The organism is Stenotrophomonas maltophilia (assembly GCF_002799155.1).
In the GTDB taxonomy this organism is placed as follows: Bacteria; Pseudomonadota; Gammaproteobacteria; order Xanthomonadales; family Xanthomonadaceae; genus Stenotrophomonas; species Stenotrophomonas maltophilia_R.
In genome coordinates this window covers 4,169,251-4,226,195 of record NZ_NERD01000002.1, presented here as the reverse complement: position 1 = coordinate 4,226,195, position 56,945 = coordinate 4,169,251, and the positions used below count along the sequence as shown (strand labels likewise).

47 protein-coding genes (2 of these 47 only partly in view) are annotated in these 56,945 nt (G+C 68.4%); 28 read left to right on the top strand and 19 right to left on the bottom strand.

The genetic code is table 11. The features are described from left to right. Positions 1-253: the start of a cysteine dioxygenase family protein gene (locus tag B9Y82_RS20165; protein ID WP_100475087.1), read on the bottom strand. It extends 338 nt beyond the left edge of the window; 253 of the gene's 591 nt are visible here — the first part of the coding sequence; it begins with the start codon at positions 251-253; the stop codon falls past the left edge of the window. A 240-nt stretch (positions 254-493) separates the two neighbouring features. Between B9Y82_RS20165 and B9Y82_RS20160 the strand changes: the two genes are divergently transcribed. After that, complete coding sequence (locus tag B9Y82_RS20160) at positions 494-1,549, top strand: LacI family DNA-binding transcriptional regulator (RefSeq protein WP_100475086.1); 1,056 nt, start codon at positions 494-496, stop codon at positions 1,547-1,549. 106 nt (positions 1,550-1,655) lie between these two features. On the opposite strand, the gene phhA is transcribed toward B9Y82_RS20160, so the two are convergent. Next, positions 1,656-2,549, bottom strand: a complete 894-nt coding sequence (phhA, locus tag B9Y82_RS20155) for a phenylalanine 4-monooxygenase (RefSeq protein WP_100475085.1) — start codon at positions 2,547-2,549, stop codon at positions 1,656-1,658. 125 nt (positions 2,550-2,674) lie between these two features. On the opposite strand from phhA, the gene B9Y82_RS20150 reads away from it, so the two are divergent. Continuing rightward, entirely contained in the window at positions 2,675-3,160 is a 486-nt protein-coding gene (locus B9Y82_RS20150; protein ID WP_053448379.1) for an Lrp/AsnC family transcriptional regulator, read from the top strand. Positions 3,161-3,199: 39 nt separating this feature from the next. Here B9Y82_RS20150 and B9Y82_RS20145 read toward each other — a convergent pair whose 3' ends face one another. Further along, the gene (locus tag B9Y82_RS20145) at positions 3,200-4,192 is read right to left on the bottom strand and encodes a patatin-like phospholipase family protein (RefSeq protein WP_100475084.1); all 993 of its coding nucleotides are present in this window, start codon (positions 4,190-4,192) and stop codon (positions 3,200-3,202) included. 179 nt (positions 4,193-4,371) lie between these two features. Continuing rightward, the gene (locus B9Y82_RS20140) at positions 4,372-5,385 is read right to left on the bottom strand and encodes a TIGR00266 family protein (RefSeq protein ID WP_100475083.1); all 1,014 of its coding nucleotides are present in this window, start codon (positions 5,383-5,385) and stop codon (positions 4,372-4,374) included. Positions 5,386-5,544: 159 nt separating this feature from the next. Here B9Y82_RS20140 and B9Y82_RS20135 point away from each other — a divergent pair, with 159 nt between their 5' ends. After that, a complete protein-coding gene (locus B9Y82_RS20135) occupies positions 5,545-7,815 on the top strand; it encodes a TonB-dependent receptor (RefSeq protein ID WP_100475082.1) in 2,271 nt (756 codons plus the stop codon). A gap of 189 nt (positions 7,816-8,004) precedes the next feature. Here the strand turns inward: B9Y82_RS20135 and B9Y82_RS20130 are convergent, their stop codons facing one another. Next, positions 8,005-8,844, bottom strand: coding sequence for an acid phosphatase (locus tag B9Y82_RS20130; protein WP_100475081.1), 840 nt, complete (start codon positions 8,842-8,844; stop codon positions 8,005-8,007). Between the two features lie 259 nt (positions 8,845-9,103). Here B9Y82_RS20130 and B9Y82_RS20125 point away from each other — a divergent pair, with 259 nt between their 5' ends. Further along, entirely contained in the window at positions 9,104-9,982 is an 879-nt protein-coding gene (locus B9Y82_RS20125) for a hypothetical protein (RefSeq protein WP_100475080.1), read from the top strand. Positions 9,983-9,993: 11 nt separating this feature from the next. Then, positions 9,994-11,196 carry a DUF4785 domain-containing protein gene (locus B9Y82_RS20120; RefSeq protein ID WP_100475079.1) on the top strand — a complete coding sequence of 401 codons (1,203 nt, stop codon included), beginning with the start codon at positions 9,994-9,996 and terminating at the stop codon, positions 11,194-11,196. 51 nt (positions 11,197-11,247) lie between these two features. Here B9Y82_RS20120 and B9Y82_RS20115 read toward each other — a convergent pair whose 3' ends face one another. Continuing rightward, a complete protein-coding gene (locus tag B9Y82_RS20115; RefSeq protein WP_100475078.1) occupies positions 11,248-12,069 on the bottom strand; it encodes an ABC transporter ATP-binding protein in 822 nt (273 codons plus the stop codon). Positions 12,070-12,220: 151 nt separating this feature from the next. Here B9Y82_RS20115 and B9Y82_RS20110 point away from each other — a divergent pair, with 151 nt between their 5' ends. The 4 genes from B9Y82_RS20110 (at position 12,221) to B9Y82_RS20095 (ending at position 16,295) form a co-directional block, all read left to right on the top strand. Next, entirely contained in the window at positions 12,221-13,423 is a 1,203-nt protein-coding gene (locus B9Y82_RS20110) for a DesA family fatty acid desaturase (protein WP_100475077.1), read from the top strand. Further along, on the top strand, positions 13,420-13,752 hold the full coding sequence (locus B9Y82_RS20105; RefSeq protein ID WP_100475076.1) for an EF-hand domain-containing protein: 333 nt from the start codon (positions 13,420-13,422) through the stop codon (positions 13,750-13,752). The genes B9Y82_RS20110 and B9Y82_RS20105 overlap by 4 nt, the downstream gene beginning before the upstream one ends. A gap of 19 nt (positions 13,753-13,771) precedes the next feature. Continuing rightward, a complete protein-coding gene (mutM, locus tag B9Y82_RS20100) occupies positions 13,772-14,584 on the top strand; it encodes a bifunctional DNA-formamidopyrimidine glycosylase/DNA-(apurinic or apyrimidinic site) lyase (RefSeq protein ID WP_100475075.1) in 813 nt (270 codons plus the stop codon). A gap of 106 nt (positions 14,585-14,690) precedes the next feature. Beyond that, a complete protein-coding gene (locus B9Y82_RS20095) occupies positions 14,691-16,295 on the top strand; it encodes a glucan biosynthesis protein (protein ID WP_100475074.1) in 1,605 nt (534 codons plus the stop codon). A 588-nt stretch (positions 16,296-16,883) separates the two neighbouring features. Here the strand turns inward: B9Y82_RS20095 and B9Y82_RS20085 are convergent. Beyond that, positions 16,884-17,504, bottom strand: a complete 621-nt coding sequence (locus B9Y82_RS20085; protein WP_008264720.1) for a thymidine kinase — start codon at positions 17,502-17,504, stop codon at positions 16,884-16,886. Positions 17,505-17,765: 261 nt separating this feature from the next. Continuing rightward, positions 17,766-18,434: an SEL1-like repeat protein gene (locus B9Y82_RS20080; protein ID WP_100475073.1), complete on the bottom strand. Its 669-nt coding sequence runs from the start codon at positions 18,432-18,434 to the stop codon at positions 17,766-17,768. 99 nt (positions 18,435-18,533) lie between these two features. On the opposite strand from B9Y82_RS20080, the gene B9Y82_RS20075 reads away from it, so the two are divergent. Both B9Y82_RS20075 and B9Y82_RS20070 read left to right on the top strand, forming a co-directional pair. After that, positions 18,534-20,510, top strand: a complete 1,977-nt coding sequence (locus B9Y82_RS20075) for a UvrD-helicase domain-containing protein (RefSeq protein ID WP_100475072.1) — start codon at positions 18,534-18,536, stop codon at positions 20,508-20,510. A gap of 115 nt (positions 20,511-20,625) precedes the next feature. Then, complete coding sequence (locus tag B9Y82_RS20070; RefSeq protein WP_100475071.1) at positions 20,626-21,150, top strand: GNAT family N-acetyltransferase; 525 nt, start codon at positions 20,626-20,628, stop codon at positions 21,148-21,150. A gap of 38 nt (positions 21,151-21,188) precedes the next feature. Here the strand turns inward: B9Y82_RS20070 and B9Y82_RS20065 are convergent, their stop codons facing one another. Then, complete coding sequence (locus B9Y82_RS20065) at positions 21,189-21,839, bottom strand: YceH family protein (protein WP_100475070.1); 651 nt, start codon at positions 21,837-21,839, stop codon at positions 21,189-21,191. 101 nt (positions 21,840-21,940) lie between these two features. On the opposite strand from B9Y82_RS20065, the gene B9Y82_RS20060 reads away from it, so the two are divergent. From B9Y82_RS20060 to plsB, 5 genes are all read left to right on the top strand, one after another. Continuing rightward, positions 21,941-22,864 (top strand): 5'-nucleotidase, lipoprotein e(P4) family, encoded by a 924-nt coding sequence (locus B9Y82_RS20060; protein ID WP_100475069.1) that lies wholly within the window; start codon positions 21,941-21,943, stop codon positions 22,862-22,864. After that, a complete protein-coding gene (gene pyrF, locus B9Y82_RS20055; RefSeq protein ID WP_100475068.1) occupies positions 22,861-23,586 on the top strand; it encodes an orotidine-5'-phosphate decarboxylase in 726 nt (241 codons plus the stop codon). The genes B9Y82_RS20060 and pyrF overlap by 4 nt, the downstream gene beginning before the upstream one ends. A gap of 218 nt (positions 23,587-23,804) precedes the next feature. Continuing rightward, positions 23,805-24,626, top strand: a complete 822-nt coding sequence (locus B9Y82_RS20050; protein ID WP_100475067.1) for a S1 family peptidase — start codon at positions 23,805-23,807, stop codon at positions 24,624-24,626. Positions 24,627-24,942: 316 nt separating this feature from the next. Beyond that, positions 24,943-25,896 (top strand): hypothetical protein, encoded by a 954-nt coding sequence (locus B9Y82_RS20045; RefSeq protein WP_100475066.1) that lies wholly within the window; start codon positions 24,943-24,945, stop codon positions 25,894-25,896. After that, entirely contained in the window at positions 25,896-28,532 is a 2,637-nt protein-coding gene (gene plsB / locus B9Y82_RS20040) for a glycerol-3-phosphate 1-O-acyltransferase PlsB (RefSeq protein WP_100475065.1), read from the top strand. The genes B9Y82_RS20045 and plsB overlap by 1 nt, the downstream gene beginning before the upstream one ends. Positions 28,533-28,653: 121 nt before the next feature. Here plsB and B9Y82_RS20035 read toward each other — a convergent pair whose 3' ends face one another. Continuing rightward, complete coding sequence (locus B9Y82_RS20035; RefSeq protein ID WP_100475064.1) at positions 28,654-28,857, bottom strand: YdcH family protein; 204 nt, start codon at positions 28,855-28,857, stop codon at positions 28,654-28,656. A gap of 92 nt (positions 28,858-28,949) precedes the next feature. Here B9Y82_RS20035 and ttcA point away from each other — a divergent pair, with 92 nt between their 5' ends. From ttcA to B9Y82_RS20020, 3 genes are read left to right on the top strand one after another with little or no spacing between them, the layout of a single operon-like run. Then, positions 28,950-29,870: a tRNA 2-thiocytidine(32) synthetase TtcA gene (ttcA, locus tag B9Y82_RS20030; RefSeq protein WP_202908139.1), complete on the top strand. Its 921-nt coding sequence runs from the start codon at positions 28,950-28,952 to the stop codon at positions 29,868-29,870. A 36-nt stretch (positions 29,871-29,906) separates the two neighbouring features. Then, positions 29,907-30,812 carry a recombination-associated protein RdgC gene (locus B9Y82_RS20025; RefSeq protein ID WP_005411825.1) on the top strand — a complete coding sequence of 302 codons (906 nt, stop codon included), beginning with the start codon at positions 29,907-29,909 and terminating at the stop codon, positions 30,810-30,812. Between the two features lie 59 nt (positions 30,813-30,871). Beyond that, positions 30,872-31,651: a M48 family metallopeptidase gene (locus tag B9Y82_RS20020; protein WP_100475062.1), complete on the top strand. Its 780-nt coding sequence runs from the start codon at positions 30,872-30,874 to the stop codon at positions 31,649-31,651. Positions 31,652-32,059: 408 nt separating this feature from the next. On the opposite strand, the gene B9Y82_RS20015 is transcribed toward B9Y82_RS20020, so the two are convergent. Beyond that, positions 32,060-32,926, bottom strand: a complete 867-nt coding sequence (locus tag B9Y82_RS20015) for a methylglyoxal synthase (protein ID WP_100475061.1) — start codon at positions 32,924-32,926, stop codon at positions 32,060-32,062. Between the two features lie 167 nt (positions 32,927-33,093). On the opposite strand from B9Y82_RS20015, the gene B9Y82_RS20010 reads away from it, so the two are divergent. After that, positions 33,094-35,502: an ATP-binding protein gene (locus B9Y82_RS20010; RefSeq protein ID WP_100475060.1), complete on the top strand. Its 2,409-nt coding sequence runs from the start codon at positions 33,094-33,096 to the stop codon at positions 35,500-35,502. On the opposite strand, the gene B9Y82_RS20005 is transcribed toward B9Y82_RS20010, so the two are convergent. The 3 genes from B9Y82_RS20005 to B9Y82_RS19995 form a co-directional block, all read right to left on the bottom strand. Further along, on the bottom strand, positions 35,488-36,933 hold the full coding sequence (locus B9Y82_RS20005) for an FAD-dependent oxidoreductase (protein ID WP_100475059.1): 1,446 nt from the start codon (positions 36,931-36,933) through the stop codon (positions 35,488-35,490). The genes B9Y82_RS20010 and B9Y82_RS20005 overlap by 15 nt on opposite strands. Before the next feature lie 61 nt (positions 36,934-36,994). Then, on the bottom strand, positions 36,995-41,449 hold the full coding sequence (gene gltB, locus B9Y82_RS20000) for a glutamate synthase large subunit (protein ID WP_100475058.1): 4,455 nt from the start codon (positions 41,447-41,449) through the stop codon (positions 36,995-36,997). A gap of 174 nt (positions 41,450-41,623) precedes the next feature. Continuing rightward, positions 41,624-42,013, bottom strand: a complete 390-nt coding sequence (locus B9Y82_RS19995) for an I78 family peptidase inhibitor (RefSeq protein ID WP_100475292.1) — start codon at positions 42,011-42,013, stop codon at positions 41,624-41,626. Between the two features lie 111 nt (positions 42,014-42,124). Here B9Y82_RS19995 and B9Y82_RS19990 point away from each other — a divergent pair, with 111 nt between their 5' ends. Further along, positions 42,125-43,180 carry a DNA topoisomerase IB gene (locus B9Y82_RS19990; RefSeq protein ID WP_100475057.1) on the top strand — a complete coding sequence of 352 codons (1,056 nt, stop codon included), beginning with the start codon at positions 42,125-42,127 and terminating at the stop codon, positions 43,178-43,180. Here the strand turns inward: B9Y82_RS19990 and B9Y82_RS19985 are convergent. Beyond that, positions 43,158-43,466 (bottom strand): hypothetical protein, encoded by a 309-nt coding sequence (locus B9Y82_RS19985; RefSeq protein ID WP_100475056.1) that lies wholly within the window; start codon positions 43,464-43,466, stop codon positions 43,158-43,160. The two genes, B9Y82_RS19990 and B9Y82_RS19985, sit on opposite strands and share 23 nt — an antisense overlap. 195 nt (positions 43,467-43,661) lie before the next feature. On the opposite strand from B9Y82_RS19985, the gene B9Y82_RS19980 reads away from it, so the two are divergent. The 5 genes from B9Y82_RS19980 (at position 43,662) to B9Y82_RS19960 (ending at position 49,858) form a co-directional block, all read left to right on the top strand. After that, entirely contained in the window at positions 43,662-44,768 is a 1,107-nt protein-coding gene (locus B9Y82_RS19980; RefSeq protein WP_100475055.1) for an SDR family oxidoreductase, read from the top strand. A gap of 116 nt (positions 44,769-44,884) precedes the next feature. Next, the gene (locus B9Y82_RS19975) at positions 44,885-46,294 is read left to right on the top strand and encodes an XVIPCD domain-containing protein (protein WP_100475054.1); all 1,410 of its coding nucleotides are present in this window, start codon (positions 44,885-44,887) and stop codon (positions 46,292-46,294) included. Then, on the top strand, positions 46,295-47,110 hold the full coding sequence (locus B9Y82_RS19970; protein WP_100475053.1) for a hypothetical protein: 816 nt from the start codon (positions 46,295-46,297) through the stop codon (positions 47,108-47,110). Between the two features lie 366 nt (positions 47,111-47,476). Next, the gene (locus B9Y82_RS19965; protein ID WP_014035478.1) at positions 47,477-47,863 is read left to right on the top strand and encodes a BlaI/MecI/CopY family transcriptional regulator; all 387 of its coding nucleotides are present in this window, start codon (positions 47,477-47,479) and stop codon (positions 47,861-47,863) included. A gap of 3 nt (positions 47,864-47,866) precedes the next feature. Next, a complete protein-coding gene (locus B9Y82_RS19960; RefSeq protein ID WP_100475052.1) occupies positions 47,867-49,858 on the top strand; it encodes a M56 family metallopeptidase in 1,992 nt (663 codons plus the stop codon). A 67-nt stretch (positions 49,859-49,925) separates the two neighbouring features. Here the strand turns inward: B9Y82_RS19960 and B9Y82_RS19955 are convergent, their stop codons facing one another. The 3 genes from B9Y82_RS19955 to B9Y82_RS19945 all read right to left on the bottom strand — a co-directional run bounded on the left by B9Y82_RS19955 (position 49,926) and on the right by B9Y82_RS19945 (position 53,815). After that, positions 49,926-50,240, bottom strand: a complete 315-nt coding sequence (locus tag B9Y82_RS19955) for an I78 family peptidase inhibitor (protein WP_100475051.1) — start codon at positions 50,238-50,240, stop codon at positions 49,926-49,928. Positions 50,241-50,306: 66 nt separating this feature from the next. Next, positions 50,307-51,329: a ribonuclease H-like domain-containing protein gene (locus B9Y82_RS19950; RefSeq protein ID WP_100475050.1), complete on the bottom strand. Its 1,023-nt coding sequence runs from the start codon at positions 51,327-51,329 to the stop codon at positions 50,307-50,309. Then, positions 51,326-53,815 carry a DEAD/DEAH box helicase gene (locus tag B9Y82_RS19945; protein WP_100475049.1) on the bottom strand — a complete coding sequence of 830 codons (2,490 nt, stop codon included), beginning with the start codon at positions 53,813-53,815 and terminating at the stop codon, positions 51,326-51,328. Before B9Y82_RS19945 ends, B9Y82_RS19950 begins: the two co-directional genes overlap by 4 nt. Before the next feature lie 210 nt (positions 53,816-54,025). Between B9Y82_RS19945 and B9Y82_RS19940 the strand changes: the two genes are divergently transcribed. Both B9Y82_RS19940 and B9Y82_RS19935 read left to right on the top strand, forming a co-directional pair. Next, positions 54,026-54,544 (top strand): hypothetical protein, encoded by a 519-nt coding sequence (locus tag B9Y82_RS19940; protein WP_100475048.1) that lies wholly within the window; start codon positions 54,026-54,028, stop codon positions 54,542-54,544. Between the two features lie 40 nt (positions 54,545-54,584). Beyond that, complete coding sequence (locus tag B9Y82_RS19935; RefSeq protein ID WP_100475047.1) at positions 54,585-55,259, top strand: hypothetical protein; 675 nt, start codon at positions 54,585-54,587, stop codon at positions 55,257-55,259. 113 nt (positions 55,260-55,372) lie between these two features. Here B9Y82_RS19935 and B9Y82_RS19930 read toward each other — a convergent pair whose 3' ends face one another. After that, a protein-coding gene (locus B9Y82_RS19930; RefSeq protein WP_100475046.1) for a hypothetical protein crosses the window boundary here: on the bottom strand, positions 55,373-56,945 show its 3' portion. The gene runs 236 nt beyond the window's last position; 1,573 of the gene's 1,809 nt are visible here — the last part of the coding sequence; its start codon lies beyond the right edge, outside the window; it ends in the stop codon at positions 55,373-55,375.

Here is a 56,945-nt window from a genome sequence, read left to right as displayed (position 1 = left end):
CCCAGCTCATGGCAATCACGCTGTAGCCGTGTTCGCGGCTGTGGTACAGCGGACGTCGCGCGTAATGATCACTGACCGGCCGATGCACGCATTCGGGCAACTCGATGCGGCTGTCGGTTATGGCTTCCTGCAGCGCCAGCTGCAGGTCGGCGGTGATCCGACCGGCATCACCGGAGGTTACCGCCGCGTCGACTGCGGCGATCAACCGGTCGCGGCCACGGAACGGCGGATACGGAGAAGTCTGCAGGTCCATGCACCTGACTGTAGCGGAGCATGGTTAAGGGAATGTTGGCGTTCGCGCGCGTCGCGTCTGCATTCAGGGTGAACATGCGCGGAAGAATGGTTCAGATGCAGAGGCAGTAGAGCGATCACAATGGAACCTCGCGCAACAAAACGGGTCGAACACGACACGATTGAGATCCGCTGCGACATTCCGCAACTTCGCGCCCGACGGGCGCAAGGCTAGAATTCTCCGACTTACCTGGTTCTATACATGTCAGTGCGAAATATCAGCGATGCCGCGTTGCCGGCATCGAAGGGCAAGGCTGCCACGATCAACGACATCGCACGACTGTCGGGAGTTTCCAAGAAAACGGTTTCAAGAATCATCAACAACTCGCCGCTGGTGCGTAAAGACACCCGCGACAAGGTCGAGGCGTTGATGCGCGAGGTCGGTTACGTGCCCGACCCGCTGGCGCGCGGACTCGCGTTCCGCCGCTCCTTCCTGATCGGCCTGGTGTATGACGACCCGGGCGCCCAATGCATTGTCGACCTGCAGCACGGCGCGCTGGAAGCGCTTCGCGGCACTGGTTATGAACTGGTGGTGCACCCGTGCGACAGCGGGGATCCGGACTGCGCCGACGGCGTGCGCCGCTTCGTGCAGCAGCAGAAGCTGCATGGCGTGATCCTCGGCCCGCGCGCCTCCGAGTCGGTGGCGCTGTCGCAGATGCTGGACGCGATCGACTGCCGCTACATCCGCATCAGCGCGCATGCCTCGGACGACGAAGCACAGGCAGTGGTCACCCATGATCGCGATGGTGCCGCCGCGGCTGCGGGCTACCTGCTCTCGCTGGGCCATCGCGATATCGCAGTGATTGCCGGCCCCGGTGACCGGCGTACTGCCCGCGAGCGGGCCCATGGCTTCCTTGATCGGCTGGCCCAGGTCGGCCTGACCCTGCCGGGAGAACGCGTGCTGGAGGCGGGCGACACGTTCGAGTCCGGCGTGCATGCCGCCGAACGCCTGCTGATGGGCGACCAACGCCCCAGTGCGATCTTCGCCGGCAACGATGAAATGGCCGCAGGCGTGTACCAGGTGGCATTGCGTGCAGGCATCGCAGTGCCGCAGCAGTTGTCGATCGTCAGTTACGACGACAGCCCGCTGGCATCGCGGCTGTGGCCGCCGCTGACGTCGGTACGCCGCCACGTCTCCGACATTGGCCGGATGGCTGCCGCGATGCTGGTGCAGACCGATGTGCCGGATGCACCGACCGCGGCCAGCGTGCATCCGCAACTGATGGTGCGCGGTTCCTGCAGGGCCATTGACGGTTGACTGCCCTGCCCTTGCCTGCACCGTTGCGACAGGATGGTGCAGGCAGCACTGAAAACGGCGCACCAAGGCGCGCCGTTTTCAGTACGAAACCGTGTGCGCTGAGCGCTTACACGTCGCCGCCGTCAGCCCAGCCTTCGCCGGTGCCGGCCTGGAACACGCGGTCATCGCCCTGCACATCGCCCGCCGGCAGATGCGCCTGATCAGCCAGTGCTGCGTAGATCGGGGTGAAGTCCGGTGACGTCGCCTGCATCAGCTGTTCGAAGCTGTCGATGACGAAGTAGGTCTTCTGGAAGGTGTCGATGCGGTACTTGGTGCGCATGATCCGCTGCAGGTCGAAACCGATGCGGTTGGGCGCGGCCGATTCCAGCGAGTACAGCGACTCGCCCTTCGACGACACGATGCCGGCGCCGTAGATGCGCAGGCCGTCGGGCGTATCGATCAGGCCGAACTCCACCGTGTACCAGTACAGGCGGGTCAGGTTCTGCAGCGCGTCCGGGCCGATCGCGTGGGCTTTGACGCCGCCACGGCCGTACGCCTCCATGTAGTCGGCGAACACCGGGTTCATCAGCAGCGGCACATGGCCGAACAGATCGTGGAACAGGTCCGGTTCGGCGATGTAGTCGATCTGGTCCGGGCGACGGATCCACCAGGTCACCGGGAATCGGCGGTTGGCCAGGTGGTCGAAGAAATCCAGTTCCGGCAGCAGGCCTTCGACGCCGACCAGGGTCCAGCCGGTGGCCGCGCCCAGTACTTCGTTGAGCTGGTCGAAGCGCGGAATCATGTGAGCGCTCATGCCCATCTCGTCCTGTGCATCCAGGAACTCCTGGCAGGCGCGGCCGACCAGCAGTTCGCGCTGGCGCTGGTACAGCGTGCTCCAGGTGGCGTGGTCGTCGGCGCTGTAGGTGTCCCACGGCTGCTCGACGAGCGCGGTGGTGTACACCGGCACGTAGCCCTTGTCGGTCTGCTGGTGTTCGACGCGGCGGGGCTGGGCGAGGTCCATGGGGCACTCCTGGATGGGATACCCACGATGCTAGGGCAGGGCGCGCGCAACAGGGTTGCAAAAGTTGCGTCGATTGACATTGTTGGCGCAATATCCTTGCGTACTCACCATGTTGCGGGGCAACAATGGCCGGAGAAGTCCAGTTCGATCGCACGGATATACGCCTGCTGGCTGAAATCCAGCGGGATGGGCGCGCCACCAACGCCGAGCTGGCGACGCGGGTGAATCTCTCACCCTCGGCCTGCCTGCGCCGCCTGCAGCGGCTGGAAAGCGAGGGCGTGATCGTCGGCTACGGCGCGCGGCTGGAGCCACGGCAGCTCCGGCTGGGCCTGCAGGCCTTCGTGCGCGTTCAGCTGGAAAAGCACGATCAGGCCGCCATCGGCCACTTCGTGGACAGCGTGCAGGGCTGGGATGAAGTGGTGGCCTGCCATGCACTGACCGGCGACATGGACTACCTGCTGCACGTCTACGTGCGCGACCTGGAGCACTTTTCGCACTTCCTGCTGGACCGGCTGCTCAACGCCGGTGGCGTGGCCGACGCCAATTCCAGCTTCGTGCTGCGCACGGTGAAGGGCTTCCAGGCGTTGCCACTGTCGCAGCTGGAGTCCTGAGCGACCACCGGGCGTGCCCGGTGGCCAGGCATCAATGGATCAGCACTTGTCCTTGCGGCCCATCAGCTTGCCCAGGCGCGAGGGTTCTTCGCACTTGGGTGCGGCCACCGGCGCCGGCGCTACTGCGGCGGCGCGTGCACGCTGCAGCTGCTGGATCTTCGCGCGGATCTGCGGCATGGCCGCCATCGCGGCCTTTTCGCCTTCCAGGATCGCGGTGCCGCGCTGGCTGAAATCGGCAGCGCCGATGTCCAGCACCTTCGGGCGGATGACGATGTCGGCGCGCGCCAGTTCCTGCTCGCCCAGGCGCTGGCCCATGATCGAGATGGACTGGTTGACAATGCCCAGCATGTCCGTCGGCGCCTTGCCGCTGGCCTTGCTGGAGATGTCGACGGCAATCACGAAGTCGGCGCCGAGCTGGCGCGCAGCGTCCACCGGCACCGGACTGACCACGCCACCGTCGATGTAGTTGCGGCCACCGATCTTCACCGGTTCGAACACGCCGGGGATGCTGCTTGACGCGCGCACCGCCTGGCCGACGTTGCCGCGCACGAAGATCGCGCGCTCGCCGGTTTCCAGCTGGGTGGCGACAGCTGCGAACGGCTTCTTCAGGCGCTCGGCGGGACGGTTGGCGACCTGCTCGTTGACGTAGTCCTGCAGTTTCTGGCCCTGCACCAGGCCACCGGAGAACAGGCGCACGTCGCGGATGCTGGCTTCGTCCAGCGCGACCGCCTTGCTCTGCATCTGGAAGGCGTCCATGCCGCTGGCATACAGCGCACCGACCACGCTGCCGGCGCTGGTGCCGGAAACCACGGCCGGCTCGAAGCCGTTGGCTTCCAGCATCTTGATCACGCCGATGTGGGCGAAGCCCTTGGCCGCGCCGCCGCCAAGGGCGATGCCGATCCTGATCGGCTTGGCCTGCGGCACCACGGTCGGCGCCGGCGGCGGGGAGGGGCGGACCGGGTCGCCACCGCAGCCGGCCAGCAGGCCGATCAGGGCGACGGACAGCAGCAGGCGGGGGCGGAACAGGCTCATCGGCAGTGCGCTCGCGGCGCCGGATTCAGGAAAGGGCGCCAGCATACCGAAGCCGTGGCGGGGCGGGCAGGGTGGGGAGCCTCGCCCATTCAGGAAGGGGGGCCCGGTAGGTGCCGACCTTGGTCGGCACGCGCAGATTCCAGTGCCGACCAAGGTCGGCACCCACCGGGATCCTGTGGTCAGAACCGGTTGTCGCCGTCCAGCATCCGGCCCAGGCCGCCCAGCACCGAGCCTTCGCCACGGTTCTGGGCACCGCCCTGCGGTGCGGCCATCCACATGCGGCCGGCCAGGCGCGAGAACGGCAGCGACTGCAGCCAGACCTTTCCCGGACCGGTCAGCGTAGCCAGGAAAACGCCTTCGCCGCCGAACAGCATGCTCTTGATGCCGGCGACCCGGCGCACGTCCATGTCCACGCTGGGGTGGTAGGCCACCACGCATCCGGTATCCACGTCCAGGCGCTCACCCGCAGCCAGCTCGCGCTCGACCACGCAGCCACCGGCGTGGATGAACACCCAGCCGTCGCCCTCCAGCTTCTGCATGATGAAGCCTTCGCCACCGAACAGCCCGGTCATGATCTTGCGCTGGAACTGGACGCCGATCTGCACGCCGCGCGCGCCGGCTAGGAAACTGTCCTTCTGGCAGATCAGTCGGCCGCCATGCTGGTCCAGCTTCATTGCCAGTACGGTGCCGGGGTAGGGCGCGGCGAAGGCGACCTTGCCCTTGCCGTGGCCGCTCTGGGTGTAGACGGTGGCGAACAGGCTCTCGCCGGTCAGCACCCGCTTGCCGGCGGCCATCACCTTGCCCATCAAGCCGCCGCCCTGGTCGCCGTTGGCGGCGCCGAACACCGTATCCATCTGCACGGTGGCGTCCTTGAACATCAGTGCGCCAGCCTCGGCAATGGCGCTCTCACCGGGGTCGAGCTCGATCTCGACGAACTGCATCTCATGGCCGACGATGCGGAATTCGATGTCGTCGGCGCGGCCGCTGGCGGCGGGGACCGGCGGCGGGGTGTTGGGCATGCCCGGGGCCGCGGACTGAAGTTCGGGCACCTCGGCAATCGAGGTCCACCCGCTCATGCCCTGGCACCAGGCCAGGGCGCGTGGATTGGCCTGCGCGTAGCGGCGCGCGGCCTCGTCATCAAGCGGGCCGATACGCTCGGCCTGGGGGGAGGCATGGAAGTACCACTGGGTCATTGCGGCGGCTCCACAGGGCTGGAAAATCCCGAGTCTAGCGAGCGCGTGGGGGCCGGGGCGACGGGGCCATGAACGGCCGGCATTTGCGGGGCAGGTGCTGTATTGCAACAATTATCTGGTAGCGCCGTTTTACCACCCCTCCAAACACAGCCTACCGCCATGTCCCCGACCCGCACTTCCCGTGGCCGCCTTCCGGTCGCGCGCCCCCTCGTTGCCGCCCTTTCCGCCCTGTTGCCGCTGGTAGCAGCCGCCCAGGAAACTCCCGCTGCCAAGGATCCGGTTGCCCTCGACACCCTGCAGGTGACCGCGCAGCGCCGCGTCGAGAACGCCAAGGACGTGCCGGTCGCGGTCAGCGCGATCCAGGGCGAGAAGCTGGACGTGCTCGGCTCCGCCGGCGATGACATCCGCTTCCTGGCCGCACGCGTGCCCAGCCTCAACATCGAGTCGTCCTACGGTCGTGCCTTCCCGCGCTTCTACATCCGCGGCCTGGGCAACACCGACTTCGATCTCAACGCGTCGCAACCGGTGTCGCTGGTGTACGACGACGTGGTGCAGGAAAGCCCGCTGCTGAAGGGCTTCCCGCTGTTCGACCTGGCCAACGTGGAAGTGCTGCGTGGCCCGCAGGGCACGCTGTTCGGCCGCAACACACCGGCCGGTGTGGTCAAGTTCGATTCGGCGCGTCCGTCGCAGGATGCCGACGGCTACGTGCGCGTGGGCTATGGCAGCTACAACAGCTGGAACGTGCAGGGTGCCTACGGCGGCCCGCTGACCGACCGTTGGTCGGCACGCGTCTCGGCGATCTACCAGCGCCGCGATGACTGGGTCGACAACACTCGTGTCGGCGCTCCCAACAGCGGCTTCGAAGGCTACGACGAGGCCGCTGGCCGCGTGCAGTTCCTGTACGAAGGCGATGATTTCGAAGCGCTGTTCAATCTGCACAAGCGCAAGCTCAACGGGACCGCCCGCCTGTTCCGCGCCAACATCATCCAGAAGGGTGGCAATTCGCTGGTCGAGAACTTCGACCGCGACAAGGTTGCCAACGATGGCGTCAACTTCTCCGATCTGGAGACCTGGGGTGGCAGCGCCCGCCTGCAGTGGAATCTCGGCTCGGTGACCCTGCACTCGATCACCGGCTATGAAACCGCTGAATCGCTCAACCGCGGCGACATCGACGGTGGCTACGGCGCGGCGTTCCTGGGTGCGGGCAATTCGGGCCCGGGCCTGATTCCGTTCTCGTCCGAGTCGGCCGATGGCCTGCCGCACCACCGCCAGTGGACGCAGGAAGTCCGCATCGAGTCCAACGAATGGGGCCGCTTCGACTGGCAGGCCGGCGTCTTCTATTTCGATGAGGACGTGACCATCAACAACTTCAACTACGACTCGCTGGCTCCGGGGAACCCGCAGACCGGCCACGTGGTGCAGAACCAGCGCAACAAGGCCTGGGCGGTGTTCGCCTCGGGTGACTTCGACGTCACCGACCGCTTCAAGCTGCGTGCCGGCGTGCGCTACACGCAGGACAAGAAGGACTTCAGTGCCAGCGTGCTGCAGGCTGTTCCGTTTGGTACCCCGGTCAGCGGCCCGTACCTGGCCAATACCGACGTCAACGACGTCAGCTGGGATCTCAGCGGCGTCTACAAGCTGACCGACGACATCAACGCCTACGCCCGCGTAGCCAAGGGTTTCCGCGCACCGTCGATCCAGGGACGGCTGGCCTTCGCGCCGGGCCTGTCGCAGGCCGATTCGGAGAAGGTGATCTCGTACGAAGCGGGCATCAAGGCTGACCTGTTCGAACGCCGCGCACGCCTGGGCCTGAGCGTGTTCCGCTACGACGTGGATGGCCAGCAGTTGATCGCGGTGGGTGGCACCAACAACACCGCCACCCTGCTCAACGCCGACAAGACCATCGGGCAGGGCGTGGAGCTGGACCTGGAAGCCTACCTGGCCGACAACGTGCTGCTGACCTTCGGCAGCAGCTACAACGACACCGAGATCAAGGACAAGGACCTGGCGGTGGCGATCTGCGGCGGTGGTTGCACCATCAACGACCCGACCACCGTCATCAACGGTGGCACCTATGCGCTGGTCAACGGCAACCCGCTGCCGCAGGCGCCGAAGTGGATCCACAACGCGACCCTGCGCGTCGGCTTCCCGCTCAGCGATGGCAGCGAGCTGTATGCCTACACCGACTGGGCCTACCGCAGTGCGGTGAACTTCTTCATCTACGAGTCGCCGGAATTCCGCGGCCGTAGTTCGCTGGAAGGCGGCCTGCGCCTGGGCTACAACTGGGATTACGGCCAGTACGATGTGGCGGTGTTCGGCCGCAACCTGACCAACCAGACCCGCGTGGTCGGCGCGATCGACTTCAACAACCTGACCGGCTTCCTCAACGAGCCGCGTACCTGGGGCGTGGAGTTCACCGCGAAGTTCTGATGCGGTGGCTGCGGCAATGCAAAGAAGAAGGGCCGGCGCAATGCCGGCCCTTCTGCTTTACATCCATCGGTTGCCGAATGGGGTCAGAGCCCTTTCCAGTGGAAAGGGATCCGATCCCGATGGCATCGGCATTCCGCGCTGGGGTCAGATCCCTTTCCGAAGGGAAGGGCTCTGACCCCGGATCGCCGCTTACAGCGCGCTCTGCGGGCGTACCTTCAGCACCGCATTCTCGGTGGCGCAGTCGCGGCTGGAGTGCAGGCCGGCCTTGCGTGCGGCGGCGATCTCCTTGCGTGCGGCCAGCAGGTCCTTGTTGAAGGCAGCGTTGTCGTGCAGGCGGGCCACGGCGGCGGCGCCCATGAAGCGGCCTTCGAGGATGTCGCTCTGCCAGTGCACGTTGCAGACCAGGCGGCTCTCGCCGTAGTTGCGGCCACGGGCCTGGATCGCATCGGCACGGTCCGGCGCGATCTCGGACAGGATCAGTGCCCAGGCCCAGCCGATCGAGGTGTGGCCGGACGGGTAGGAACCGTTCTTGCGCAGGCCTTCCTCGTCCTTCGGCGAGCAGGTCGGCTCACCGTTGACCATGAACGGGCGCGGGCGCTGGTAGTGGTTCTTGGCCGCCTTGGTGGCGGCGCTGGCGTCGATCCTGCTGCGCTCCAGCAGGCGGTACAGCGCCGGGGTTCTCACCGCATCGACGTCGATGTCGGCGGCACAGGAGAAGTGATTGGCGCCTTCGGGGAAGCCGAGTTCCGCATCGACACCGGCCTGGGCGAAGCGCGGGCTGCCACGCAGCGCGCGGGCTTCACGGCTGATCTGTTCGTCCAGGGCGAGGGCGGCCGAACCGGCGACAGGTGGCGCCGGCACCAGGTCGAGGCTGGCCGGAACCACGCTCTTGTCCAGATAGCCCACCGCTTTGGTGGTGATGTTGGCTTCGACGGCGGTCGGCTTGGCGGCGGTGGCGGCACAACCGGCCAGGACCGCAATGACGGCAAGGCCAAGCAGCGGGCGGGCAGGGCGGGAAATCAGCGACATGGACAGGCTCCGGGCAGAAAACATCGCGCCATGATCGCAGCCCCCATACGACACCGCAGTGGCCATCGGTCATACGGCCAGACCCGGCATGGTCACCACACGAGATGAAAAACGTCATCGATTGTTGCCAGTCTGCTGAATCCGGTCGCAGCGCACGGACTTTCACGCGGCTGCGCCATGAGCATCGGCACAACGGTGATCGAGAGGCCGTCCAGTTCCAGCCGGGTCGGGGGGATCCGCTGACAGAGGGAGAGAAGCGATGCGCAGCACCGCAACAGGAAGTACCGTCCTGGCCCTGCTCCTCGGGCTGGCATCCGCACCGGCGCAGGCCGCCGACGTGGTTGGCGTGGCCTTCGTGCATGGCACCGGCGCGCAGACCAATGCCACCCAGGACTACTGGCAGCCGGCGATCATCGACACCGTGCGCCAGGGCCTGCCGAACAGCAGCAACTACGTCGTCATCAACTGCGACTTCACCCAGTACATGTGGAAGCCGGAAGCCGCCGGCTGCCTGGCCAACCAGTTGACCAGCTTCATCGACAGCCGTGGCATCACCCAGCTGGTGGTGATCACCCACTCCAACGGTGGAAACGTGATGCGCTGGATCCTGTCCAACCCGACCTACGACAGCCGCTATCCGAAGATCATCCGCACGGTGCGCAAGGTCAACGCACTGGCACCGTCTTCGGCGGGCACGCCGCTGGCCGATGCGGTGCTGAACGGCAACACCTTCGAGACCTCGCTGGGATGGCTGCTGGGTTACAAGAACGACGCGGTGCGCCAGCAGCAGGTGGCGAGCATGGCCACCTACAACGCGCAGAACCTGTATGGCACGTCCGGTCGCCCGGCGCTGCCCAAGCCGTTCCGCGCGGTGGTCGGCAGCGACGTGGAGTCGGCGGTGTGGGACAGCAACAGCTACTGCGGTGGCTATGCCGCCAACGTCGGCCTGGAGTTCACCCAGAACTGGCTGTCGTCCTGCTCCGATGGCTTCCTGGAGTGCAGCAGCCAGAGGGCCGCCGGCACTACCTGGTTCACCGACAAGGCGCGTACCCAGGGTGCAGAACCGCTCAGCCACAACCAGAGCCGCCGCGAGTGCTTCGGCCTCGGCACGATCCTGCGCAACGACCTGACCCAGTGAGGGAGACGACCATGACGATCCATTCCACCCTGCTGGCCAGTGCGGTGCTTGCCGTGCTGTCCCTTTCCGCCGCGCAGGCCGCGCAGCCGCTGCAGGCCGCCCGCGCAGGCGATCAGGTGCCCGCCGCATTGGTGGCCGCGCCGCTGCCTGCGGATGAAAGCGAACACGCGCCACTGGCCTTTGCCTGGGCGCTGGACCCGATGCAACCGCTGCAGGCGACCACGCCGTATGCCTCGGTCAGCCGCAGCTACTGGCAGCAGGTCGATGGCACGCAGCTGCAGCGCGGCCTGGACCTGCCGCTGACAGCGCCGGATGCGGTGATCCAGCTGAGCCCGGCCGATGGTGCCCGCGCACTGCCGGCCAACACCCTGCAGGTGCGCGACCCGGCTGGCCGCAGCAGCGTTGCCCGCAGTGTCGATGCGCGCGCCTTGCAGGATGTCGGCATGCCGGTGGGTGATGGCAGCAGCATGCTGCGCACCGGCGCGACCAGTGTGGCAGGTGCATATACGCTGCAGAGCGCACAGGCGCAGGGCCGCTATGTGGTACAGGTGCTGGAGCCGAACAGCCCGCTGCGGCTGGAAGTGCAGGCCAACCAGGCGCAGGTGCTGGCCGGTGGCAATGTGCAGCTGCAGGCACGCCTGCTGGAAGACGGCGCCACCTCTGCGCAGCTTGCATCGCGTCGTGGTGGCCTGGGCGGTGAAGCCCTGCTGGTCGCACCGGATGGCCGCAGCTGGCCGCAGCGCCTGCTGCGCACCACCGATGGCAGCCTGCGCGCGCAGGTGCGGATCCCGGCCGATGTCGGCAGCGTGCAGGGGCTGTGGGAGCTTCAGGTGTTCGCACAGGCCGATGGCGTACTGCGCGATGGCAAGGTGGCCTTCGCAGTGGCACGGCCGACCGCGCGCTTCAGTGGCCAGGCGGCGCCGGACCCGTCCAGCCGCCAGGTGGCACTGCCGCTGCAGGTCGCCGCCGCCGGCCGCTATGAGGCGCGGGGCACGCTGTATGCCACTGCCCGCGATGGCCAGCTGAAGCCGGTCGCGCAGGCACACGCGGCCGCGTGGTTCGATGGCCCGGGCGCGGGCCAGCTGGTGCTGCCGTTCGACCAGGCCGCGTTGCCGGCGGGTTTCGGTGCGCCGTACGAATTGCGCGACCTGCAATTGCAGGACCAGAGCCGCATGGCACCGATCGAGTCGCGCGCGCTGGCGTTGAGGTTCTGAGGACAGCGGTGGCGGGCCGGAAGATCCGGCCCGCTGCATCGCGCATTTCGATTACCCCGCGTAGGCGGTCAGCCGGCCTTCCTGCTCGCATACGGTGATCGCGCCGCCGAACACCGCCGACAGCGGCTCGCTGCGCAGCAGCTCGGCACGGGTGCCGTCGGCCAGTACGTGCCCATCGCGCAGCAGTACCACCCGCTCGATCTCGGGAATGATTTCTTCGATGTGGTGGGTTACCAGCACCAGGGTGATGCCCTGCTGCGCCAGAACCCGCATGGTCGCTACCAGCTGCTCGCGGGCGACCAGGTCCAGCCCGGTGGAGGGTTCGTCCAGCAGCAGTGCCTGCGGCCGGTTGACCAGTGCGCGGGCGATCAGCACGCGGCGAGTCTCGCCGGCCGACAGCTCGGCATAGGCGCGTTCGCGCAGGGACAGGGCGCCGGTCATCGCCAGTGTCTCGCCGACGCGCACGCGCATGTCGGCGGTCACTTCGCGGAAGGCCGGCACCACGTAGCTGGCGAAGAAGCCGGACAGCACCGCCTGCTCCACGGTCAGCCCGGGCATGTCGGCCAGGTTGCTGCTGAGGTCGCCGGTGACGATGCCCAGCTGCGAGCGCAGCCGGTCCACCTGCCAGCGGTTCTGGCCCAGCACCTTCACCGCCACCGTGCCGTCGCCCTGGGCCAGCGGGTACAGCTCGCGGGTGATCAGCTTGATGAAGGTGGACTTGCCGCAGCCGTTCGGGCCGAGCAGGGCGGTGTGCTGGCCCTGCGCGATGCGCAGGCTGAGCCCGTGCAGCACCTTCACCTGGCCGCGCACCACGGTGGCGCGCTCCAGTTCGATCAACGGGGGCAGCTCCGCATCGGGCGGGGCGGCGATCATGGCGCTGGTGCGTGGATCAAGGCTCGACAACTCAGGTCCCCAACTGTGAACGGTGCCACGGATGGCGATGTGATACGCCGCCGCAGGGGTGCAGTTTGCAACGCAAGCGCCCATGATGTCTGCCATCCCCGCGGCGATCCGGAGAGCTGCCATGCCTGATGCCCTGATGTCCCTGTTGACCGGTGGTGTGCTCGGCCTGGGCTGGTGGGCCATGCTGGGGGTACTGCTGGTCTTCACCCAGATCACCATCTTCTCGGTGACCCTGTACCTGCATCGCAGCCAGGCCCATCGCGGGGTCGATTTCCACCCGGCGCTGGCCCACGTGTTCCGTTTCTGGCTGTGGCTGACCACCTCGATGATCACCCGCGAGTGGGTGGCCATCCACCGCAAGCACCACGCCAAGGTGGAGACCGAGGACGATCCGCACAGCCCGGTCACCCGCGGCATCGGCAAGGTGTTCTGGCATGGCGTGGAGCTGTACCGGGAAGCGCGCGGCATGCGCGCGGACATCGAGCAGTACGGCCGCGGTACCCCGGACGATGCGATCGAGCGCCACCTGTATACCCCCCACGCCACGCTCGGCCCGGTGTTGCTGCTGGCGATCAACAGCGTGCTGTTCGGCCTGCCCGGCGTGGCCCTGTGGGCGATCCAGATGGCGTGGATTCCGTTCTGGGCCGCGGGCGTGGTCAACGGCCTGGGCCACTGGTGGGGCTACCGCAACTACGAGTCGGCCGATACTTCCACCAACCTCACGCCGTGGGGCGTCTGGATCGGTGGCGAGGAGCTGCACAACAACCACCATGCCTTCCCCAGCTCGGCCCGCTTCGCGATGCGGCGCTGGGAATTCGACATCGGCTGGAGTGCGATCCGCCTGCTGCAGGCGCTGCGCCTGGCCAAGGTGCTGCGGGTGGCGCCGGCCATGGACGTGCGCCCGAACATCGCCGTGCCCGATGCTGAAACCCTGAAGGCGCTGCTGTCGCACCGCTTCCAGGCGATGACCGACTACCAGCGCAATGTGTTCATGCCGGCCCTGCGCGAGGAAGCCGTACAGGCCGGGGCCAAGCTGCGCCGCCTGCTGCCGCGCCGGCTGCGCCGTGGCCTGGTCAACGATGGCCGCTGGCTGAAGCCGGACAGCCGTGCCCTGCTCAGCGAATGGGTGGCGCAGCGCCCGCGCATCCGCACCCTGGTCGAGTACCGCGCGCGGCTGGCGGCGCTGCTCGAGGCCCGCGGCCACGATGCCGCCGAGCGCCTGCACCAGCTGCAGGCCTGGTGCCGCGAGGCCGAGGAAAGCGGCATTGCCGCGCTGCAGGCCTATGCCGCACGCTTGAAGGGCTACAGCCTGGTGGGCGCGTGAGGGCAGGGCATGGGCTTGTGTTGGCGATGTTGCTGCCATGCGCGGCGCTGGCCCAGGTCACCGACACTGCCAGCTATCTGCAGCGGATGGACAGCGATGGTGACGGCAAGGTCAGCGAGGCCGAGTACGTGCAGTGGATGCTGTATGCCTTCGACCGCATGGACCGCAATGGCGATGGCGTGCTGAGCGCCGATGAGCTGCCCGGTGGCAAGGGCAGGGCGATCAGCCGCGAGCAGCAGCGGCAGGTGATCGTGCAGCGTTTCCACAGGCAGGATGCCAACGGCGATGGCGTCCTGGATGCCCGTGAGCTGGCGGCGCCGCCACGCTGAGCGGGCGTAGAATCGGTCCATGCCTGAACTGCCCGAAGTAGAAACCACCCGCCGCGGCCTGGCGCCGCACCTGCAGGGCCGCCGCGTGCATGGGGTGATCCTGCGCCGTGCCGACCTGCGTTGGCCGATTCCGCCGGAAGTGGCCGCGCTGCTGCCCGGGCAACGTATCGAGGACATCCGCCGGCGCGCCAAGTACCTGCTGCTGGATACCGCCATCGGCAGCGCGGTGCTGCACCTGGGAATGTCCGGCAGCCTGCGCGTGCTGCCCGGTGACACGCCACTGCGCGCCCACGACCATGTGGATATCAGCCTGGACAACGGCCGCCTGCTGCGCTTCAACGACCCGCGCCGCTTCGGCAGCCTGCTGTGGCAGCCGGCCGGCGAGATCCACCCGCTACTGCAGGGGCTGGGACCGGAACCGCTGGACGAGGCATTCGATGGCGACTACCTGTTTGCCCGCAGCCGTGGCCGCAGCGCGCCGGTGAAGACCTTCCTGATGGACCAGGCGGTAGTGGTGGGCGTGGGCAACATCTACGCCGCCGAAAGCCTGTTCAAGGCCGGCATCAGTCCGCTGCGCGAAGCAGGAAAGATCTCGCGCGAACGCTACCAGCGGCTGGCCGACGCGGTGAAGGAGATCCTGGGCTACGCCATCACCCGCGGCGGCACCACCCTGCGCGATTTCATCAGTCCTGACGGCGCGCCGGGCTACTTCGAACAGGAACTGCTGGTATACGGCCGTGACGGGCTGCCCTGCCCGAACTGTGGCCGCCCGCTGAAGCACGCCACCATCGGCCAGCGCGCCAGCGTCTGGTGCGGCCACTGCCAGCGCTGAGCCGGGCCGCCAGCGGCAGCTGAACGGGCAGGGCGCGTCTCCGCTGCCCGTTAACGTTTGTCTGCCTATGATGGCCGACCTTCCTCCCTGTACCTGACGCGCCTGCATGCAACGACGCGACTTCATCCGCAATGCCTTCCTCGCCCTGGCTGCATTCGGCCTGCCGTCCCTACCCGCGTGCGCGGCCAGCAAGAGCGGCCAGATGGGCCTGCGCCGCCTCGGCCAGCCGCAGCCGTTCGACTTCGCCGCCCTGAAGGGCCAGGCACGCGCGCTGGCACAGGCGCCCTACAAGAGCCACAAGCGGGTGCTGCCGGGCCGGCTGGAAGGCCTGGACTGGGACCAGTACCAGTCGATCGGCTACCGCCAGGACCATGCCCTGTGGGCCGACCAGCCGGGCAAGTTCCAGGCCAAGTTCTTCCATCTGGGCCTGTACTTCCACTCGCCGGTACGCATGTTCGACGTGGTCGACGGCAAGGCGCAGGAGCTGGCCTATGACGGCGCGGCGTTCAACTACGGCAAGAGCGGCATCAAGGATGGCGAGTTGCCGGCGGACCTCGGTTTCGCTGGTTTCCGCCTGAACACCCGCAAGGACACCGACCGCGACTTCGCCGCCTTCCTCGGCGCCAGCTACTTCCGCGCAGTCGGCAAGGAAGGCCAGTACGGCCAGTCCGCACGTGGCCTGGCGATTGACACCGGCATGGGCAAGCCGGAGGAATTCCCGGACTTCATCGCCTATTACCTGGAACAGCCGTCGGCCGATTCGGAGACGATCGTGGTCTACGGCCTGCTGGATTCGCCGAGCGTGGCCGGTGCTTACCGCTTCGCGATCACCAATGGCGACGTGCTGCTGATGGACATCGACAGTGCGCTTTACCCGCGCAAGGCGATCGAGCGGTTGGGCATTGCGCCGTGCACCAGCATGTACCAGGTGGGCGAGAACGACCGCCGCATGGCATGGGACTGGCGCCCGGAGATCCACGATACCGATGGCCTGTCGCTGTGGACCGGTGCCGGCGAATGGATCTGGCGCCCGCTGCTGAACCCGCGCAACCTGCGCTTCAACATGTTCGTGGACCGCAACCCGCGCGGCTTCGGCCTGCTGCAGCGCGACCGCAATTTCGACCATTACCAGGACGATGGCGTGTTCTACGAGAAGCGCCCGTGCCTGTGGGTGGAGCCGAAGGGCGAATGGGGCGAGGGCTCGGTGCAGCTGGTGGAGATTCCCACCGTGGACGAGACCTTCGACAACATCGTGGCGTTCTGGAACCCGAAGGAAAAGCCGCAGCCCGGCCAGGAGCTGCTGGTCGGCTACCGCCTGTACTGGGGCGCCGAACCGCCGGCGCGCCCGCCGCTGGCGCACTGCGTGGCCAGCCGTACCGGCCTGGGCGGTGTGGTCGGCAAGAAGCGCGAGTACTTCAGCTGGCGCTTTGCGGTGGACTTCGAAGGGGGGGAACTGGCCAGCCTGATCGACAAGGGCGAGGTCGAAGCGGTGGTGGAAACCAGCCGTGGCCGGGTCGAGATCGTATCGGCGCGCCCGCTGCGCGAGATCAACGGCTACCGCGCGATGTTCGACCTGGTGCCGCCGGAAGGCAGCACCGAGCAGATCGACATCCGCCTGTTCCTGCGCAGTGGCGGCAAGACGCTTACGGAAACGTGGCTGTACCAGTACACCCCGCCGCCGGCGGGTGCGCCGGAGCGCACGCTGTACTAAGGGGGGATGGGTTTGCAGGGCTTGCAGCCCTGCACCTGCACAACGCAACGTCAACGTCAAAAGCCTGCATTCCGTGGGATGGCGGGGTGGGTCCGGTGGCGGGAGACGCCGTAAACCCATCCCTGGGGGCTTGGCCGCGGCATCCATGCCGCGGACACTCCCGCCACCGGACCCACCCCGCCTTCGACAGTTCTGCGCGATCTGTGGGAACAGCTCGTGGGGTCAGATCCGTTTTCCTACGGAAAACGGATCTGACCCCGGATTCATTTCGATATCTGACAGATGTGTCGACCAAGGTCGACACCCACCAACAGCCGCAGCGATCTGTCAGAGGCGGGGCGGTGTCGGAGTGCGGGGTGTCAGCCGCATGGGCCCGAGGCATGCCTCGGGCGGGTTGGGCAGGACGCCCAACCCCGGTCTTGCCGTGTGCGCAGGACTGCGCACACGAGCAAGCGGCTGCCAAGCCTACACGGACGTACTTGCGGCGTCCCCGCAATCCGACACCGCCCCGCCAACCCACGGAATGCCCGCTGTTGCTGTTGCTTTGGCCTCTGCAGGTGCAGGGCGCAGCCCTGCAAAAGAACCCCCTTACAGCGGCAGGGGTGCCTGCGCCGGATCGATCCGCCCTTCGCCGCGGGTGATCTTCTTGAACTCGGCACGGCTGACCGACACGTAGCGGTCGTTGCCACCGATCTCCACCTGTGGGCCGTCCTGTACCGCGTGGCCGTGCTCGTCCACGCGCACGGTCATCGTTGCCTTCTTGCCGCTGTGACAGATGGTCTTGATTTCCTGCATCTCGTCGGCCCAGGCCAGCAGGTACTGGCTGCCTTCGAACAGCTCGCCGCGGAAGTCGGTGCGCAGCCCGTAGCACAGCACCGGAATGCGCAGCTGGTCGACCACCTCGCTGAGCTGCCAGACCTGCGCGCGGGTCAGGAACTGCGCCTCATCCACCAGCACGCAGCCCATGGGGCCGTTGGCTGCCAGATCCTGTTCCACCCACCGCTGCAGGTCGGTGTCGCGGTCGAAGGCCATGCCATCGGCGCGCAGGCCGATGCGCGAGGCGACCACGCCGGCGCCGGCACGGTCGTCCAGGCGCGGGGTCAGGATCGCCACCCGCATGCCGCGCTCGCGGTAGTTGTGTGCGCTCTGCAGCAGGGTGGTGGTCTTGCCGGCGTTCATCGCCGAGTAGTAGAAGTAGAGCTTGGCCATCGCCCAATTCTAGTCGCCGCCCGGCCCGCCGTCGCGGATCTGCCGGGGAGCGCCGATCTCGATGCTGGGCGGTAGCCGGTGTTCTGCCAGGTCTGCTCCTGCAGGCTCAAGCAGGCGGCCGGTTTCCCGAAGGTGCCGTGGTAGTAGTCATCGCCGGTGACCGGCCGGCTGGCCTTCGGCCCGTACCCGATGCCGCTGCGCCGTAACCAGCCGCTGCCAGTAGCACCGACACGAAGGCATCGATGGCACGGCAGGTGCGGCTCATCGCCCGGCTCTGGCCAGTTCCTCGTCCTGCCATTGCCGGTAGGCCACCGGGTCCCAGTAACGGGCCTGCTGGTGCTTCTCCGGTTGCAGCACGCGGGGCCCGGCATCGCCGCGGCCCTGGCTGCGCATGGCGCCGCTCCAGCCGGCGCGGCTGCCGGTCTGCTGCATGCTGCCGGCCCGTAGTTCGCGCTCAAGCCGCGGCGTCGCGGCGGGGTCGCCGAATTCGGCGTACAGCGAGCGGCCCTCGCGCACCGCGCGCTCGCGCTCGTCCGGTGACAGCGCCTCCCAGAAGCGTTCGCGCTGTGCCACCAGCCATTCGGTGCCACGCTCGGCAGCCAGATCCATCCACGCATAGCCCAGGGCGCGGTCGGCGGGGCCGCCTTGCCCGTTCCACAGCATGTCGGCCAGCGCCGCCTGTGACAGCTTGTCGCCATAGCGCGCGGCATTGCGGAAGTTGTTGCGGGCTTCTTCGTCCCGGCCCCGTTCGCGGGCCTCCACGCCCAGCTGGCGGAAGCGCAGGTCCGGGTGGTGGACGAGGAACCCGTGCGACTGCAGCACGACCGTTTCATAGGCATCCGTGCGCGGCGGCCCCGACCCGGCCGCGGGCATGGCCAGCAGGCCCAGCAGGGCAGCCGCAAGCGGCCGGGCAATGACATTCGAGGACATGGACCACGCTCCTGTGTTCCGGTGCCGATTCAATACCTTACGGCCGGGCACCACGCAAGTCAGGTGCGCCTTCCGGCACCCCGCTACAATCCTGTCCCCATGCACGGTCTGAATCCTCCCCAAGCTGCCGCGGTCCTGCACGTCGAAGGCCCGTTGCTGGTGCTCGCCGGCGCCGGCAGCGGCAAGACGCGCGTGATCGTGGAGAAGATCGCCCACCTGATCAGCTGTGGCCGCTACCCGGCCCGCCGCATCGCCGCGATCACCTTCACCAACAAGTCGGCCAAGGAAATGCGCGAGCGCGTGGCCAAGCGCCTGCGCGAGCAGGACGCCGACGAGGTGACCATCTGCACCTTCCATGCGCTGGGCCTGAAGTTCCTGCAGATCGAACATGCCGCCGTCGGCCTGAAGCGCGGCTTCTCGATCTTCGATGCCGATGATGCCGCCGCGCAGATCAAGGACCTGATGTACGGCGCCAAGCCCGATGACATCGAGGACATGAAGAACCTGGTGTCGCGCGCGAAGAACGCCGGCCTGTCGCCCGAACAGGCGATGGCTGCCGCGCGCAGCAACCGCGAGAAGGAAGCGGCCAGCGTCTACGAGCGTTACCAGCTGCGCTTGACTGCGTTCAATGCGGTCGACTTCGACGACCTGATCCGTTTGCCGGTGCAGATCCTGGAAGAGAACCCCGAGATCGCCCTGGCCTGGCGCGAGCGCATCGGCTACCTGCTGGTGGACGAATGCCAGGACACCAACGACGCGCAGTACCGCCTGCTCAAGCAGCTGGCCGGTGAGAAGGGCAACTTCACCTGCGTGGGCGACGATGACCAGTCGATCTACGCCTGGCGTGGCGCCAACCCGGAAAACCTGCAGCAGATGGGGCGTGATTACCCCGCGCTGGAGATCATCAAGCTGGAGCAGAACTACCGCTGCTCCAACCGCGTGCTGCGCGCGGCCAATGCGTTGATCGCCAACAATCCGCACGAGCACCTGAAGAAGCTGTGGAGCGACCAGGCCGACGGCGAGCGCATCCGCGTATGGGAATGCCGCAACAGCGAACATGAAGCGGAGAAGGTCGCTGCGGAGATCGCCTTCGTGGCGCAATCGCGCAACGTGCCGTGGAGCGACTTCTGCATCCTGTTCCGTGGCAACTTCCAGTCGCGCCCGCTGGAAAAGGCGATGCAGCTGCTGCGCATCCCCTACCACCTGACCGGCGGCACCATGTTCCTGGAGCGCCAGGAAGTGAAGGACACGCTGGCCTGGCTGCGCCTGCTGGTGAACCCGGACGACGACACCGCGTTCATGCGTGCGGTGCAGTCACCCAAGCGCGACGTCGGTGCCGGCACGCTGGCCAAGCTGGCCGAACTGGCGCAGGAAAAGGACATGCCGATGGCGCAGGCCGCCGAGGCGATCGGCGCGCTGCAGCAGCTGCCACCGCGCGCGGCCAACAGCCTGGCGCGCTTCACCGACATCCTGCGCGACCTGCGTGCGCAGACCCGCCAGGTCAGCTCCGGCGACATGATCCGCAAGGTGGCCAAGGAATCAGGGTTGTTGAGTGAGCTGCGCCAGCAGGCCAAGGAAGAGGCCAGCTACCAGCGCCGTGCCAACAACATCGAGGAACTGGCGCAGTGGTTCGAAAGCGGCCCGCGCGGTGCCACCGCCGCCGATCTGGCCGGCCAGCTGGCGCTGCTGTCGCGCAGCGACAAGGACGAGGGCGGCAACCAGGTGCGCATGATGACCATGCACGCTTCCAAGGGCCTGGAGTTCCCGTACGTGTTCATCGTTGGCTGCGAGGACGGCGTGCTGCCGCACCAGGTCAGCCTGGACGAGGGCAATCTGCAGGAAGAGCGTCGCCTGCTTTACGTGGGCATCACCCGCGCCAAGATCCAGCTGTGGATGAGTTACAGCAAGCTGACCCGCAAGTTCGGCGAGCACGTGCGGTTGAAGCCGAGCCGGTTCTTCGAGGAGATTCCGGCCGAGGAGATCCAGCGCGATGGTGCTGACCCGGTGGCCGATGCGGCACGCAAGAAGGAGCGGGCGAGTGCCGGGTTGGCGGCGATCGAGGCGTTGTTCGATTGACCCGGGGTCGGATCCTGTCCCGCAGGGAAGGGCTCTGACCCCAGGGCCGCCCTCAGGGGTCACAGCCCTTCGCATTGCGAAGGGATCCGACCCTCCAGTTCACGGAGGTCTGTGCATGCATCCCATTGAAAGCGAACGCCTGCGCCTGCGCGCGATCGAGCCCGACCGCGATGCGGCGCCGATGCTGGCGCTGTTGAATGATCCAGGCTTCGTGCGCTTCATCGGTGACCGCAACGTGCGCAGCGAGGAGCAGGCGCGTGAGTACATCGCGCTGCGGGTGCTGCACAGCTACGCGTTGAACGGGTTCGGCATGTATGCCATCGAGCGATTGGCCGATGGCGCGTGGCTGGGCAATGCCGGGCTGGTGCGGCGTGATGGCCTGCCGGGGCCGGATATTGGTTATGCGGTGCTGTCCGAATTCGCCGGGCAGGGCTATGCCGGTGAGGCGGCGCGGGCGGTGTTCGCGCATGCGCGCGCTGAACTGGGCCTGCAGGATCTGTATGGCATTACTGATCTGGACAACGTGGTGTCCGGGAAGATCCTGCTGGGCCTGGGCATGCAGGAACGCGGGGTGATCCAGCTGCCGGGCGTGGACAGCCCGAGCCGGTTGTACGCCACGCCGGGCGCGGCCGAGGTTTGATGGTGGTGGGTGCCGACCGTTGGTCGGCACCCACTCCTTCAGCCGCGCAGTTCAGCCAGTTGCGCCTGCAGTTCGGCCACGGCCGCTTCCAGCTGGGCCACGCGCTCGGCCAGGCCCGGGTCGTTGGCCTCGCTGCCACCACCGCTGCTGGCGTACCTGGCGGCCAGTGCCGCGCCGTCCACTTCGCCGCACAGCAGGTGCATGTAGCGGTCTTCGCGCTGGCCGCTGGCGCGCGGCAGCACCACCAGCAGCGCGCGCTGCTGCAGGCGCTCGATGGCATGGCGGGCCTCGTCGATGTCGGCGAAGCGGTGCAGGCGCTCGCTGCGCGTCACCAGCTCGCCCAGGGTCTGCGGCCCGCGCAGCAGCAGCATCGCCAGCAGCACGGTCTGCTGCCGGGTCAGGTCCAGCGCGGCCTGCAGGCGGTGCTCGTAGCGGTCGGCGCGCGAAGAGAAGTGCTGGCGGGCCAGGCCCAGCGTCTCCAGCTGGCGCAGGGCGTGCTGCACGCTGCCGGCGTCGACGTTCATCACCGGCTCGCGGGCGGTCTTCTGGTTGGCGGCCGACTGCGCCGCGTTGACCGTCAGTGGGTAGGTATCCGGGGTGGTCGCCTCCTTCTCCACCAGGCAGCCCAGCAGGCGGGCCTGCACGGCGTCGAGCAGGGGGACGTCGGGGGTCTGGGCGGAATCGGTCATGGCGGCCTCCGGAAGGGCAACGGGTCAACCGCCAAGCATAGCCGTCCCCGGGCCGGCTTTGCCGGTAAAATGCGCCGGTATATCTGATTGCCGGTGAACCCATGCGTCGTCCCGTTTCCCTGTCCCTGACCCTGCTCGCCACCGCGGCGCTGGGCCTGTCCGCCTGCAAGCGCGTGGAGGCGCCTGCCGCTGAAGCAACTGCCGCGCAGGCCCCGGCCGCCGCCGCCAAGGTTGATGGCGCGCGTGATGCGACCGCCAACGACAACCTCAACGCGGTGCTGTGGATGCAGCGCGCGCAGGAGTACAAGGCGATCACCGAGCAGACCTACCGTGCCGCCGCCGACCACCTGGATGCGGCGCTGAAGGAAGCCCACTGGGACGCGCTGGTGCCGGAAGAGCGCGGCAACGAGGCCAAGGGCCTGAAGCCGGCCGTGGTGCTGGACGTGGACGAGACCGTGCTGGACAACTCGCCCTACCAGGCGCGCCTGGTGCGCGACGGCAAGGAATACGACGAGCTGACCTGGGACCAGTGGGTGGCCGAAAAGAAGGCCAAGGCGATCCCCGGCGTGGTTGATTTCGCCAAGGCCGCCAACGCCAAGGGCGTGACCCTGCTGTACATCTCCAACCGCGCCGTGCACCTGAAGGACGCAACCCTGGCCAACCTGCGCGAACAAGGCCTGCCGGTGGCCGACGACAGCGTGTTCCTCGGCCTGGGCACGGTGGTGCCGGGTTGCGAGCAGAGTGGCAGCGAGAAGAACTGCCGCCGCCGCCTGGCCGGGCAGAAGTACCGCGTGCTGATGCAGTTCGGCGACCAGCTGGGTGACTTCGTGGAAGTGACCGCCAACACCAATGAAGGCCGCGACGCCCTGCTGCAGCAGTACCACGACTGGTTCGGCGAGCGCTGGTGGATGCTGCCGAACCCGACCTACGGCGGCTTCGAGCCGGCGCAGTTCAACAACGACTACAGCCAGTCGCGCCAGGCTCGCCACGACGCCAAGCGCGCCGCCCTGGACTACGCACCGTGAGCCGCGCACCGCTGCCGCTGCGCGATGACGAGCGCCTGATCTTCGCGCTGGACGTGCCTGACCGCGCGCAGGCGCTGGAGTGGGTCGATCGCCTCGGCGACAGCGTGGCGTTCTACAAGATCGGCATGGAACTGCTCGCCTCCGGCGAGTACTTCCAGGTGCTCGATGAACTGGCCCGCCGCGACAAGCGCGTGTTCGTCGACCTGAAGTTCTTCGACATCCCGGCCACCGCTGCGGCGGTGATCAAGCGCCTGTCGCAGTGGCCGGTCAGCTACGCCACCATCCATGGCTGGCACCCGGCGATGATGGAAGCCTGCGCGGCCGCCAACGGCAGCGACATGCGCCTGCTGGCGGTGACCGTGCTGACTTCGATGGGTCGCACCGACCTGGCGCAGATGGGCATCGACCGTGAACCGGTGGACGTGGTGGTCGAGCGCGCGCTGGCCGCCCAGGCGGCCGGCATTGATGGCGTGATCGCCTCGGGCCAGGAAGCCGGCCCGATCCGCGCCGCGACCGGCGCCGGGTTCTCGATCGTCTGCCCAGGCATCCGTCCCGGTGGCCCGGTCGGCGATGACCAGAAACGTACTGTTGGCGTGGCGCAGGCCTTTGCCGATGGCGCCGATGCCATCGTGGTCGGCCGCCCGATCCGCCTGGCGGCCGATCCGCAGGCCGCAGCGCGGGCGATCCAGCAGGAGATCGCGTCGGCTCTGGCTGCACGCTGAGCCCGGCGCCGACGCCGGTCACGCCGGTACCACGAACGCCATCCCGATCCATGCGGGATGGCGTTCGCATTTGTGGGTCTGCGCCTGTCGCAGGCAGCGCAATGCACCGGAACTGTGCGGGCGTTCGCGCTGTGGGCCTCACCACTGCTCCTCAATCGATGCACCGGCACGGACCGCGGCCGTGCCGGTTCCAACCATCGCTAGAGGAGTACAGGGATATGTATCGCAGCACCTCTTTGTTCATCGGCCTGCTGTTGGCCGCATCTGCCGTACCCGCCATCGCTGCGCCGCAGGTTCGCGAAGCACCGCGCATCATTGGCGGTGAAGCGGCCCCGGCCGGCGAGTACCCGTTCATGGTCAGCATCCAGGGCATCTCCGGCGGCGATTCGGATCATGACCGCCACTTCTGCGGGGGCACCCTCATCTCACCGTCGTGGGTGTTGACGGCCGCGCATTGCATGCAGGGGGAATCGCCTGGCGGCATCGCCGTTGTCGGCAACACCACTGCCCTGTCTACTGAAGCCTCGCCCCGCGCCTCCAACGTCAAGGCGATCCACGTCCATCCTGCATTCAACAGCGGTAATTCGCTGGAGCACGACGTGGCCCTGATCCAGCTCAGCACACCCGTGGACGGTGTACAGCCGGTGGCACTGCGGTTGCGGCCCGACGCCAGCTACCTCAAGCCGGGCCGCGAATTCACGGTGATCGGCTGGGGAGACACCGACATCGGCGATGGCCGGGTCTACCCGACCCAGCTGCAGACCGTGCAGGTGCCGTTCGTGGCGTTCAATGAATGCCAGCAGGCCTATGGCGGGGAACTGTCGCGCGGCAAGGTGATCTGCGCCGGCCGCGAGGGCATGGATAGCTGCCAGGCGGATTCCGGAGGCCCCTTGCTGCTGCGCCTGCGTGAAGGCTGGACCCAGTTCGGTGTCGTCAGTTGGGGTGAGGGTTGCGCGCTGGCCGGCTACCCGGGGGTTTATGCCCGAATCGCCGAAAAACACGCCGTAGATTTCATTGAATCCGTCTGGCAGCACGATTGATTCAATAAAATCAATAACATACATACTATTACGTGAAGTGTTGCCTTAACTTGAAGGGCAGCGTAGGATCGCCGCCATCCGGTCCTCGGACCGGACATGTGCCACACCACTGTCCCCCGGCCTCGTGCCGGTTTGAAGAGCCTGCGATCCCCGTGATCCGGGCTCTTTTTTTATGCCGGCGGCGGCTCTGGGGTCAGATCCCTTCTGCCCGCGGCAGAAGGGATCTGACCCCCTTGGCCGAAAACCGTGACCGCGCGGCTTGCCGCTGTCACGTCGCAGGCCGCAAGATGCGGGCCGGTCCGGGGAGTCCGATTGCATGAGCGTGGCGGTGCGAGGAAGGTCTGCGCGTGGATGGGGGCTGGTGGCCATGCTGCTGCTGGCCGTGGCGGCGTGCCGCGAGTCTGCCAACGATCCGGCCAGCCCGGCGGCCGAGCCGGTGGCTGCGGTGCAGGCGATGGCGTTGCGCCTGGCCGAAGATGATCTGGTCGGCTACGCAAAGCTGTCGGTACCGCCGGGCCAGTACCAGCGCCTGCAACAGGCCTGGGCCGAGGGCCACAGCCAGTGGCCGCTGACCGAGCTGCCGCTGGGGGACCAGCTGCTGCCGATGCTGGCCGCGCTGCGCAAGCCCGATGCCAGCGCCGAACTGCAGCGCAGCTTCGACCGCCAGCTGGCCGGCCAGGCCAGCGCTGTGCGCCAGGCTGCGCAGTCGATGGGCAACTTCGGCGTGCAGTACCTGCGCCATCAGAAGGGCTACACCCCCGGCCAGCAGGCCCATTACATCGCCCTGGTCGAAACCCTCGCCGGGTGGGCGCAGGGCGCGCCGATCAGTGACCGCGCCCGCGCGCGCAGCACCATCGCCGCGCTGGTCGGCGCGGCCGGCAAGGTCGGCTTCGATGACGAGGCAGGCCTGCAGGCCGCGGGCATGGAAGGCAGCCTGCAGCAGCTGGCGCCGTTCATCCACACTCTCAAGGCGGTGCTGGGCAGCTACGGGCTGGCCGTGGACGACGCGCTGCGCAGCGTGCGGGGCGAGCTGCTCTCGGTGGAGGGCGACAATGCGCTGGTACGCCTGCACTACGACCTGGCCGGGCGCGAGATGACCCTGCAGCTGCCACTGAGCCGGCGCGAGGGCCACTGGTACCTGACCCGTACCCTGGCCGACACCGACGCGTTGCTGCGCAAGGCTGACGCGGCCCGCGCTGCTGCGTCGCCGGCACCGGCGCAAGCCCCCGCCGAGGGTGGGGAAGCGGCAACGCCGCCGCCTAAGCCATAATGGCGCCGATGTCGAAACAGAACCCGCTGCCGTTCCCCGGCGAAGAATCCCAGTCGACGCCCGCCGATACGGTGCCGGCGTCCCCCTCGACCGGTACCGGCCCGAACCCGGTACCGCCACCCGCGCACGCGCGTCCGGCCGGTCGCCGCCCGCTGTGGGCGCGCCTGCTCGGCCGCCTGGTCGAGCCGTGGCTGTCGCTGAAGATCGAACCGGAAGACCCGGGCCAGTACAACGATGGCCGCCCGGTCATGTACGTGCTGGAAGACTACGGCCTGTCCAACGCGCTGATCCTGGACAAGGCCTGCCGCCAGGCCGGCCTGCCGTCGCCGCTGGTGCCGCTGGCCGGTGACCCGACCGGCCGCAAGCGCGCCTACCTGGCCCTGTCGCGGCGCAGCTCCAGCAATTCGCTGATTCCCGAACAGCGCGGCGCGAAGACCCACTCCGATTCGCTGGCCAAGGTCCTGCAGGCACACCGCGTGCGCGATGACCTGGACGTGCACCTGGTGCCGGTGTCGATCTTCGTCGGTCGCGCACCGGACAAGCAGAGCGGTTGGTTCGCGGTGCTGTTCTCGGAAAACTGGGCACTGGTCGGCCGCTTCCGCCGCCTGCTGGCGGTGTTGCTCAACGGCCGCAGCACCATCGTCCGCTTCGCCCCGCCGATCTCGCTGCGCAGCACCGTGGACGAAGGCCTGGAGCCGGAACGCACGGTACGCAAGCTGCAGCGCGTGCTGCGTACGCACTTCCGCCGCATCCGTGAATCGGTGATCGGCCCCGACCTGTCGACCCGGCGCCTGCTGGTGGACCAGGTGCTGGCCGCCGAGCCGGTACGCGAAGCCATTGCCGCACAGGCCAAGCGCGACAACTCGAAGCCGGCCGATGCCTGGAAGAAGGCGCACGCCTACGCCTGGGAAATCGCCGCGGACTATTCCAGCCCGGTGGTGCGCTCGGCCAGCTTCATGCTCAGCCACGTGTGGAACCGCATCTATGCGGGCGTGCTGGTGCATCACCTGGACAAGTTCAAGGCCGCCGCGCCGGGCCACGAAGTGGTCTACGTGCCCAGCCACCGCAGCCACATGGACTACCTGCTGCTGTCCTACCTGCTGTACGACCGTGGCATCGTGCCGCCGCACATCGTGGCCGGCATCAACCTGAACCTGCCGGTGGTCGGCACCCTGCTGCGCAAGGGCGGTGCGTTCTTCATCCGCCGCTCGATCCGTGGCAACGCGCTGTACTCGGCGGTGCTCAGCGAATACGTCGCGCAGCTGGTGGCCGGTGGCTACTCGCTGGAGTACTTCGTCGAAGGCGGCCGCTCGCGTACCGGCCGCCTGCTGCAGCCCAAGGGCGGCATGATCTCGATGACGCTGCGCGCATTCCTGCGCCAGCCGCGCAAGCCGGTGCTGTTCCAGCCCGTCTACATCGGCTACGAGAAGCTGATGGAAGGTGGCAGCTACCTGGACGAACTGTCCGGCCGGCCGAAGGAAAAGGAATCGATCTGGTCGTTGCTGTGGGGCATCCCCAAGGTGCTCAAGCAGAACTACGGCCAGGTGGTGGTGAACTTCGGCGAGCCGATTGCGCTGAACGACGTGCTGGCCGAGAAGGCGCCGGAGTGGAAGGGCGAGGCGGTGTCCGAGGATGAGAAGCCGGCCTGGCTGTCGACCACGGTGGATACGCTGGCCGAACGCATCCAGGTGCGCATCAACGGCGCCGCCGACGTCAACCCGATCAACCTGCTGGCGCTGGCCCTGCTGTCCACGCCAAAGCATGCGATGGGTGAGGCCGACCTGATCGCGCAGATCGAACTGTGCAAGACCCTGCTGGTCGAGATGCCGTACTCGGACCGGGTGACGGTGACCCCGCACTCGCCGGAGCGGATCATCGCCCATGCCGAGGAAATCAACGTCCTCACCCGCATCAAGCATCCGCTGGGCGATGTGCTCAGCGTCAGCGGCGACACCGCGGTGCTGCTGAGCTACTTCCGCAACAATGTGCTGCACCTGTTCACCGCCTCGTCGTGGGTAGCCTGCTGCTTCCAGAACAACCGCCGCATGAGCCGCACCGGCCTGGTCCAGCTGGGCCGCACGGTGTACCCGTTCCTGCAGGCCGAGCTGTTCCTGCCGTGGAGCGAGGACGAGTTCGCCCAGCGCATCGACCAGACCATCGATGTGTTCGTGCGCGAGGGCCTGCTGCAGAACGTCAACGATGACGACGGCGGCATCCTGACGCGCAATACGGGGCAGACCGACGAGGTGTTCCGCCTGCGTGCGATCGGCCATTCGCTGCAGCAGGCGTTCGAGCGCTACTACATCGCCATTTCGGTGCTGGTGAAGAACGGCCCCGGCGTGCTCGGCGCCGCCGAGCTGGAAAGCCTGTGCCAGCAGGCCGCGCAGCGGTTGAGCCTGCTGTACGCACCGGCGGCGCCGGAGTTCTTCGATCGCGCCCTGTTCCGCGGCTTCATCCAGAAGCTGCGCGAACTGCGCCTGGTGTGGCCGGATGAAAACAGCAAGCTGCTGTTCGACGAACGCCTGGATGCCTGGGCCAAGGATGCCAAGTTCATCCTGGGCCGCGAGCTGCGCCACACCATCGAGCGGGTCAGCCCGGAAGCGGCTCGCCCGGACGAGCCTGCGCCGCAGGATTGACGGCAGCGCTGGGCCAGGCCCGGCTCGGCGGGTGGAAACCCTGTGGGGAGGTGTGGACCTTGTTCCGCACCCCTTCCACCCGTGCCAACCCAGGTTGGCACCCCCATGGATGGGCCGTCGGTCAGGCCGGTTCGTCGGGAATCTGCAGGCTCTCCAGCCTGGCGATGCAGTCCTTCAGCTGCAGCTTGCGCCGCTTCAGGCGCTTGGACTCCAGCTCGTCCTCGCCGTTGGCGGCCATGCGGGTGATCTGTTCATCCAGCAGGCGGTGCTCGGCGCGCAGGGCGGCGAGGTGCTCGGCGATCTCGGCGGGGCTGTAGGTGTCCACAGCCTCCGAGCATACACAGCGATGATGACCGCCGGGAGAGGGGAATCCCCGCCCCCGGCCGGGGCCGGCTCCGAGCCGTTAGAATGGAACCCATGAGTGCCGTGATTTCCCTTCCCGATCCCCAGCCGCGCGTCGCCCGTGATCCGCGCGTGGCCGAGCGCGAGCAGCACAAGCTGGCCAAGCGCCTGCGCCGCCAGGTTGGCGAGGCGATTGCCGACTTCGGCATGATCGAAGCCGGCGACAAGGTCATGGTCTGCCTGTCCGGCGGCAAGGACAGCTACACCCTGCTGGACGTGCTGCTGCAGCTGCAGAAGAAGGCGCCGGTGCCGTTCGAGCTGGTGGCGGTGAACCTGGACCAGAAGCAGCCGGACTTCCCCGAGCACGTGCTGCCGGCGTACCTGGCCGGGCTGGGCGCGCCGTACCACATCATCGAGCAGGACACCTATTCGGTGGTCAGCCGGGTCATTCCGGAAGGCAAGACCATGTGTTCACTGTGCTCGCGCCTGCGTCGTGGCGCGCTGTACAACTACGCCGAAGCCCATGGCTTCACCAAGATCGCGCTGGGCCACCACCGCGACGACATGGTGGCCACCTTCTTCATGAACCTGTTCCACCACGCCAAGCTGTCGGGCATGCCGCCGAAGCTGCGCAGCGATGACGGCAAGCATGTGGTGATCCGGCCGCTGGCCTACGTGCGCGAGAGCGACATCGTCGACTACGCGCAGGCTCGCCAGTTCCCGATCATTCCCTGCAACCTGTGCGGCAGCCAGGAGAACCTGCAGCGCCGCCAGGTCGGCCTGATGCTGAAGCAGTGGGAAAAGGACCACCCGGGCCGCATCGAGCAGATCGCGCGTGCCATGGGCGAAGTCCGGCCCTCGCAGCTGGCCGACACCACCCTGTTCGACTTCATGGCGCTGGGCCGTCGCGACGACGCGCCGCTGCCCGATGCCCATGCCTGGCTGGCCGGCTCCACGGCCGACGCCGACGCAGATCCCGAGACGCCCACCGTTTAAGGTCGGTCGCCCTTCCCCTTTGCCATCCGGAATTCCATGTTCTTTCGCAACCTGACGTTCTTCCGTTTCCCGACCACCACCGATTTTTCCGAAGTCGACACCCTGCTGCCGCACGCCCTGCTGAAGCCGGTCGGCGCGCTGGAAATGAATTCGCGCGGCTTCATCTCGCCGTTCGGCCGCGAGGAGAAGGAACTGCTCTCCCACCGCATCGCCGAACACCTGTGGCTGACCGTGGGCGGCGAGGACAAGATCCTGCCGGCGGCGGTGGTCAATGACCTGCTCGAGCGCAAGCTGGAGGAGATCGAGGAGAAGGAAGGCCGTCGCCCGGGTGGCCGCGAGCGCAAGCGCATGAAGGACGACCTGCTGCATGAACTGCTGCCGCGCGCCTTCGTGAAGTCATCGCGCAATGACGCCTTCATCGACCTGCAGCACGGCTACGTCGCGGTGGATACCTCCAGCCGCAAGACCGGCGAGTACTTCATGTCCGACATCCGCGGCCTGCTTGGCAGCTTCCCGGCAATGCCGCTGAACGCCGAAGTCGCGCCGCGCTCGATCCTGACCGGCTGGATCGCCGGCGAGCCGCTGCCGACCGGGCTGAGCTTGGGCGAAGAGTGCGAGATGAAGGATCCGGTGGAAGGCGGCGCAGTCGTCAAGTGCCAGCACCAGGAACTGCGCTGCGACGAGATCGACAAGCACCTGGACGCCGGCAAGCAGGTGACCAAGCTGGCGCTGATCTTCGAGGACAACCTGTCGTTCGTGATCGGCGACGACCTGATCGTGCGCAAGCTGAAGTTCCTCGATGGCGCGCTGGACCAGCTGGAGCATGCCGACGAAGACGGCCGCCGCGCCGAGTTCGACGCCCGCTTCGCGCTGCAGAGCGCCGAGATCCGCCGCCTGTTCCTGTTGCTGGAAGAAGCCTTCAAGCTCAGCAAGGCTGACTGAACAGGCACCCCGTGCGCCGCCGGTCATCCGGCGGCTCGAACCAGCGCTATGCTGGGCGCATGAGCCGTCTGCTGCGCCGCCTGATCTCGCCGACCCCGCCCGCCACCGTGCAGCGCGACACCGTTCGCCTGCGCCTGGAGGATGCCGAGATCGAGGTGCTGCGCGTGCGTGATCCGCGTGCACGCCGGATCAAGCTGAGCGTGGACGAACGCGGTGCACGCTTGACCCTGCCGCCGCGGGCCAGCCTGGTGATGGGCGAGCGTTTCCTGGAACAGCACCGCGACTGGTTGGCGCTGCAGCTGCGCCAGTACCAGAGCCAGGGCCTGCCGGCCCCGCTGCAGCCCGGCGAGGACGGCGTACTGCCACTGCGCGGCGAACTGCTGCCGTTGCGCTGGCAGGAAGGCCGCTATGCGCGGTTGGAGATCGACGCGCGGGGCGCCTGCGTGCAGTGGCCGACCCGTGCCGGCGATGCCACCCTGCGCCGCCTGCTGCGCGAGTTCTACGAAGCACAGACCCGTGCCGATGTCGGCCGCTGGCTGCCGAAATACCTGCCCACCCTGCCACGTGCACCCAGCCGCCTGCGGCTGAAGGTGATGTCCTCGCAGTGGGGCTCGTTGGCCCCCGACGGCAGCATGGCACTGGACCTGGCACTGGTGCTGGGGCGCCCTGAAGCATTCGAGTACGTGCTGGTGCACGAACTCTGCCACCTGATCCAGCCGAATCATTCGCCCGCGTTCTGGCAGGAAGTGGAACAACGCTTCCCCGCCTGGCGCGAACAGCGCGATTACTTCCAGCTCGAAGGCCGACGCTTGAAAGCTATGCTCCGGCAACTGCTGTAGCGCCAGCGCTACAGCAGTTGCCCACGCATTCTTCCTCTACCCCCGCCTTCGGCGCACCCCTTCAACAGAAGGGGCTTCACTCCAGAGCGTGTGCTGAGCAGTCGAGCAAGCTCGACGCTACACAGTGAAGAACAACAACTCCGCGGAATGGGAGCGCGCCGCAGAGCGCGCGCAGCGCGCGACTCGCTTTCGCTCCTGCTCTTCTTTCTTTCTTCCGTGGTGGGCACACCGGAAACTGTCCGTGGCCGGGCGGGGTGGGTTGCGCAGGGGCGTGAGCCGCATGGATGCGGCGACCGAGCCTACAAGGACGTACTTGCAGCGACCCCTGCGCAATCCACCCCGCCCGGCCGAGCACGGCTTCTGATTTGAACGACCCACCACGAGGGGCTCAGCCGTTGGCCGAAACCCTCACCCCGCCCGCAACGCCGCCGCCGCCGCCCAGCGCGCCGCCACCCGCGGCGCCGTGATGCACACCGCCTGGTCGGTCACCGTCGTCACCGCGCGCTCCAGCAGCTGGATATCGGCCTCGTGCTGGCGTGCCACATGCGGGTCCTCGAAGAAGATCGCGCGCTGGCAGCGCCCCTCCAGCACCCGGTCGGCAATCTGTGCATCGCCGCCCATCGGGCCACTCTGGTAACGCGTCACCCACGGCGTATCGCTGGGCCAACCACGGCTCCAGGCCAGCTCGTTCAAGCGCTGGCCGGTGGTGCCCGTCGCAACGCGTTGGCCAAACCGGGCCAGCACATCGAAGTGTTCATCGGCGAAGGCCAGCATTGCCGGCTTCATCGCATCATGCGCGATCAGCGCCAGCGTCTGTGCCTGGAAGGCATGCAGGTCGTCGGCACCGGCATCGGCAGCGAGCCCGGCGTGGATGCGCTCCACCTCGATCCAGTCGCGAGCGGTGGCCACGGTGGAAATGAACGGCTTGCCGTGGATCACGCACTGCCGCTTGAGCGCGGTCGCTTCCGGAAACACCGAGGACGGATCGACAGGGTCGATCAGGTAGATCGCACCATCCAGTGTCCGCTCCGGCCCCATGCCGACCACCTCGGCCACCAGTTTCATCAGGCCGCCCTCGCGGCCATAGGGATACCGGTGCAGGCCACCGTAGCCGGCCAGGAAGCCCTGCCGTTCGATCGCATCGTGGGTGCGCCCGACCGCATGCAATGACACCCCCAGCTCGCGCAGGCCTGCCTCGCTGGCACGCAGCCAACGGAACAGCGCGGCGCGCGCATCGTGGTGATGGAGACGGTTGGCGGCCAGGCCGATACGCATCGAGCGCTCCGTTGGGGCAGGTAGAAGCGGCAGTGTATGTCGGCATTCGCCGGTGCGGATGCTTTTCAAATTTTTCTCATTGTCGCGGGGGACTGCCTCGCTAGCGTGGCTGGCAGCGGTACCGCTGCGCGGCCGTGGTTCCTGCCCGCGATATGAGGACGTCTACCGTGAATGTCGCCGGCCGCCGCGCCGCCGCCGCTGTCATGGCATTGCTGTCGCTGCCCGGCATCGCGGCTGCATCCGGCTGTACGAGCCCCTTGCAGGTGGCATGGCGCTCCGATCGGGCGCCGTTGTCATACAGCCTGCAGGGCGAGGTTGCGGGACTGGCCGCAGGTTACCTGCCGCTGTTGGGCACGCCGTCGCCGCCGCATGCCAAGCCGCTGCCCGCTGCGGTGCTCACCGAGGGCTCGCTGCCGGCCGGCACCCAGGTGCTGCTGGGCTGGCCGCGAGCGCAGCTGCCGCCCGACTGGGTGGCCAGCAGGGCCTACCTGGAGGTGCCACAGGTGATCGTGCGGCGTGAGGGCGCCGCTGCCGTGCTGGGGCTGGAGGGCCTGCGTGGCCGCAGCGTGGCCAGTCCGGACAGGGTGCCGCTGGGCGCATTGCTGGCCGAGCAGGCCCCGGGGGCGCAGCTGCTGGCACCTGCGCCGCTGGACCACGCGCTGTCACTGCTGCGCGCCGGGGTGGTCGACGCCGTGGTCGCCAATCTCGCTGAAGTGGAAGCCGCGCTCCGCGCAGAGCCCGGCGACTCCCTGGTGATCGCGGCACCCGCGGGCTTCGGCGATGCGCTGGTACTCGCGGCTGTGCCGGCCTGTGCCGAAGTGGTGGCCGCTTTCGACCGGCAGCTGCTGCAGGAGGGCGATGCGCACCGCGCATCGAACCGCAGCACCTGGCTGCCGGACCTGCCACGCGCGCGGCCCACCGGGTCGGCACTGCGCTGGCTGGTGCCGGCGTCGCTGATCCTGCTCGCGCTCTTTCTGCTGCATGCCTTCGGCTACTGGCGCGTGCACCGCGAGAGCGTGCGCCGCCGCGTGCTGGAGCAGCGGCTGCACGACGTCACCGCGAACCTGCCGGCGGTGGTCTACCAGGCCCGCCGTTCGGCAACCGGCCATTACAGCCTGGCGCAGATCGCCGGCGACGTGCAGGCGCTGTTCGGGGTGGGCGTGGAGACCGCGCGGATCGACCATCTGCAGCTGCTGGCCGCGGTACATGCCGACGATCGCAGCCGGGTGATGGCGTGCATCGAAGCTGCCGCGCTGGTGCGCGGTCCGATCGACGTTACCTTCCGCACCCGGTCGGCGCAGGGCTGGCGCTGGGTCCGTTCGCAGGGACGGCCGCTGCAGTGCGATGACAGCAGCGTGGAGTGGAGCGGCTACTGGATGGATGTCAGCGAAGCACAGGCGCGTGCAGCGGCGCTGGCCGAGGCACGCCGCGCGGCCGAGCAGGCGGCGCTGGCCAAGAGCCACTTCCTGGCGACCATGAGCCACCAGATCCGCACGCCGATGAGCACCCTGCTGGGCATGCTGGAGCGGCTGGCGGGCAGCAACGTGGACGCGGGCCAGCGGCAGGTGCTGACCACGGTGGGTGACGCGGCACAGATGCTGCGGCAGATCCTCGACGATGTGCTGCACAGCCAGCGCCTGCAGCCCGCGCCGCTGCAGCTGCGGCCGACCGACCTGGCGGCGCTGGTGCGTGCGGTGCAGCAGCTGTTGATGCCCGTCGCGGCCAGCCGCGGCCTGAACCTGCACAGCGAGATCGACCCGGCGCTGCAGCCGTGGTCGCTGGCCGATGGGCTGCGCCTGCGGCAGGTCCTGTTCAACCTGGCCGGCAATGCACTCAAGTTCACCCTGCAGGGAAGCGTGGTGCTGCAGGTCCATGTGCTGCAGCAGCGCGATGGCGGCCAGCAGTTGCGCCTGCAGGTGACCGATACGGGCGTGGGCATCAGCGTGGAGCGGCAGCAGGCAGTGTTCGCCGCCTACGAACAGGCCGAGACCTCGACCACGCGCCGCTTCGGTGGCAGCGGGCTGGGACTGTCGATCTGCCGCGAGCTGGCGGCATCGATGGGGGGGCAGCTGCACCTGCGCAGCGCACCGGGCAAGGGCACCACCGTATGGCTGGAGCTGGCCCTGGCGGCCTGTGCGGCACCGGCGGCGGTACCGGTGCTCGCGACGGCCGCGCCACGACTGCTGCCGCCGGCGCGGGTGCTGGTTGTCGAAGACCATCCGACCAACCTGCAGTTGCTGGAACAACGCCTGTGCGAACTGGGGCTGCAGGTGCATGCCTGTGGCGATGGGCGGCAGGCTTGGGAGGCGTGGCAGGTGCAGCCCTTCGATCTGGTGATCACCGACTGCCATATGCCGCACATGGACGGCTTCGCGCTGGCACGCGCGATCCGCGGCGATGCCTGCGCCATCCGTGCGCAGGTCCCGATCATCGCGTTGACCGCCAGCGTGCTGGAGCGCACGCGCGAGGCCTGCCGTGATGCGGGCATCGACCATTTCCTGGCCAAGCCGGTGGAGGCGCGCGAACTGCGCGCGATCCTTGAAATGCTGCTGTTGCCGGACTCAGTGCGCCAATAGGCGGACGATGCTGGCAGCGGCATCGCGGCCCTCGGCCACGGCGGTCACCACCAGGTCGGCACCGCGTACCGCGTCGCCACCGGCGAACAGGCGCGGATGCGCGGTCTGGAACGGCAGGCGGTCCTTGCCACCGGCGACGATGCGGCCATTGGACTGGCCTTCCACGCCCAGTTCGGCCAGCCACGCCGGCACGCTCGGCGAGAAGCCGAAGGCAATGATCACCACGTCCGCCTCCAGCAGCGATTCACTGCCTTCGATCGGCACCGCGTTCTGGCGGCCGTTGGCATCGGGCTCGCCCAGGCGGGTTTCGACCACCGTCACGCCGATCACTTCGTCATCGGCACCGGCTTCGATCGACAGCGGCTGGCGGTTGAACAGGAAGCGCACGCCTTCTTCGCGCGCATTGGCCACCTCGCGCGCGCTGCCGGGCATGTTGGCCTCGTCGCGGCGATAGGCACAGGTGACCTTGGCCGCGCCCAGGCGCACGGCGCTGCGCACGCAGTCCATGCCGGTATCGCCGCCTCCGAGCACCACCACGCGCTTGCCGTTGAGGTCGGGCAGGGCGATGGTATCTTCCCAGCCGGCAATCGGCCGGCCCTTCGGGTCATCGCCGCCGACGATGCGGCTGTTCTGCACCAGGAACGGCAGTGCCGGCAGCACGCCCTTCAGGTCCTGGCCGTCGAGGCCACCATCGGTGTAGCGGTAGGCGCCGGTGCCGACGAACACCGCATCATGGATCTCCAGCAGCTGCTGCACGCTGGTATCGCGCCCGATCTCCACGCCGAGGCGGAACTGCACGCCCATGCCCTCCAGTACCTCGCGGCGGCGATGGATCACGTCCTTGTCCAGCTTGAAGCTGGGGATGCCGAACTGCAGCAGGCCGCCGATCTGCTCATAGCGGTCATAGACCACCGCGGCGATGCCGGCCCGCGCCAGGCGATCGGCGCAGGCCAGGCCGGCGGGGCCGGCGCCAATCACCGCCACGCTGTGGCCGGTCGGCTGCACCGCAGCCAGGTCTGGACGCCAGCCGCTGGCCAGCGCGGTATCGACGATGTACTTCTCCACCGCCCCGATGGTGACCGCACCGAACTCTTCCAGCGTGCAGCTGCCCTCGCACAGGCGATCCTGCGGGCAGACCCGGCCGCACACCTCCGGCAGCGGGTTGGTGCTGTGGCACAGCGTGGCCGCTTCGTGGATGCGGTTCTCCTGCACCAGCTGCAGCCACTGCGGAATGGCGTTGTGCACCGGGCACTTCCAGCTGCAGTACGGGTTGCCGCAATCCAGGCAGCGACCGGCCTGGTACTGGGCATCTTCCTTGCCGAACTTTCCGTACAGCTCGCCCCAATCGCCGGACGTGCGCAGTTCCACCGGGATGCGCTGCGGCATGGTGCGGGGCAGGTCGAGGAACTGGAAGGCGTGCTTGCGGCTCATGGCGGGCTCTGGAATGCGAGGGGGAACGTTGCCGGCCAGCGGCCGGCACAACCGGAAAACATCACGCAGCGCGGCGCAGGGTCTCGGTCAGCGACTCGATGCTGGCGGCCTTGGGTTTGACCAGCCAGAACTTGCCGATGTAATCGCGGAACTCGTCCAGGATCTGCTGCGCCCAGATGCTGCCGGTCAGTTCGCGATGGCGGCCGATCAGGCGGTGCAGGTGCTGGCGGTAGTTCTCGAAGCCTTCGGCGGACACGCGATGGATGTCGATCAGCTCGTGGTTGTAGCGGTCGACGAAATCGCGGTCCACGTCCAGCACGTAGGCCAGGCCGCCGGTGAAACCGGCGCCGAAGTTCAGGCCGACCTTGCCCAGCACCAGTACCACGCCATCGGTCATGTACTCGCAGCAGTGGTCACCGGCCCCTTCGATCACCGCCAGCGCGCCGGAATTGCGCACCGCGAAGCGCTCGCCGGCACGACCGGCAGCGAACAGTTCACCGCCGGTGGCGCCGTACAGGCAGGTGTTGCCGATGATGGCGGTGCTGCGCGCCTCGAAGCGCGCGCCGCGCGGCGGCCGCACCACCAGCCGGCCCCCGGCCATGCCCTTGCCGACGTAGTCGTTGGCTTCGCCTTCCACTTCCAGGTGCAGGCCACCGACGTTGAACGCACCGAAGCTCTGCCCGGCGCTGCCGCGGAAGCGCAGTTCCAGCGGCGCTTCGGCCATGCCCTGGTTGCCATGAGCGCGCGCCACCGCACCGGCCAGGCGGGTACCGATGCTGCGGTCGGTGTTGTGGATCAGGAAGCGATGCTCGCCGCCACGCTTGTGCTCGATGGCCGGGGCCAAGAGGCCGTCCATCTGCGTGGCCAGGCTGTCCGGCGATTCGTACAGGCGCTGCGCCGCGCAGTGGCTGCCTTCGTAGCGGGCATCGGCCAGCAGGCGCGACAGGTCCACGCGCACGCCGTCGCGCGGCGCGGCGTCGATCTGCCGCAGCAGGTCGGTACGGCCGACGATCTCGTCCAGCGAACGCGCGCCCAGGTACGACAGCCAGCCACGCACTTCCTCGGCAAGCAGGCGGAAGAAGTTCTCCACGCGCTCGGGCTGGCCGGTGAAGTGGTTCTCGCGCAGGCGCTCGTCCTGGGTGGCCACGCCGGTGGCACAGTTGTTGAGATGGCAGATGCGCAGGTACTTGCAGCCCAGCACGATCATCGGCGCGGTGCCGAAGCCGAAGCTGTCCGCGCCCAGCAACGCGGCCTTGACCACGTCCAGGCCGGTCTTCAGGCCGCCATCGGTCTGCAGCAGGGTACGCCCGCGCAGGTCGTTGGCCAGCAGCGCCTGGTGCGCCTCGGCCACGCCCAGCTCCCACGGCACGCCGGCATAGCGGATCGAGCTGACCGGCGACGCACCGGTGCCGCCGTCATGGCCGGAGATGGTGATCAGGTCCGCACCGGCCTTGACCACACCCGCGGCGATCGTACCGACGCCGGCATGGCTGACCAGCTTCACCGACACCAGCGCGGTCGGGTTGACCTGCTTCAGGTCGTAGATCAGCTGCGCCAGGTCTTCAATCGAATAGATGTCGTGGTGCGGCGGCGGCGAGATCAGGCCGATGCCCGGGCGCGCGTAGCGCAGCCGCGCGATCAGCTCGTTGACCTTGTGCCCGGGCAGCTGGCCGCCTTCGCCGGGCTTGGCGCCCTGCGCGACCTTGATCTGCAGCACCTCGGCATTGACCAGGTATTCGGCGGTGACGCCGAAGCGGCCCGAGGCCACCTGCTTGATCTTGCTGCGCTTGGCGGTGCCGTAGCGTGCGGGATCTTCGCCGCCTTCGCCGGAATTGCTGCGGCCACCCAGGCGATTCATCGCAATCGCCAGCGCCTCGTGCGCCTCAGGTGACAGTGCCCCCAGGCTGATCGCCGCGGTATCGAAGCGCGGGAACAGTTCGCTGGCCGGTGCCACCTCATCGAGCGGCGTGGGCGTGGCGGCCGGCACCAGTTCCAGCAGGTCGCGCAGCGCCGACGGCGGGCGCGCATGCACCGCATCGCAGTACTGCTGCCAGGCGCGCGGATCGCCGCTGCGTGCTGCGCGCTGCAGGGTGGTGACCACGTCCGGGTTGTACATGTGGTACTCGCCGCCGTGCACGTACTTCAGCAGGCCACCGACATCCACGTCCTGCTGCGCGTCCCATGCCTGCGCGCACAGCTCGCGCGCGTCGGCATCCAGGCGCGCGAAACCGGCGCCGCCGATGCGCGAGGCGGTATCCGGGAAGCACAGGTCCACGACCTCCGGTTCCAGGCCGATGATCTCGAACAGCTGCGCGCCGCGGTAGCTGGCCACGGTACAGATGCCCATCTTCGAGATGATCTTCGACAGTCCCTTGTAGACGCCCTTGCGGTAGCGGCGACCGATCTGCGACTGCTCACCGCCCTTGCTGAGCTTGAGGATGCCGCGGCGGCCAAGGTCGAACAGGGTCTGGTAGGCCAGGTACGGATACACCGCCGTGGCGCCGAAGCCGAGCAGGCAGGCCATGTGGTGCGGGTCGCGTGCGGTGCCGGTCTCGACGATGAGATTCACGTCGCAGCGCAGCCCCAGCCGCGAGAGGTGGTGGTGGATGGCGCTGGTGGCGAGCAGGGCATGCACCATCGGCCGCCCGGCCACCGGGTAGCGGTCGGACAGCAGCAGCATCACCATGCCATCGCGCGCGGCCTGTTCGGCCTCGGCGCAGATGCGCTCGATGCCGGCGCGCAGGCCCTCGCCTTCGCTGTAGGACAGGTCGAGCAGGCGGTTGGCCTGCACGTACTGGTCCATCTTCAGCAGCTGGCGCAGCTTGCGCTGGCTCAGCACCGGCGAATTGAGGATGACGTGGTTCACCGTCTCCGGGCCGGCATGGAAGATGTTGGTCTCCTTGCCGAGCTGTGTGGACAGTGACATCGCGCAGTCTTCGCGCAGCGGGTCGATCGGCGGGTTGGTGACCTGCGCGAAGGCCTGGCGGAAGTAGTCGTACAGCGGACGGCTGCGCTGGCTGAGCACCGCCATCGGCGTGTCGTCGCCCATCGAGCCGGTGGCTTCCTGCTCGGTCTCGGCCAGCGGCCGCAGCACCTGTTCCACTTCCTCGCTGCTGAGCTGGTACAGCTTGTGGTAGCTGCGCAGGGTGCCTTCGTCGAACGGCTCTTCCACCAGCGAAGGGTCGATCAGTTCGGTCTGCAGGTAGGTCACGCCCTGTTGCAGCCATTGCTTGTACGGCGCGCGGCCACGGTTGATGCGGTCCACCGCATCGGAGTCGAGCAGGTCGCCGCGCTTGAGATCGATGGCCACCATTTCGCCGGGGCCGAGCTTGCCCTTGCGCACCACGCGCTCGGTCGGCACTTCCCACACACCGGCTTCGGAGGCGACCAGGAAGTGGCGGTCGGCGGTCAGCATCCAGCGCGCCGGGCGCAGGCCATTGCGGTCGAGGGTACAAACGGCGTAGCGGCTGTCGCAGGCGACGATGCCGGCCGGCCCATCCCACGGCTCGCTGTTGAGGCCGTGGAATTCGTAGAACGCGGCCAGGTCCGGATCCTTGAACTCCAGCGACTGGGTCGCCGGCGGCACCAGGATGCGCAGCGCCTGGATCAGCTCCATGCCCCCGGCGACCATCAGCTCCAGCATGTTGTCCAGGCTCTGCGAGTCCGAACCGTGCATGGAGATCACCGGATCGAATTCGGCGATGTCGAAACGCGGCGTCTTCCAGACCTTGCTGCGCGCCTGTGCCCAACGCCGGTTGCCTTCAATGGTGTTGATCTCGCCGTTGTGGGCAAGCATCCGGAACGGGTGGGCCAGCGGCCAGCGCGGCAGCGTGTTGGTGGAGAAGCGCTGGTGGAACACGATCGCGCTGGAGGCCAGTTCGCGCCGCTGCAGGTCCGGATAGAAGCGGCTGAGCTTGTCCGGCAGCACCATGCCCTTGTAGCTGATCGCATCCGGCGTGAGGGTGGTCACGTAGAAATCGGCGTGCGCGCGCAGCTGCTGTTCGCTGCGGCGGCGCGCCAGGAACAGCGCCAGCGCGAAGCCGGCATCATCCTGGCCGACGCCGGCATCGACGAATACCTGCTCGATGCGCGGCAGGGTATCGCGCGCCAGCTGGCCGCAGACGCTGTCGTCGGTCGGTACTTCGCGCCAGCCGGCGACCTTGCAGCCGACTGCTTCCACCTGCGCCTGCAGCTGCATGCGGCAGGCGTCGGCGGCCTCGGCGTCGTGCGGCAGAAACACCAGGCCGGCGGCGAAGCGCGCGGCGATGGTGATGCCGGCTTCGCTGGCCAGCAGTTTCAGGAAGGCATCGGGGCGGCGCAGCAGCAGGCCGCAGCCATCGCCGGTCAGGCCATCGGCGGCGACACCGCCACGGTGGGTCATGCGCGAAAGCGCGGCGATGGCGGTATCAACCAACAGGCGCGAAGGTTGATCGTCGAGCTGGGCGACCATGCCAAATCCACAGGCATCGCGCTCGGAGCGCGGGTCGTAAAGCCCTTGGCGGTTGCGGGGGGCCATCTCTACCTCGATGCGTATAGGGTTGGCGGCGACACTCGTCCCCGCCCAATCCCTGGAGCGCATCGTGAGGCCACCGGATGCCTCGACTAGATCACAGGTTGCTGCAGCGCCGCAATACACGGTTGCAGGTGCAACAGAACGCGCCGGCACCCCTGTGCCGGCGCGGGATCGAACTCAGCCGCAGCGCACGCCGCTGACCAGGCCCTTGTCGTCCACTTCGATGTTCAGGCGGTCGCCGAGGAACTCCATCGTGGCGACGTCATTGGGCTTCAGGACACGCAGCTGGTGGGCACCGGCATCTTCCTGCGCCTGCTTGCCCAGTGCGTCGGCGTAGGCCTGGCCGACCAGGCTCTGCACCTGGCTGGCATCGCAGGTGCCGACCGGCGGTGCCTCGGTGGCCTTGCCGGCTTCGTCGGCCGGCGCCTTGGCTGCCTCGGCGGCCTGCTGGGCGCGGGCCGTGGCCGAATCCTGTTCATCCAGCGCCGGCGCCTGGCAGGCGGTCAGGGCCAGCACGGCCGGCAGCAGCAGGGCGGAGAGCGAACGGGCGCGAATCGGGAACGACATCATGACTCCGGAAGGGATTGTGAAAACCCGAGCATAGCGGCGAACCGATCCTCACGTGTTTGTCTTGTGTTATCGACAGGATCGCGGCAGCACGGCAGCGACACTGCGCGCATGCCAACCCCCTCCACCCCCGAACGACAGGCCGCGCGCGCTGCGGGCCTGCGCTATGTCGACGACACTCAACCGGGCATCAGCCGCCGCCGCGCCGGCAAGGGTTTCAGCTACCGCGATGCCGATGGCCACGCGGTTCGCGATGCCGCGACCCTGCAGCGGATCCGCGCGCTGGCAATCCCACCGGCCTACACCGCGGTGTGGATCTGTGCCCACGCCAACGGCCACCTGCAGGCTACCGGCCGCGATGCCCGCGGGCGCAAGCAGTACCGCTACCACGCCGATTGGGCGAAGGAGCGCGACGCCGGCAAGTTCGACCGCATCATTGCGTTTGGCGAGGCCCTGCCTACGTTGCGGCGGCGGTTGTCACGGGATCTCAAACGACCCGGGTTTCCGCAGGAGAAGGTGCTGGCCATGGTGGTCGCGCTGCTGGCGGACACGCTGGTGCGGGTGGGCAATGAAACCTACGCCCAGCAGAACCGTTCGTTCGGACTGACCACACTGCGCAACCGTCACCTGGAACTGCTGCGCGGTGGCCGGGTACGCATGCGCTTCCGCGGCAAGTCCGGGCAGCTGCAGGAGGTGACCGTAGGCGATCGCAGGCTGGGGATGCTGGTGCGGCGCCTGCAGCAGCTGCCCGGGCAGGCGCTGTTCCAGTATCGCGATGACGACGGTGCGCTGCAGCCGGTCGACTCCGGCGCGGTGAACGACTACCTGCGTGAGGTGATGGGCGAGGACTTCACCGCCAAGGACTTCCGCACCTGGGGCGGGACCGTGGCGGCGGTGCAGGCGTTCGCGGCTACTGAGCTGCCGGAACCGGCCAGCCAGCGCGCCCTGGCCCAGGCGCAGCGCGCGGTGGTGTGCGAGGTGGCGTCGCTGTTGGGAAATACCCCGGCGGTGTGCCGCAAGGCCTACATCGACCCGTGCGTGTTCGCCGGCTGGGAGCGCGGCGAACTGGCGAAGCTGGCCGGCCTGCGCGGGCCGCGCCAGTGGGAACAGGCCACCCTGCGCGTGCTGCGCAGGGCGCGCAGGCTCAGCCGCAGTAGATCGCGGTGATGTTGTTGGTGCGGCCCTTTTCGATGGTCAGGCGGTCGCCGCCTTCGCTGGCCGGCGGCACCCGCGGACCGTCGTGGCGCAGTACCCGTACCTGCAGGCTGTCGCTGTCCACGCGTGCGCGGGCCACGGTGGCGTCCGAGGCAGCCAGGCCGACTGCGCCGCGCACCATGTCGCTGTGGCACTGGCCGGAGATCACGCCGTCGATCGGCTGCACCTGGGCCATCGGCGTGCTGCTGCAGGCGGCGAGGGCGAGACAGACGGCGGCGGTGGCGATGGCATGTTTCATGGAGGCGTTCCTTGTGGGGTTGGGTGCAGCGTGCGACGGCGCGCGTGGTGGCGGAATGAATACCGTGCACATCGTGGACACGGTGCGCTCACCGCCGCCGACAGCCTGGGTGGAGACACTGAAGGAGCGGCATGCGCCGCCCCCGGTAGTGCCGGCCGCTGGCCGGCAGCCCCTTTCCCTCCCGAGGAGACCTGCATGGCCACCAGCAAGAAGACCCCCGCCCGCCGCAAGGCCTCGCCCAAGGTGCGCAAAGGCAGCACCGCGGCGAAGACCGCTGCCGACTCCGCTCGCCCGCGTGTGGTGAAGACCGCAACCCGCAAGGCGGCGGCCAGCGATCCCCGTGCCGCCCGCGTTGCGGCCCGGCAGCGGCGCCTGCAGGACCAGGAAAAAGCCAAGGACGTGCGTGCAGCGAAAAAGGCCACAAGGAAGACCGCGACCCAGGCCGGTGCACGCCGGCAACCGGAAGCGATGCCGGCGCAGCAGCTGGCCAAGCCCGGGCATGAGCACGAACTGGAGCTGGCGCCGCGTTTCCTTGCACCGGACTACGCCGGCAGCGGCAAGCTGCAGGGCATGCGCGCGATCGTCACCGGTGGCGATTCCGGCATTGGCCGTGCGGTGGCGGTGCTGTTCGCACGCGAAGGCGCCGATGTGGCAGTGCTGCACCTGGACGAGGCCGAAGACGCGGACATCACCCGCCAGCACGTGGAGCGCGAAGGCGGCCGCTGCGTGGTGATCGCTGGCGACGTGCGCGACCCACGCTTCTGCAACAAGGCGGTGAAGCAGGTGGCCAAGGCCTTCGGCGGCATCGACATCCTGGTCAACAACGCTGCGTTCCAGCTGCATTGCGAACGGCTGGAAGACCTGGAAGACGCGCACCTGCAGGAGACCCTGCAGACCAACATCGGTGGGTACATCCAGATGGCGCGCGCGGTACTGCCGCATCTGGGCGAGGGCGCCAGCATCATCAACACCGGTTCGGAAACCGGCATCTTCGGCAGCAAGGCGCTGATCGACTACTCGGCCACCAAGGGCGCCATCCATGCATTCACCAAGGCGCTGGCCAGCCAGCTGCTGCCACGCGGCATCCGGGTCAACTGCGTGGCACCGGGGCCAGTGTGGACGCCGCTGAACCCGGCCGACAAGCAGGCCGAGGACGTCGCCGAGTTCGGCAAGGACAGCGACATGGGCCGGCCTGCACAGCCCGAAGAGCTGTCGCCGGCGTATGTGTTCCTGGCCTCGCCGGTCTGTGCCAGTTACATCAGTGGGGTGATCCTGCCGGTGATGGGCGGGCCACGGGGCTGAGCCAGGGCGCGATCTGCTTGAATGCGGCGTGGCAACAAGGGTGTGCGGTGTGTCAAAAGGCCCGCCGGGGCGCTGGGGTAGGCTGACCTTCCAATGATCACGTTCAAGGACCGACCATGCCCGAGATGGATATCAACGCGGCGGCCAATGAAGTCGTTGCCCTGTTGCGGCAGCACGACGCGCGCGGTGCCGCCGCCCGCCTGGAGGCACTGCACGACGGCCAGAGCGTGGTAGTGCAGGAATCGCTGGATCGCTACATCTCGACGCGTGCTGCCACCGAACTCGAGGCGTTGCGACGCAGCGGCGGCGGCGCGGATGCCGCCACGGTCGGCCCGATGCTGGATCGCCTGCGCGAGGCGGCGCGGCCGCCGCGGATGCCCGATGCTGCGGAGACTGCGGGCCTGAGCCAGGCCCAGCAGTACGACGTGTATGGCAGCATCGTGGCCCAGCGCGGCAACGCCGCGGCGAACGATGCAATGGCAACCCAGGACCGCGTGGTGCTGGGATTGCGCGACGAGAACCGCACGACCGACGCGCGCGGGCGCGGTGTCTACGACGACCGCATCGTGGTGCTGTGGAAGGATGCGCAGGGTCACGGCCATGTGCGCGAGTTCAACCAGGCCACGACCGAGCCGACCGCCCAGTACGATGGTCATGCCAAGACCACGCCGCGCAGCCCGGGCTTCGGCAACGTGGCGCCACGCACCAAGACCGAGGGTGAGGACGTCAACGGCGACCGGGTCAAGGACCTGGGGCGACTGGGCGAAGGCACCACCGAGATGCGCGCGACCACCCATCCGCGCAACGGCCATCCCGATGAGTTCGCGCTGCGTCCTTCGCAGGACGCGATCACGGCGGGCGCCGGCCGGGTGGAGCGCGACAGCAATGGCGACGGCTGGTTCGATGCGCGTGATACTCAGGGCGTGCAGGACCTCAACGACACCTTCAAGATCCATCGCGGCAGCCGATCCAACACCGATTCGGCGGGCTGCCAGACCATCGGTGGCGGCGAGTACGATGACTTCGTGTCGACGGTGCGCGGCACGCCCGGGCAGAACCGTTGGCAGTACGTGCTGACCTCGGTTGTACCGGGACAGGCGCGCGGGTTGGGACAGGACACGCCGCTTGCGGCCAATGACGATCCTCGCCAACCCCAACATCGCGATCATGCCCTGCAGCAGCAGATCAGCACGCGCCTGCAGGCCTTGGGTGGGCGCTATGCCGAACACGCTGATGCCTACAGCCTGGTGATGCTGCGTGAAGCGAAGGCTGCGGGCATCACCCAGGTTGACCAGATTGTGGCCAGCAACCCCAGCGCGGGCCGTGCCGCGGGCGAGACGCTGTTCCTGGTACAAGGCCGCCCGGGCGACCCCGCGGCGCTGCGTGCAGGGGTCGATGCGGCCGAGGTGCGCGAGACTGCGGTGGAAACCAGCCTGCGCCAGCTGCAGCAGCAATCACGCGAGCACGGGGTACCCGCGGCGGCGCCCGCACAGCCGCAGGAAGCACCGGCGATGGGAGGGCGTTGAATGAGGGGCCGTCCGCACCTGATGCCGAGCGTTTCGTTGATGCTGCTGCTGGCCTGCAGCGCCTGCGCGCCCGCCGGAGAGCGCGCCACGCCGGCAGCACCGACTGCCAAGCCGGCGCCGAAAACGGAGGCCCTGCCCACGCAGGCAGTGCCCACCGAACGCGGATTGCCTGCGTTGCCGGGAGCCTCGGGCAGCGCCCACCCCGGCGGCCATTACCGCGCATTGCCGGAAGCGGCCAAGCGGGTGCTGACGCAACTGAAGTGCAACGTGGAAGGCGCTGGCGACGTGCAGGTGTTCTCCATTCCCGGGCAGGGCGGCCAGCAGGATGTCATGGTCACCGATCGCGGTGGGCCGCACTTCCGGTACTGGCTCCGCTCCTTTGCCGGCAGCGCCGGCGCCACCGGCTATCTGGTGCAGTTGCAGGACTGCCCGGCAACCACCGCGGGCATGCGCGCCTACGTCGCGCAGGGAACCGCACCGCTGCAGGATGTCACTGCATCACTGCTGGCCCAGGCCGGACTGCCCGACGCGGCGACGATGGCGGCCTACCACGGCAAGGGCGCAGGTGATCTGTTCGCCTTCATCGGAGTTCTGGACAAGGTGCCGGTGCTGCGTTGGGTGGCCGAGGCCGATCCCGAGCAGCCGCTGGCAGGGGATGCGCGCACCTTCGACCATGGCAATGCCGTCCATGGCGGCTTCCTGCACTGGAACCGGGATCACTTCGAGGTGGCAAAGACAGTGCCCGCCGCCCTGTGGCCGTGCGATGACAGTCCGTTGCTGCCATGCAAGGGCGACCCGTTCGTGACTGGGCGTTGAGGCATCGCGCGCATGCATCGCCGATACCGGCGACAAGCAGGCCCGCGTGCCCATCGGCCAGGCGCTCTGCGCTCCACATGCGCCGCAGGCCACCTCGCTGGTGCGAGGGGCGACGCCGTACGTCGTCACCTACAACCGGGATCAGGCCATGGCTCCCGCCGAAGGTGATGCGCGCCTGGCGCGTGCTGCTGAACTGCCCGGTGGCGAGGCAGCGTCCGTAGCAGGAAATGCCCGATTGCAGCGCGATGCATCAAAGGCGTGAGTGCGCGGGGGGCCTACCGTTCGTCGGCCCATGACTTCCGGGGGGTTGACTACAGCTGTCGTCAAGCCGACAGTGGCGACACGTGTAGTCAAGGGAGTGGTGTCATGCGTGGCAAGACGATCGGGGACCAGGAACTGGCCCTGCTGCAGTACATCGATGAACATGCGCCGGCCACGGTCGGCGAAGTCGCCAGTGGCTATGGGGAGGCCCGTGGCCTGGCCCGCTCCACCGTGCTGACGATGATGGAGCGGCTGCGGGCGAAGGGGTATCTTCAGCGCCAGCAGCAGGACGGTGTCTACCGCTATCAGGCCACGCGTGGCCCGGAGAGCGTGCTGCAGGGTGCCGTGGCGCAGTTCGTCGACAACACCCTGCAGGGCTCGGTGTCGCCGTTCGTGGCCTACCTGTCGCAGCGCCAGCAGGTCAGCGACAACGAGCTGGCCGAGCTGGAAGCGCTGGTCGCCCAGCTCCAATCGCGCCGCCACGAGGGCTGAGCCATGGACACCACGATGCTGATCCCGATGTTGGAACGGCTGGGCTGGACCAGCCTGCAGACCGTGCTGCTGGTGGCCCTGGTGTACGGCGTATGCCGCGCGCTGCCGTCGCTGTCGGCGGCCACCCGCTGCCGCCTGTGGTGGCTGGTGTCGCTGCAGGCCGTGCTCGGCCTGTTCTGGAGCCAGCCGCTGCAGCTGGCCTGGCTGCCGGCCCCGCAGGCGGCGGCGATGAGCGCGACCGATGTGGCCGCCGAGATGGTCTACCCGCTGGCCCCGGAAGCTTCGGCACAGCTGTTGGCTGCAATGCCGATGCCGGCCGCAGACGTACCGGCGGTGGCGTGGTGGGCTGTCGTGCTGGCCGCGCTGTGGATGTCCGGCGTGGTGTTGATGGTGCTGCGTACCTTCGGTGAGTGGCGCCGCTGCCGTGCGCTGCTGGCAGCGGCCTATCCCTGCGAGGACCAGGCGCTGGTGCAGGCCCTGCAGCTGGCTTCGGATGCGCACGGCGTGCGCCCGGCACCGCGGCTGTGGATGAGCGCGCAGGTGGACGCACCGCAGCTGGTCGGTCCGTTCCGCCCGGTGCTGCTGCTGCCGGCTGGCGATAACGCCCTGCAGGGTGATGCGCTGGACCTGGCACTGACCCATGAACTGCAGCACCTGCAGCGGCGTGACCTGCAGTGGGGCCTGCTGCCCGCACTGGCCCAGCACCTGTTCTTCTTCCACCCACTGCTGCGCCTGTCGGTGCGCGAATACGCACAGGCCCGCGAAGAAGCGGTGGACGCAGCGGTGGTCGGCCAGCATGGTGCGAGCCGCCAGGCCTATGGCCGCCTGCTGCTGCAGCTGGGCGTGGCACCGCAGCCGCACCTGGGCGTGGCCAGCGCCGCACCGAGCACCACCAGTCTCAAGCGTCGCCTGCTTTCGCTGCAGCCGCGCCGGGCCTGCCCGCGCATCCTGGCGATGGCGCTGACCGCCGCCGTGGTGCTGGTGGGCGTGGCGCCGATGCGGCTGGTCGCAGCGCCGGTGCCGCCGGCTCCGTCCGCGCCTCCTGCGGCGCCGAAGGCCGTGGTGCCGCCGCCGCCGAAGGCGCCGCCCGCACCGCCTTCGCCCGCGCGCGTTCCGGCCGTGCCGGTGGCGCCCGCGCCGCCCGCCGAGCCGGCTGACGTCGAGGCGTTGTCAAGTCCGGACGATGCGGATGTGGCGGTCGACGTGGATGCGGATGTCGACGTCGATACCGGCATGCACAGTCAACATTCGACCTCCCGCACTACCTCCATCACCACCTACGGCCGCCTGGACCTGGGCAAATCGCCGCCGGAGGCCTTCGTGCTGGTCGATGGCGATTCGACCTTCGCCAATGGCGGCATGGACGACGTGACGGTCGCCCGCAGGCAGCTCGGCAAGGGCCCGGCGCTGTGGTTCCGCCAGGGCGACAAGCGCTATGTAGTGCGCGACCCGATGCTGATCCAGTCCCTGCAGCGTGCCTACAGCGGCGCGGCGGATCTGGGCCGCCAGCAGAGCGAACTGGGCCGGCAGCAGAGTGCGCTGGGTCGCCAGCAGGGCGAACTCGGCAAGCAGATGGGCGAGATGGGCCGCCTGCAAGGCGAGGAGGCGCGCCGCATGGCACTGGCTGCCGCCGAGGCCGCGCGCAGCGCGATGGCCGCCCACGACATCAACCGTGAGGCGGCCGCGGAAGCGGCGAAGGCGGCGCACGCTGCGACCAGCGATGTGGCCGCTGCACGCGAGGCTGCACGCGAGGCCGCCGCCGAGGCGCGTCGTGCGATGCAGGAAGCCCGCAGCGAGGCCGCGCAGTCCGGCCGCAGCCGTGACATGCAGCGCCTGGCAAGCCAGCAGTCGGAACTGGCCAGCCGCCAGGCGGCGCTGGGCAGCCAGCAGGCCGCGCTGGGCGAGCGCCAGGCACGCGTGCATGCGCAGGCATCGCAGCAGGCACAGCAGGTGATCGCGCGCGCACTGGCCAGCGGCAAGGCCGAGCGACTCTGATCGGTAGTGCCGGCCGCGGGCCGGCAATGTGGGGTGCCGACCAGTGGCCGGCACTACCCTGGGAACATCAGCCGCAGCTGGCGCGCTCGATCCGGTTCTGTGCATCCACCTGCACGGTCACGCGGTCCTGGCGGAAGTCCATGGTTACCGCCATGCCCGGCTTGACCACGCGCGCGTTGCGGGCGCCGCTGTCGGCCACCAGCTTCTTGATCGTGGCCTCGTCGGCGGTCTTGCCGGTGAAGGCTTCCAGCGCCTCCGGCCTGCATTCGTGCGTGGCGTCGGCCACGGGTGCTGGCGCGGCATCGTGGGTGGTGCTGCTGCCGGCGTGGCTGCAGGCGGCCAGCGGCAGGATGGCGAGCAGGGCAAGGGGATTGAGGCGCATCGTCGGGCTCCAGGCATGGATGGTGGCGGCAGTGTCACCGCTGCCACCGTCAGGCCGCGTCAACGCCTACTGCCCGACCAGCGCCAGGGTTTCGCGTTCGCGTTGTTCTTCCCGTACCAGCCGCTGCAGCAGCAGGGCCAGGGTCACCACGTCCTGGTGGTTGTGGTCGGCCACCCGGCGCAGGTTCACCGCGTCGCCTCCGCGCAGGAAGCGCAGCCAGGCGCCCGGGGCTTCGGAGCCAGGCAGGTCGTCCTCGCGCACCACGCGCAGCAGCTGGCGTTCGATGGTGGACAGCTTGCAGTTCTCCCACGTGCCGCGATAGCGACGGCGGGTCGGATAGAGCAGGTCGACGTGATCCAGCGCGCTGATCGGGCAACGCTGGCGGGCCAGCCGGTAGCGTGCCTTCAGTAGTGGCGCATCGTAGCTGCGGCCGTTGTAGCTGCAGAACACGGTGGATGGCTGCAGCCAGCGGGCGAAGGTGGCGAGCATCGCGTCCTCGGCGGCCATCGTCGACATCAGCAACTGGCGGATGCGCAGGCCCTCGCCGCGTTGCGGGCACACATGCCAGTCGGCGGCACCGATCATGAAGGCACGGGTGCCGGTGCCGCCGGCCAGGCCGGTGGTCTCGGTATCGAAGAACAGCAGGTCGCGCGCGGCGACGTGCTCGTGCTCGCGCTTGGCGAAAGCCAGGGAAAGCGGTTCTGCGGGAATCGGCTGCGGCAGCAGCGATTCGATCAGGAACAGGCCCGGTGCGATTTCCTCACCGGGAAGCTGGCGATCCTGCGCACTGGCGCGTGCCGGTGCGGCTCCACCCCGCGAGCGCAGGCCGAGCAGGCGGTGCAGGCTGCCCACTTCCGGCCGCCGCAGCGGCGCTGGTGGCGCACCAGGCGCGGCAGCGCCGGTCGGCTTGTGGCGGATTTCCTGTTCGACCCAGGCGAACACCGATCGCTCCGCTGGTGGCTGCTGTGCATCGTTGGCGGCTACCGGGGCAGGCGCTGCGGGCGGCGGCTCGGGCGCCGCCGGCGCAACTGCTTTCGGGTCGCCGGCCTGCTTCCGCAGCAGGCGCAGCTTGTCCAGGCTCAGGCTCACGGGGCCAGCAGCTCCATCGGGTCGCGCGCGGCCACCACCACGTCGGGTACGTGCTGGCAGGCCTCGGCATCGAACAGGTCGAGCACGCGCAGCGCCAGCGCGCGCGGCGAGGTCTCATCCTCTTCCTGTGCGGCCAGCACCGGGCCGACACAGGCCGGGCAACCGGCCTTGCAGTCGCAGCGCTGCACCAGTTCGCGCGCGCGCTGCACAAGCTCGGCCTGGCGCTGCCACAACGGCTCGCTGAGGCCGACGCCGCCGGGGAAGTTGTCGTACAGATAGACGGTCGGCACGAACTCCTGCAGCAGCTCCACCACGCCGGGGTCACCCTCGCTGCCGCGCAGCTGGCCACGGCCGCTCTGGTCGGCAATCGCGAACCAGGAACCATCGCCGTTGCCGACTGACTTCTGCAGGTCGCGCGCATCGGCCATCACCGCCACGGTGGCGACGATGTGCAGCGCGTAGGCCGCGCCGAGGAAACCATCCAGCGCATCCTGCTTGCTGGCGAAGGCGCGCAGCAGCAGCGCCTGCGGCAGCTGCCACCACACCGCCGTGGTGTGCAGTTCCTGGTCGGGCAGGTTCACCGGCCCGTAGCCGATGTTCTCGTGGGTGTAGTAGCGGATCTTCTTGTAGCCGGCCACGCGCCGCACCACGTGCACTTCGCCATGGTGCGAATCGCCCCGGCCGGCCACGCCACCATCGAAACGGTCCAGTACCTTGAGCTTGGTGAAGTCGATGCTGTCGGTGTAGTAGTCCACGTGGGTGCGGGTGACGTAGGCCTTGCGGCCGTCCCAATCGAGCGTTTCCACCTGGTACGGGGTGGACTGCACCATGTGGATCGCACCCTCGTACAGGGTCAGCGCGGCGGCGGAATAGTCGACCTCGGCGATGATCTGCTGGCGGCCATCGCTGCGGTCAACCACCACAAAGTTGCCATCGGCCACGGCACGCAGGCTGACCGCGTTGGCCGGATAGCTGTCGGCGATCCATTCCCAGCGCTCGCCTTCGCGGTGGATCACTTCGGTTTCGGCCAGCGCTTCCAGGAACACTTCCGGGTCGATCGGGCCGAAGCCATCGCCGACCCGGAACGGCAGCTCGAAGGCCGCGCAGCGGATGTGGTCGAACAGGATCAGCGGCTGGTCCGGCGCAATGCGCGCGTGTTCGGGCGAGGCCTCGGCAAAGAAATCCGGGTGCCGCACCACGTACTGGTCCAGCGGCTGCGAACTGGCCACCATCACCCCCAGGGCCGGCTGCTGGCGGCGGCCGGCACGGCCGAAGCGCTGCCAGGTGGCGGCCACGCTGCCGGGGTAGCCGTTGAGGATGACCACGTCCAGGCTGCCGATATCCACGCCCAGTTCCAGCGCCGAGGTGCTGACGATGCCGTCGATGGTGCCGGCACGCATCGCACGCTCGGTCTCGCGGCGCTCGGTGGGCAGGTAACCACCACGGTAGGCGCGGATGCGGGGCGGCTTGCGCGGGTCGTGGTCGAAGATGTCCTTCAGGTACTTGGTCAGCACCTCGACCATCAAGCGGGTCTGCGCGAACACCAGGGTCTTCAGCCCGGACTTGATCGCGATGCGCGCGATGCGGTTGCTCTGCGAGCGCGCCGACGCGCGCAGGCCCAGGTCTGGATTGATCACCGGTGGGTTCCACAGCAGCACCTGTTTCGGTCCGCTGGGCGCGCCGGATTCGGTGATGGCAGTCACCGGCGCCTCGATCAACGCCTCGGCATGCGCCTGCGGGTTGCCGATGGTGGCCGAGCACAGGATGAACTGCGGTTGCACGCCGTAGAACGCGCAGATGCGCTTGAGCCGGCGCAGCACGTTGGTGACGTGGCTGCCGAACACGCCGCGGTAGGTATGCACTTCGTCGATGACGATGTAGCGCAGGTTCTCGAAGAACTGCGCCCACTTGGTGTGATGCGGCAGGATCGCCTGGTGCAGCATGTCCGGGTTGGACACCACGATGTCGCCATGCAGGCGGATCGCCTGCCGCGCATCGCCGGGGGTGTCGCCGTCGAAGGTGAAGGCCTTTACGCCCAGGTCGCCGGCACGGTTGAGTTCCAGCAGTTCGGCCACCTGGTCCTGGGCCAGCGCCTTGGTCGGGAACAGGTACAGCGCCTTGGCGTTGTCCTGCATCGCCGCGCTGACCACCGGCAGGGTGTAGCACAGCGACTTGCCGCTGGCGGTGGGGGTGACGATGGCCACGTGCTCGCCACGCTGGCTGGCCTCCCAGGCCTCGGCCTGGTGGCTGTAGAGCTGCTCGATGCCACGTGCCTTCAGGGCCGCGGCCAGGGCAGGCGGTACCGCATCGGGAATGGGTGCGTAGCGGCCCTCGCGACCGGGAATGGCGAAGCTGCCGGTGATGCGGTCCTGGTAGCGGCGCTGCAGGCGCGCGCTGAGCAGGGCGCCGTCGCGGGCGGGCAGGCCATCGCGGGTGGCGAGCTTCTGCTCGGCATCGGCGGTGCGCTTGGCGAGTTCGTAAGCCATGGAAAGTGGAGCCGGGACGGATTGCGAGGGGTCACATGGCACCACATCCACGTCTCAGGATGTGAGACTTCGGCATCGGACGGAGTGAACTGTTCATTGCGGTGGCGGCGGCAGTGCCGGATCTCCCCTGGCTGAACAGCCACCGGTGCAGCAACGAAATCTGAAGCCGGCATCCGTATCCTTGATCGCTGGACGCAACCAACAGGGTGGATGGCTGTGGCACGACGTGGAACGCAGGGAGCACTCCTGGCCAGCATGCTGCTGGCGGGCATCGCGCAGGCGCAGCAGGCCACGCCGACAGCGGCGCCTGATCCTGCGCCCGTTCCCCCCGCAGATGCGCCGGCTGCAACCACCGCACCGATCGCCACCACCTTGCCGCAGGACAACGTCACCACCCTCGGCGAAGTGCGTGCGCTCAAGCCCGATGACGAGCCGCTGGACCTGTACCGCTTCAAGAACCCGGTGAAGTACGGCGACAACCGCTTCAGCCGCGACTGGAGCGAGCCACCGTCGCCAGAGCAGGTCAGCATGGGCGGCGGCTACATCATGATGGGCGTGGTCAAGGGCGTGCTGGCGGCGGGCCGGGGCCTGAACAAGCTCACCGGCGGCCCCGACCAGATCCAGTCCGCCATTGCCCGGCCACCGCCGGAGCTGAGCGCTGAGCAGCAGCGGCGCGCGTTGCAGTTCTGCCAGGAGCAGCAAGGCTGCGCCGCACCGCCGGTGAAGTAGGCCGGTATATCCTGCCGGTCCCTCCATCGGTAGCGCCGCCATGTCTCTGCGTTCGTTCTGCCTGCTGGCTGCATTGCTGCCGGCGTCTGCCTTCGCTGCCGGCATTGCTGGTGATGGCGCCTGCCGCAACGGCGCGTTCCCCTCTGAACAGAGCCGGTTCGCGCTGGCACGCGTGGTCGATGCGCCGCGCCTGTACCTGCTCGGCGACATGGACGGCTGCCCGGAAAAAGGCGAGCCAGCCTGCCGCCAGCGCAGCTACGTGGTCAACGGCGATACGGTGGTGACCGGTCGCGACCTGGGCCGCTACCGCTGCGCGTTTTTCCCGAACAAGGTGGGCGGCAGCGCCGGCTGGGTCGACCGCAGCAAGCTGCAGCCGTTGCCGGCGGCCGCGCCAACGCTGCAGGACTGGGCGGGCCACTGGAAGGATGGCGATAACGGTCTGCAGATTTCGGTGCAGGGGGGGCAGCTGCACGTGGAAGGCGATGCCTATTGGCCGTCGGCCAACCCGACGCCGGAACAGCGCCCGTATGGGCCGAACCTGGGCCAGGTGGAAGCGCGCGCGACGCCGCGCGGCGCCGATGTGGAATTCGTTGAAGACACCTGCAAGGTGCGGGTGCACTCGCTGGGTGAGGTACTGGTCGTGGCTGACAACAGCGAGTGCGGCGGCATGAACGTGCGCTTCAATGGCGTGTACCGGCGCGCTGGCAAGCGTTGAAGGGCGCATGACGGATGGGGTCAGAGCCCTTTCGTGGACGAAAGGGATCCGACCCGGTGCAGTCAGTAGATCCACGCCATGCGTGGATGCTGTTTGCGATCCGATCGGTGGGCTCAGCGCCGCCGCTCCAGCCACCACAGCAGCGATGCACAGAGCACGAACGCCAGCCACCATGGCCAGCGCGAGCCCGGCACGGGCTTCATCACCGACGTGTTTGCCGGCGTGCTGGATGCCAGTGCATGCGTGGTCGCATCGATCATCGCCTGCCGATGCAGTGCAGGTGCGTCCTTCGGGTCGAACACATAGCGCCAGATCGTGATGTCGCCGTGTTGCAGGTGCTGCCAGCCCGCCTCGCGCGGCCACCAGCCGGCGCAGCGCAGGGGCGATGTCGCGCCGTCGACGATCAGGGGCACACTGTCGCCGCGTGCGTTGAAGACCTGCAGTGGCGCCTGCACGCCGCACAGCGCCTGCCGTTCGCCCGCCCAGGTGATCGGCTGCGGCGACCACAGCGCATCGCCGCTGCCCTGTGCTCGCGCCAGCGTGGCGACCACGCTGCTCCAGAGTTCACCGTGGCGGTCATCGCGCCCGGCCAGCACCCAGCGCCAGCTGTCGGTGATTGGCAGCAGGCCGATGCGGCCCTTGCCGGCAGCGCGCCAGCCACCGACAGCCTTGCCCGTGGCATCCTGCAGCAGGGCGTTGCTGCCCGGTGCCTGCAGCGCGAGTGCTTCCAGCGCAGGCAGGGGAGCATTGTGCGAGCTGCGGTCGGCCTCTTCGCCGTAGCCGGTCGGCAGCGTACCCGCAGCGAGCGGGCCACGTCGTGCGGCGAGGACCGCGCTGTCGCCGTCGCCGGGAAGTTCGAGGGCGTGGCTGCTGCCATCGCCTTGCACCGGCAGACCCAGGTCGCGCAGGCGCTGGCGAGCGCTGGCTGCAGGTGCGCCTGCACTACGCACCAGAACGCCGAGCCCGTCGCGCATCGCCTGTCGCACGGCGGTGAGCTGGCCAGCACTCAATGCGGCCAGGCTGCGCTCGTCCAGCAGCAGCAGGTCGCTGCGCGCGAGTGATGCTGCATCCAGGGCGACCACGCCATCTCCAAGGCTGACGCCCGCCCCGGTATCGGCCTGCACCTGCACGCGGATGCCGGTATCGGTGGCCCAGCGGCGCAGGTACTTCAGCTCCGGGCCCGGCGCACTGGCACGCACCAGCAGGCGCAGTGGTGCCGCCGGCAGGGTCTGCTGCGGTACCGGCGCGCTGTCCACCACGTGACCCTCGGCATCGAGCAGGCGCAGCTGGAACACGCTGCGGCCTTCGGCACGCGTGATGCCACTGAGCTGCACGTGGCCGTCCTCGGCAACGTCCACGCGATCCACCACGCTGCCGGCGGGATCGAGCAGTTCCGCCCTGGCCCTGGCGACACCGCGCGCCTGTGCATGGACGTCGAAGCGCGCGCCGGGCGCAGCGTCGGCGGGAGGCTGCATGGCGACCCAACCGCGCCGCGGTACTGCCGGCTGCCAACGCACGTCGCGTGGCAGTACCGCGTCGCGGTCACGCGCGACCAGGCCGGCACCCACCAGCGTCAGCGTGGAGGCGGGGTGCTGGCGCAGCGCTGTGGCCAGGTCCGGCACGCGCAGGCCGCCGGGCACATCGGTAGCTTCCGGCAACAGCAGCAGCGGGCCTGCGCTGGCCGGC

Excerpts from the sequence above, each read along its gene's own strand:
- B9Y82_RS20160 (WP_100475086.1), top strand. The coding sequence starts at position 494 with ATGTCAGTGCGAAATATCAGCGATGCCGCGTTGCCGGCATCGAAGGGC.
- phhA (WP_100475085.1), bottom strand. The coding sequence starts at position 2,549 with ATGGACCTCGCCCAGCCCCGCCGCGTCGAACACCAGCAGACCGACAAG.
- B9Y82_RS20150 (WP_053448379.1), top strand. The coding sequence starts at position 2,675 with ATGGCCGGAGAAGTCCAGTTCGATCGCACGGATATACGCCTGCTGGCT.
- B9Y82_RS20145 (WP_100475084.1), bottom strand. The coding sequence starts at position 4,192 with ATGAGCCTGTTCCGCCCCCGCCTGCTGCTGTCCGTCGCCCTGATCGGC.
- B9Y82_RS20140 (WP_100475083.1), bottom strand. The coding sequence starts at position 5,385 with ATGACCCAGTGGTACTTCCATGCCTCCCCCCAGGCCGAGCGTATCGGC.
- B9Y82_RS20135 (WP_100475082.1), top strand. The coding sequence starts at position 5,545 with ATGTCCCCGACCCGCACTTCCCGTGGCCGCCTTCCGGTCGCGCGCCCC.
- B9Y82_RS20130 (WP_100475081.1), bottom strand. The coding sequence starts at position 8,844 with ATGTCGCTGATTTCCCGCCCTGCCCGCCCGCTGCTTGGCCTTGCCGTC.
- B9Y82_RS20125 (WP_100475080.1), top strand. The coding sequence starts at position 9,104 with ATGCGCAGCACCGCAACAGGAAGTACCGTCCTGGCCCTGCTCCTCGGG.
- B9Y82_RS20120 (WP_100475079.1), top strand. The coding sequence starts at position 9,994 with ATGACGATCCATTCCACCCTGCTGGCCAGTGCGGTGCTTGCCGTGCTG.
- B9Y82_RS20115 (WP_100475078.1), bottom strand. The coding sequence starts at position 12,069 with ATGATCGCCGCCCCGCCCGATGCGGAGCTGCCCCCGTTGATCGAACTG.
- B9Y82_RS20110 (WP_100475077.1), top strand. The coding sequence starts at position 12,221 with ATGCCTGATGCCCTGATGTCCCTGTTGACCGGTGGTGTGCTCGGCCTG.
- mutM (WP_100475075.1), top strand. The coding sequence starts at position 13,772 with ATGCCTGAACTGCCCGAAGTAGAAACCACCCGCCGCGGCCTGGCGCCG.
- B9Y82_RS20095 (WP_100475074.1), top strand. The coding sequence starts at position 14,691 with ATGCAACGACGCGACTTCATCCGCAATGCCTTCCTCGCCCTGGCTGCA.
- B9Y82_RS20085 (WP_008264720.1), bottom strand. The coding sequence starts at position 17,504 with ATGGCCAAGCTCTACTTCTACTACTCGGCGATGAACGCCGGCAAGACC.
- B9Y82_RS20080 (WP_100475073.1), bottom strand. The coding sequence starts at position 18,434 with ATGTCCTCGAATGTCATTGCCCGGCCGCTTGCGGCTGCCCTGCTGGGC.
- B9Y82_RS20075 (WP_100475072.1), top strand. The coding sequence starts at position 18,534 with ATGCACGGTCTGAATCCTCCCCAAGCTGCCGCGGTCCTGCACGTCGAA.
- B9Y82_RS20070 (WP_100475071.1), top strand. The coding sequence starts at position 20,626 with ATGCATCCCATTGAAAGCGAACGCCTGCGCCTGCGCGCGATCGAGCCC.
- B9Y82_RS20065 (WP_100475070.1), bottom strand. The coding sequence starts at position 21,839 with ATGACCGATTCCGCCCAGACCCCCGACGTCCCCCTGCTCGACGCCGTG.
- B9Y82_RS20060 (WP_100475069.1), top strand. The coding sequence starts at position 21,941 with ATGCGTCGTCCCGTTTCCCTGTCCCTGACCCTGCTCGCCACCGCGGCG.
- B9Y82_RS20050 (WP_100475067.1), top strand. The coding sequence starts at position 23,805 with ATGTATCGCAGCACCTCTTTGTTCATCGGCCTGCTGTTGGCCGCATCT.
- B9Y82_RS20045 (WP_100475066.1), top strand. The coding sequence starts at position 24,943 with ATGAGCGTGGCGGTGCGAGGAAGGTCTGCGCGTGGATGGGGGCTGGTG.
- plsB (WP_100475065.1), top strand. The coding sequence starts at position 25,896 with ATGGCGCCGATGTCGAAACAGAACCCGCTGCCGTTCCCCGGCGAAGAA.
- ttcA (WP_202908139.1), top strand. The coding sequence starts at position 28,950 with ATGAGTGCCGTGATTTCCCTTCCCGATCCCCAGCCGCGCGTCGCCCGT.
- B9Y82_RS20025 (WP_005411825.1), top strand. The coding sequence starts at position 29,907 with ATGTTCTTTCGCAACCTGACGTTCTTCCGTTTCCCGACCACCACCGAT.
- B9Y82_RS20020 (WP_100475062.1), top strand. The coding sequence starts at position 30,872 with ATGAGCCGTCTGCTGCGCCGCCTGATCTCGCCGACCCCGCCCGCCACC.
- B9Y82_RS20015 (WP_100475061.1), bottom strand. The coding sequence starts at position 32,926 with ATGCGTATCGGCCTGGCCGCCAACCGTCTCCATCACCACGATGCGCGC.
- B9Y82_RS20005 (WP_100475059.1), bottom strand. The coding sequence starts at position 36,933 with ATGAGCCGCAAGCACGCCTTCCAGTTCCTCGACCTGCCCCGCACCATG.
- gltB (WP_100475058.1), bottom strand. The coding sequence starts at position 41,449 with ATGGCCCCCCGCAACCGCCAAGGGCTTTACGACCCGCGCTCCGAGCGC.
- B9Y82_RS19995 (WP_100475292.1), bottom strand. The coding sequence starts at position 42,013 with ATGTCGTTCCCGATTCGCGCCCGTTCGCTCTCCGCCCTGCTGCTGCCG.
- B9Y82_RS19990 (WP_100475057.1), top strand. The coding sequence starts at position 42,125 with ATGCCAACCCCCTCCACCCCCGAACGACAGGCCGCGCGCGCTGCGGGC.
- B9Y82_RS19985 (WP_100475056.1), bottom strand. The coding sequence starts at position 43,466 with ATGAAACATGCCATCGCCACCGCCGCCGTCTGTCTCGCCCTCGCCGCC.
- B9Y82_RS19980 (WP_100475055.1), top strand. The coding sequence starts at position 43,662 with ATGGCCACCAGCAAGAAGACCCCCGCCCGCCGCAAGGCCTCGCCCAAG.
- B9Y82_RS19975 (WP_100475054.1), top strand. The coding sequence starts at position 44,885 with ATGCCCGAGATGGATATCAACGCGGCGGCCAATGAAGTCGTTGCCCTG.
- B9Y82_RS19970 (WP_100475053.1), top strand. The coding sequence starts at position 46,295 with ATGAGGGGCCGTCCGCACCTGATGCCGAGCGTTTCGTTGATGCTGCTG.
- B9Y82_RS19965 (WP_014035478.1), top strand. The coding sequence starts at position 47,477 with ATGCGTGGCAAGACGATCGGGGACCAGGAACTGGCCCTGCTGCAGTAC.
- B9Y82_RS19960 (WP_100475052.1), top strand. The coding sequence starts at position 47,867 with ATGGACACCACGATGCTGATCCCGATGTTGGAACGGCTGGGCTGGACC.
- B9Y82_RS19955 (WP_100475051.1), bottom strand. The coding sequence starts at position 50,240 with ATGCGCCTCAATCCCCTTGCCCTGCTCGCCATCCTGCCGCTGGCCGCC.
- B9Y82_RS19945 (WP_100475049.1), bottom strand. The coding sequence starts at position 53,815 with ATGGCTTACGAACTCGCCAAGCGCACCGCCGATGCCGAGCAGAAGCTC.
- B9Y82_RS19940 (WP_100475048.1), top strand. The coding sequence starts at position 54,026 with ATGGCTGTGGCACGACGTGGAACGCAGGGAGCACTCCTGGCCAGCATG.
- B9Y82_RS19935 (WP_100475047.1), top strand. The coding sequence starts at position 54,585 with ATGTCTCTGCGTTCGTTCTGCCTGCTGGCTGCATTGCTGCCGGCGTCT.